The sequence below is a fragment of the Chryseobacterium tructae genome (assembly GCF_030409875.1).
Lineage (GTDB): Bacteria > Bacteroidota > Bacteroidia > Flavobacteriales > Weeksellaceae > Chryseobacterium > Chryseobacterium tructae.
On record NZ_JAUFQR010000001.1, the window covers coordinates 2,652,888 to 2,710,558 of the forward strand.

Consider the following 57,671-nt stretch of genomic DNA (forward strand, 5'->3'; position numbering starts at 1 on the left):
GTCCTTTGGTGAACAACGGGATTCCTACTCCAACCTGAACCGAATTAAAACGATTATTGTTAATATTCTTCATACTTTGATTGGTATATCCTATCAGAAGTTCAGGTAACAGTCTGCTTTTCTCAAGCTGTACTTCAGCTTCTCCCACTTTGATCTGTTGTTGCAGGTACTGAAGTTCGGGATGTTGTTTACCATTTCCTCTGAAATCTGAAGTTTTACATTCATTGTTGGTTGATCAGCAATGGGCTGATAAGGGATATCAGATTGCAGGAGTAACTGTAGCTGTAATTTTGCAATATTAAGGTCATTTTCAAGAGAGTTTAGCTGTACTTTCACTTGTTCTTTTTGAATTTCAGCAGTGGACTCTTCTAAAATGTTAGCTTCCCCTTTCTTTAGTCTTAAACCAGCTTTATTTGCAAAATTAGTGTACATCTGGCTAATGTATTCCAATACCTTTTTCTTCTCCTGAAGCACTAGGATTCTGTAAAAAACATCTGTAACTTCTTTGGTAAGCTGTGTTTTGGTAAGATTTTGATTAATAACACTTGATGTCCATTCCGCATCCAGCATCTGCTTTCTTTTTGAATATACGGTTGGAAAACTGAATCTTTGAGAAATCCCAAATGAATTATCGGTCTCTTCCCCCTGAATCTGCCCAAATGCTCCGGTAACCTCCAGTTGGGGAAGATCAAGATAACTGGCTTTTAATTTTTCCTGATAATCTGAGATTAATTTTGAATTTTTAAGGATTCCGTTTTGCTGGTATGCTTTTTCGAGTGCTTGTTCAAAAGTAATATTTTCCTGTGCCTGAATGCTTCCGAAAGAAATCAGTAACAAGAAGACAGACAGTTTTTTATAGTTTATTTTTTTTGAGAATTTCATTTTATCTTTATTAATATGTTCAAATAAGACGTAAAGAATAGGAAGGACAAATAAGGTTAAAAGGGTGGCAAGCATTAACCCACCAATTACTACAGTTGCCAATGGTCTTTGTACCTCGGCTCCTGCTCCGTCGCTTATTGCCATAGGAAGGAATCCTAATGAAGCCACAAAAGCAGTCATGAGAACCGGACGAAGTCTTATTTTTGTTCCTATCAGCACAATTCTGCTGGTGTTTGTTATTCCGTTCTTTTTCAATCTGTTAAATTCTGATATCAAAACAATTCCATTAAGTACCGCAACTCCAAATAAGGCAATAAACCCTACTCCGGCACTGATACTGAAAGGCATTCCTCTCAAGGCAAGGAAATAGATTCCTCCAATAGCTGATAATGGAATGGCTGTATAGATCAATAAACTGTGTTTTACAGAACCAAAAGCAAAGAATAGCAGTAAGAAAATCATTACTAAAGAGATAGGAACTGCAATACCTAATCTTGCTTTGGCCTCATTTAAGTTTTCAAAAGTTCCACCATAAGCAATCGTATAGCCTGGTGAGAATTTTAGTTTTTTACCTACTTTCTGCTGAAGCTCTTCCACAAGGCTCTGTACATCTCTGTCTCTTGCATTAAATCCTACGATAATCCTTCTTTTGGTATCTTCTCTCTGAATCTGGTTCGGACTTTCTTTAAGCTCTACTTTTGCTAGCTGTGATAAGGGAATCTGTTCTCCGGAAGCGGTAGGAACTAATAGATTCTGAATGCTGGTAATGTCCTTCTTGTAGTCATTATCCATACGGACAACAATATCAAATTTCTTTTCTCCTTCATATAACGCTCCTGCTGTTTGTCCTGCAAAAGCCATATTGATCACTTTGTTGATCTCTGCAACAGAAATATTATATCTTGATAATTCGGAACGGTTATAATCAATAACGACTTGTGGAGCACCTTCAACGGGTTCTATATAAAGATCCTGTGCTCCTTTTACTGTATTGATGATACTGCCCAATTTTTTGGCGTAGGTGGTAAGGCTGTCCAAATCTTCACCGTAGATCTTACAGACGATATCCTGTCTGGCTCCTGTCATTAGCTCATTGAAACGCATCTGTACAGGAAACTGGAAACTGGTGGTTAATCCTGGAATAACAGTGAGTGCTTTACTCATCTTTTCAGAAAGTTCCGGAAATGATTTTGCAGATGTCCATTCTTTCTTGGGTTTTAAAACAATAATCATATCTCCTGCATCCATCGGCATAGGTTCCGTTGGAATCTCTGCACTTCCTATCTTTACGACGATTTTTTGTATTTCAGGGAACTGTTTTAAAAGGATGCCTGAGGCCTGTGTCGTCACCTTTTTGGTTTCGTTAATATTACTTCCCTGAAGGATTCTCATTTCAACAGCAAAATCTCCTTCTTCTAATGAGGGAATAAATTCTCCGCCCATTCTTGACAGTGTAAAAACAGCGCCTGCAAAAAGAACAAGAACGCCCAGAATGATTGTTTTTCTGTATTTTAAAGCTTTCATCAGAAGATTTTGATGCCCTGTTTCCACTTTGGCCATTACCTTGTCTGAAATATTGTCTTTTTCTTTTTTCTTTCTGCTTAATACCAGTGAACTCATCATCGGAATATAAGTAAGGGAAAGAATAAATGCTCCAATCAATGCAAAAGCAACTGTTTGTGCCATTGGTTTGAACATTTTTCCTTCAATTCCCTGCAGTGTAAAGATCGGAAGGTATACAATAAGGATAATAATTTGTCCGAAAACGGCACTGTTTACCATTTTGGTAGCAGAGTTTGAAACCTGATCATCCATTTCTTTTTTGCTCAAGATATTGTCTTTACCAAAGTGTTTTTTATGAGCCAACTGATGTAAAACGGCTTCTACAATGATTACAGCTCCATCTACGATAAGACCAAAATCTAATGCTCCAAGACTCATCAGGTTTCCGCCAACGCCAAAGATATTCATCATGATAATGGCAAATAACATCGCTAAGGGAATTACGGATGCTACTAATAATCCGGCTCTGAAGTTACCAAGGAATAAAACCAGAATGAAAACCACAATTAAAGCACCTTCCATAAGGTTTGTCTTTACAGTACTAATGGTATTATTTACCATTTTAGCGCGGTCAAGGAAAGGTTCAATGACAACTCCTTCAGGTAAAGATTCCTGAATTTTCTCAAGTCTTTGCTTAATATTACCGATGACCTCATTGGCATTTTCTCCTTTAAGCATTAATACAATGGCACCTGATACTTCTCCTGTGTCATTATAAGTCATGGCTCCATATCTTGTCGCATACCCTATCTTTACGGAAGCTACATCTTTGATATGAACTGGAATTCCTTCTTTGGTTTCGGCTACCTGAGTATTTCCTATGTCTTCTTTTGTTCCTAAAAGTCCTTCACTTCGGATAAAAAGAACAGTTTCTTTCTTTTCGATATAAGCCCCACCGGTATTTTGATTATTTTTTTCCAATGCTGCAAAAACATCATTGATATTGATATTAAAGGCCTGAAGCTTATTAGGATTAATAGCAATTTCATATTGTTTCAGCTTTCCTCCAAAACTGCTGACATCTGCTACTCCTTTGGTTCCCAGTAACTGTCGTCTCACAACCCAATCCTGAATGGTTCTCAGTTCAGTTTCATCATACACATTTTCATAGCCTTTCTTGGCTCTTACCACGTATTGAAAAATCTCTCCCAATCCGGTTGAAATAGGCCCCAGTTCCGGTTTTCCAATTCCGGCAGGAATGTTATCCTGAACGAGTTGTAAACGTTCCTGAACTTGCTGGCGTGCCCAATATACATCCGTTTTATCATCGAAAACTACGGTTACTAATGATAATCCAAATCTGGAAAGGCTTCGAAGTTCTGTAATTCCGCTGATGTTGCTGGTGGCCTGTTCGATGGGGAATGTGACAAGACGTTCAATATCTGCTGCCCCATACGATGGTGCTGTGGTAATGATCTGTACCTGGTTATTGGTAATATCAGGTTGTGCATCAATGGGAAGTTTGGTGGTTTCATATACTCCTAAAAGAACCAAACCAATGGTGAACAGAGCAATGATGAGTTTATTCTTTACAGAAAACTCAATAATTTTGTTTAACATGAAAAATTATTAATTTGATCTGTAGTGTTTTATAAACTGCCTGTATTGTAATAGTTAATCACAAAAGCCTACAAAAGTCTTTTTTAATACTTTATAGAATGTTTATTTGAGTTTACAATAAAACCTGAAAAGTATCTATTAACGTAAAATACAAGTAGAATAATACTACTACAAAGTTGATTGATAGGTAATAAGAGTCTGATACTTTAAGTGAATTTTAAAGTATTGATTTCTAAATTTTAAATCAATTAAGAAAGCCGTGGAGGCTGGAAAATATTGGAAAGATAAAGATTTGAGAAGTCTTTTTCCTGGTAAATGCTGTTTTTTTGAGGAATTTTAATTTCCTTAGGTTTCTTGATTTCAAAAATATAATCAGGAAGTTGGGCATGTACAGTGAGTACAATAGGTGGATTGATGAATGGTAATTTCTGATCAAGATCCCAGTCTGAATCTTTTTTATGGTTGTCATAGTGTTCCATGACAAACTCTGAAAAATTTCCTTCATATTCCATAAAATGTTCTACAAACATAGGCACCTTGAGTACTTCCCCCGCATTGGTGGTAGCCAGTACATACATCATTGAACATATTATGGAGAACCATTTTAACATCTCTGCAAATATAAGGCTTAAATTTTTCCTGAGGAAAAAGAGAAACATTAATTTTTGTTTAATAAAGAGGTTTTTGACGGGTGAAGTCTGAGCCTTTTTAAAAAGATCAGTCGTTTTTTGGTGCCTCTAGCTATTTTATAGTATTAGAAAGATATAAGTAAGTCCTTAATTATTAAAAACTAAGGACTTTTATTTTGAAGTATTTATCACATGTCTGAAGGTATACCTTTTTATTTTTTGGTAGCTTCCAACATAAAAAGTCCCTCTGTTTCTTCGGGAAGTCCTAAGATGTGATTTTGTGCATTCATATCTATATTTACTGAGCTGAATCCTATAGTCTGAAGTACTTCTATATCTTTTGCAGGACGTTCATGTTTGCTGATTTCCAATTCGGATTTAATATCATTTACTTCCTGAATGGCTCCGGATGGGCATTCGTCATGTCGATCTGTACTAAAAACTGTTTTTCCGAAATCGGCATCAAAGTTCAGCAGTATCCCTCCAGGTTTCAGAACGCGTTCCATTTCCAGATAACATGTTTCTAAATCCGGAACCGTCCATGTCATAAGACGTGTAAAGACCAGATCAAAGGTATTGTCTTCCAATTGCAGGGAGTGAGCATCCATTACATCATATTCTACAGAATTTGCAGCGTTTCGCTGACTTGTTTTGCAGCTTCAATCATTTGTGGAGAAAGATCCACACCGATGACTTCAAAGCCCGCTAAAGTCATAATATGGGCAAAATATCCTGTGGCAGTACCCACTTCAAGCGCTTTATTCCCTTTTGTACGGTTTCTAACCGATTTAAAAAAATCTAACCATTTTTCCGTTTCAGGACGAGACCAGGCTTCCTCTTTTTCCTTGCGCCATGATTCACTTCTGTCATCCCAATAGGTTGCTATTCTTTCAATCATCTCAATAGATTTTATGGCTGCAAATTTACATTTTATCCTGAAGGTTTTTATGCTTTTAAACCTAATTTAATTGAATCTTAATTTCCTTTAAAATTTTCCTTTTTTAGAATTTTAGAATAGTCATATTAAGTTTTAGGAAAACCAGAATCATTAAAGTTTAGATTTGAGTCTGCTTAAAGTTTCCTGTGAAATATTGAGATAAGAAGCCACCATTTTATTAGAAAGTCGTCTTACCACAACAGGATTTTCATTCAGTAGCTGACGGTACTTTTCAAGCGCATCCTGAACAAGGAAAGACATCAGTCTCTTCGTATTACTCACATAAGCTGTTTCCAGATATATTCTGTAAAATTTTTCCCATTGCGGAATAATATCCAGGAGATGGTAAAAACTTTCATGACTAATGTAATATACCTCTGAATCCTCCACGGCCTGAATAAATTCGTCGGAGGGCTCAGAAGTAATAAAACTGGTTAATGCTGTTGCAAACTGATTTTCAAATGCAAAATATCTTGTGGAATCCTGTCCCTCTTCATTAATAAAAAATATACGAAGACAACCGTTTACGACAAAAAATGTCCGTTGGCTGTGCTGTCCGTTGGTAAGGAGTGTCTCATTCTTTTTTAATTGAACACATTTGAAATAAGAAAGAATGGTATTCAATTCTTCATCCGTTACTGATATTCTATTTTTAATATATGAAGCTAAAAGTTCCTGCATGTAAGCAAAAGTAGTGATAAAAAGGTTTTGCTTGCTGTTTTTATCTAAACTGTCCGGATATTTTCTGCCTGTCCGGCTTTCCAGTATGAGCATATATATAAACCATGAGGATCCCATTGCAGGATTGTTTTAAAATAATTACGAAGTTCATGCACCGTTGTGTATTCTGCGGCGATATACACATATTCTTTCAAAACTCCGGGTGGAAACTGAACAGATTTCACAGCTTCTGCAAGTTTGCTTCCTTCTTCCGGATGAGGATTGTGAAGCCATTCTACTGATATATCTGCTGCAGAACACAGAATAAGTTCATCTTCTTTGCTTGCCACCTCTAATAGTATTTTTGCTGATACGTAAGAAGGAAACTGCTCAGCAACAGCACAAATGACAGGCAATGCTGTTGCATCTCCCCCCAGCAGATAAAAATCGGCATCGGGAACTAAAGGTCTTGTACTTTCTTTCATCCCTATTTCCAAAGAATCACCAGGATTCGCTTGTAATGCCCATGCAGATGCAGGCCCGTTATCACCATGGGCAACAAAATCTATAGTTAATTCCCGGTTTTCAAGATCAATTTTTCTGTTAGTATATGTTCTGATTAAAGGAGTATTTCCTTCTTCAACAGGAATAAATATTTTATTATTAGAACCAGAGTGCACATGGGTTAACAGACCAATCTGATCTTCATTGATTTCAAACACCACACGGATAAGATGTGGAGTGAGATACTGTTTACTTTTAATGATAAATGCAGAACGTATTTTTTTCGTTTTTTCTGCCTGAGTGATGATAGAATTTTCCATTTTTATTTTTTATTACCTAGTAGAATAATCATAGATACAATACAGCTGATACCCCCGAAAAGATACACTGTCTGATAATCAAACCAGCCTGCAATCAGTCCGGCAATTGGCCCTGCTAATCCTAATGAAAGATCAACAAAAGCAACGTACGCTCCCAATGCTGTTCCTCTCATTTGTGGTTTTACTTTTTGAATGGCAAGAACTCCCAAAGCCGGAAAGACCAATGAAAATCCAACCCCGGTCAACCCACATCCGATAATGGCTAATGTTTTGGAAGCAGACATCCATATCAGTAGTTGTCCTGCCACTTCGATAATCAAAGAGATGAAAGCAATCTTAAGACCTCCGTATTTATCAGGAAATGAAGCAAATAATACTCGGGTAAGAACGTAGCATATTCCAAAAATTATAAAAGCAAGTGAAGCATCTCCCCAATTCTTTTGTGAGAAAAATAAAGCAATAAAAGAAGCAATACATCCAAAAGCCATTGATGAAAAAGCAAGGCTCAGCCCCTGGCCTGATATTGCACCGATCACCTTGTAAAAAGGCGTTCGCACATGATCTTTATCTACAGGAATAGAAGGAAGTTTTGCAGTAGAAAGCCAACTTATAAGGGGAAGCAAGGCTATAAGGATAAAAGCAGGCAACATATTAAATTCTTTACTCAACCAGATGCTGACAGGAGCTCCGATTGCAATTCCTGCATACATAGCAATACCGTTCCAGGTCATCGCTTTTCCAGAATTAGAGTGTCCTACCAGCCCTATTCCCCACGTTAATGCTCCGGTAACCAGAAAGCTTTCGCCAATACCATGAATGATTCTTGCTGCTAACAGAAAGATAAGTGCCATCAGCGGATGAGCTTGAAATAGTACTGCAAGTACATAAACAACCCCGGCAATAACAGCTAATACCACACCAGACATTTTACTTTTCTTGGCACCTCTGGTATCTGTGATTTTTCCGGAATATGCACGGGTTAAAAGTGTTGACAATGATTGGAGACCAATAACAAGTCCTACAATAATGCTGTCAAAACCTAATGTGTTCTGGACAAATCCGGGAAGTACACCCAGTGCAATTCCTATCGTAAGGTAAACTCCGAATACCGAAATGATAATGGGAGCAGTCGCCTGGTAGAAATTAATAGTCTGTCCTTTTTCTAATGTTATACTCATAAATTTTGTTTAAAATATTCGGGTACAAATGTCACTGAACAGTCAACACGAAACTTTGATTTAGATCAAAAAATGAAAAAAAGTTACTCTTTTGATTCGGAATAATGTTGTAACGTTTTGAGTTCCTGATGCACGGTTGCTGTCCAGAAATCCAGTTCCCATTCTTTTTTGCGGACGGTTTCAAGAGAAAAGTTACCTTTATGATAATTTTTCATCAGTTCTTTTCTTTGATAATCTGCAAGTTCAAGTTCTAAATGGAAATATTTTTTTTTCCATTCGGTATTGCCAGAATTTGAAAATGTTTGGGCAGCATGAAGCAGCTGGTCTTCTTCTTTTTCCAGTTTTTCAGACATGATTTTTATGGCGGCCCCAACCATACTGTTATTGCGGTTCAAATTTTTTAAAAAAATATTTGATTGTCTCAGCAGAAGTATGTTCAGTTCTTTTTCTTCCTGTTTGACGGGAGCAGAAGGTTTTATCATACGAATAAGCCTGGGAAGTGTAAGTCCCTGAATAACCAATGTAAAAATGATTACCACAAATGAAATAAATAACAGAGTATTTCTTTGTTCTATAACAATTCCCAGACTGTCCCGAATCGGTAAAGCCAAAGCTGCCGCCAGGGATACTACTCCACGCATCCCAGACCATGATAATATAATATACTCCTTTTTGGATTGGGTCATAAAGCAACTTCCTTTTTTAGGAGCCTGCTGGAAAAAAGCAGGAAATAAAGCAAGTACAGCCAGTCTTACGATGACCAGAATAATAAAAAGAAGAAAGCCATAGAAAACAAGGATAAGCAGCTCGTCTTTAGGTATATTTGAAATAATTATCGGCAGTTGCATTCCCAGGATTAAAAATACCAATCCGTTCAGAATAAAAATAATAACATCCCAGAAATGACTCATCTGTATCCTGCTGCCCGCACTGAATAAAGAAAATGAATTCCAGGAAAGAAACATTCCCAATACTACGACTGCCAAAACACCGGAACACCCCAAATGCTCTGCAAAACTGTATGCAGCGAAAGGAAGAAGGATAACAGCAAAGGTTTCTGCACTGCTGTCTCCGTTAAAATACCTGTGTAATTTTAAGAATATAAAACCTATCACCAGTCCAATGAATATTCCACCAATACTGATCCCAACAAACTGGAGTCCTGCATTCCAGAAAGAAAATACTCCACTGGTAACAGCGATAATGGCACATTTGTAAGCAATCAGCGCTGATGCATCATTTAGAAGACTTTCTCCTTCAAGGATGGTCGTTAATTTTGGAGGTAGCGGAAGGTTCTTTGTAATGCTTGTAGCTGCAACAGCGTCGGGTGGCGAGATAACAGCTCCCAGTACAAAAGATAACGGCCAGGTGAAACCGGGAATAATACTGTGAACAGTTACGGCAATAATGGTAGTGGTAAGAAACACCAAACCTACAGCCATCAGTGAAATTGTAGGAAATTCTCTTTTGAAATCAGGGATGGATGTATTCCAGGCTGCATCAAACAATATAGGAGGAAGTACAGCATAGAAAATCATTTCCGGGCTCATATCAATAGATGGAACGACCTTAGTAAGGCTCAATATAAGCCCTGCCAATACCAATACAATAGGAAGTTCAAGTTTTATTTTGTCTTTTACCGAAATGAGGATCATTAAAATGATGGATATCCAGATTATTTTTTCAAGTTCTGCCATAGCTTAATAATAAGCAGCGAAATTAAAGAGCCTTTACAGGCAAAACTATGATCTAGATCAAAAAGCGTATTGTAGATTTACTCAAAATCAAGAAGTCCGTCTGCCAGCTTCTTCCATTGGATTTTGGCAATGCCTATCATACCTCCTACTGCTATAGCTATGTTTCTGAGGATATCAATAAAGCTGGCGTTATAATTTGGAGATTCATTTCTTCCATATACAGCAGCTGTTAAATGAGAGGGATTTTTTTTAATCATAAAGGTTGAAGTTGCTTTTGAACTGTAAAAATGAGCAATATGATGGCTCTTATCTACAGGACTTATGGAGGGTCTACAGGTCATTGTGATGCTTTCTGAAATAGCATCCTCATAATAACAAATATCTGTCACTTCAACCCAGTCATAGCCTTTAGCTTCTGTTTCTCCCGGACCAGGAATATTGATGCGGATATAATCTCCTTTCTGAGGTTCCCGATGCACGGGATTTCCTGAAACATCATAGAGCTTAAATCTGCAAATGCCTCTCCACAATAGCTGTTCCAAGTATTGATTGAGAAAAATCTCTCCTTTAATTCTTCAAACTTCACTGGAATCATCACTTTGGTCAATGGTTTTCCACTTTCAGTATCATGGAATCCGCCTGAGTTTTGCTTCGGAACTCCCCTAATCTCTTTTGGTTTCATACCTCTTTTTATTCAAATTAAAGAAATTTATATCTCTTATTTTATGAGTAGCGTCACAATGAAAGACATTTCGTTGACTAAAATTATTCCGTTATACGGACTATTTATTCCTTTTCAAGGATCTTGATTTACAGTTGGAGCTAGTAAGTTTGTCTACAATTTAATTAAAACATTATTAATGCTAAAGTGAGTGTTCGTGGGAAGCCGGTAGAAAGCAGTTGGGAATTTATTTTTGTGGGTAATGAATAATGCGGGTGTCGTGAATCACTAAGATTCTTATAATTCCTTTCTTCTTTCTCCGGTTCCCTTTATTACTCCTTTATTCAATAGTTTACGATATACAATGGAAAAACAAAGACAGCTTATTTTAAACGGGAATATGCGAAACGTAATGTGGCAGATGTCTTGGCCTGCAGTAATTGCTATGGTGCTGTATGGATTGAATAATTTTCTGGATGGAATTTTTGTGGGTCATCTGATTAGCAATACCGCTTTGGCTGCTGTAGGAGTGGCTTATCCTTTGGCACAGTTTGCACAGGGATTTGGAACTCTGATAGGAACTGGTGTAGGATCTGCCGTGAGTATTTGGATTGGTGCAGGAGATAAAGATAAGCTCAACAGGGCAATGGGAACTGTAAATTTTCTCACATTACTATTTTCTCTGGTTATCACAATCCCCTGTTATATTTTCGCTAAAGAACTGGTTTATATGATGGGGGGACGAGGTGAAATCCTTACATTGGGAGTGGAATACTTTAGATCAACGATTCTGGGAAGCTTTTTCTGGATTCACGGGCTGGCACTTAATATGCTGATTCGCGCTGAAGGCCGTATGAAGACTGCTGCCTGGATGATTGCAGTAGGACTGATTGTAGATGTGGCATTAAAGCCATTGTTTATTGATTCTTTGGTGGTGGAGTAAGTGGAGCTGCCTGGGCAACGAATGTTTCCATGATAATTTATATGGTATTGGGCATTTGGTATTATGCCTCCGGAAAATCTTCTTTTAAAACCCATTTTTGGTCATTAAAGTATGATAAAGCTATTATTAAAGAAGCTATTTCATTGGGCATGCCCGGTTTTATTATGATGGTGATGATTGTGGTTCAAAATATTGTGGTCTTCAATGTGATTGCTAAATATGGCAAAGAGGCAGATGTTACCTTTTTTACCGCAGTGAATCGGTTTTATATTTTATTAAATACTCCGTTGTGGGGACTAATGAGAGCATTACAACCTGTATCAGGGATGAATTTCGGAGCAGAGAAATATGAACGAAGTATCAAAGCCTATCGGCTTTTTTCTCTTACAGGATTGGTTATTCTACTTCCTTTCTGGCTCTTTGTGATGTATTTCCCTGCAGAAGTACTCTCTGTAATGATCCCGAATGTCTCTTTTCAGGCCAGTCAGCTTACTGATTTCAGGATTTATATGAGCGTTTTACCTGCTTTACCGTTTATTTTTATGGCTATGGTTTGGTTTCCTTCTGTGGAAAATGCGCGGCCAGCTACTGTGATCAGTATTTTAAGACAGCTGGTATTATATATTCCTGCCCTGCTTATTGTTCCGATGTTGTATGGAATCCGAAGTATTTACGTAGTAAGTGCCATTATAGAATGGGTCGTATTTGGTGGAGTAATTTACATGATAGGGTTAAATTTCAAAATGTTAAGAAAAATCACAATATTTTAATAAAAGGTAATTTTTAATTAAAATAAATAGTTTTTAAAAAAAATGCTCATCCAATGCGATGCATAATATAAATTTTGCTTATATTTGTGAATCGAAATAATTTTTTTTCATCATTTGTGTTTTTTTAAGGTCTCCTCTCTTGGAGGCCTTTTTGCTTTAATAAGCTTTATATCCGATGTTTTTCTGCGGATGTAATAAATGGACGAAATGGGAATTATGTACATGAAAGTAAATTTGTAATATATTCCTATAGCTGATTACAGTGATTTTTAACTTTTAATAAATCCCCTTTCCTAGACCTAAATTAATGTTTTTAATAAAATCCGTAGGTCTGAATTGCATCACAGCCTGAAAACTTCGGGTATAAGCCTGTACACTTTTGTATCCAATTTCATAAGCCGTTTCTGAAATGGTTAAATTTCCTGCGCTCAGAAATTCTAAACTTTTAATAATACGAAGCATTTGTTGATATTTGCTCAGGGTAAGACCCGTTTCTTTTTTGAAAATTCTCTCCAGACTTCGGGAAGAAAGGAGCGCCAGCTCACCGAGATTGTCTATTTTGATTTCTGTATTGTAATAATCATGAAGGTATTCAATGACTTTCTCCAGGCGTTTATCTTTGGGAAGACAAAGGTGAAGCTTCAGGGAATGTTCTACAAAATGAGGAAGTTCATTGAAAAGGGCTTTTAAAAATAGGGTCTCATCAGAATCTTTTTTCATCAGTTTAGACCACTTTTCAGCATATTTTATCATTTCCCTCAATACAGGAGGAACGGAAAATACAGTGACCTCATCATAAAAGGAATTTTTCTGATCCGTATCAGCAAACATAATCATCAGCTTGATCTTTTCAGAATGGGAGTTGGTTTTATGAATAACATTGGATGGGATCCAGGCCGCATGATTCTGGGGAAGAAGATAAATCCGCCCTTCAATGGTAATATATTGAAATCCACTTTCTACATAGACCAATTGCCCCTTTTGGTGCTTATGGAGAACATCATCATGGATCCAGTTTTCTTCAAACCAGACAAAATAAGGTTTATGAAGCTCATCTATTTTTATACTGTCATTGTCATTCATGTCGTTTTAGGTTAAAACTTTGGCAAAATTAAACAAAATTACTATACTAATTTTGTGCAAAAGTTTTTAATATGATGAAGAACGAAGTCAAAAAGAATGCTTCTTATGTTTTAATGATTTTAAATGTACTGGTTGTTATCTTGATCTCCAGTAACCTACGCTCTCCTATTGTTGCAGTATCTCCCGTATTGGGTGATGTGAGGGATGCTTTACAGCTGGATAATTTCCAGGTAAGCCTCCTTACCTCTATTCCACTCTTTATGTTTGCCGTTTGCTCAGTTTGGTGAGTCGATTTTCTAATACCCTTGGAATCAGTAAACTATTGATGTATTCATTGGTTATTCTAAGTTTTGGATTATTTCTGAGGATCACAGGCTCTCTGTGGTTGTTGTTTGCTGGCTCAGTATTTATTGGTTTAGGAATTTGTATAGGAAATGTAGTAACACCCGGATATGTTAAAAATAACTTTCCGAAACAAATTGGCTTGATGACGGGTATTTTCGCCGTTTCTATGAACCTTACTGCTGCTCTGGCTTCCGGTTTCAGTGTAAGAATCGGAGAATGGACAGGTTTTGGATGGCGTGGTTCCCTGGGAATTTGGCTGGTGATCGCCGCTTTAGGATTTTTGGTATTGATTCTTGAAATGATTTTTAATAAAAGGAACTCCGATCAGCCTAAGCCTGCTTTGGGAACTTCTGATTTTAATATGTTTAAATCGTCTCAGGCATGGAATATCAGTATTTTCATGGGATTACAGTCTCTATTTTACTATTGTATGGTGGCCTGGCTGCCTTCTTTCCTGACAGATTATCATATGCCTGGTGAAAGTTCAGGTTGGGTACTTTTTGTTATTCAGATCACTATGATTCCTATAACATTCTGCTGCCCGATTATTGCCAGTAAAATGAAAGATCAGAGAATTATGATCCTTTTTATATGTGCTTTGATGTTTGGAAGTACAATGATGTTTGTTTTTCTAAAATCTCAATGGATCTATGTGAATGCTGTTATCATCGGAATTTCCAATGGATTGTCATTCAGTTTGTCTATCCTGTTTTTCTCTACAAGAACGAAAAGCAGTATCAATGCTGTGAAGATTTCCGGAATGGCACAGTCTGTGGGCTATCTGATTGCAGCATTTGGACCACCGGTATTTGGAAAACTGCATGATTGGGATATTTCCTGGAACACTTCATTCTATTTTCTGAGTGCTGCAGTATTGATCATGCTTTTCTTTGGATTAAGAGCTGCAAGAAATAAATATGTAGAAGATTAATACTACTGAGTTTTATTTTAAAATATAATGAGGTCTTTTCTGATTGAAAAGGCCTCATTTTTTTGGAATGTAGCATATTGTATTAATGTGTATAAACCTTGTAGGTTTTCGAAAGCTATAAGGTTTAAGAGATTGAGAAATCTTGACCGAATTCCCTGATATTTTAAGCAAAAGATAGATGCATCGTTTCTCCATCTTTTAGAGTGAAAACAGAACCCTAGCATTTCCTTGTTCTTTCAAAATTTTATCATACATTTGGGAAAAATCTAAAACGCTTTTATATAGGGGGTTGCATAATATAACTTCAAATTTTTTAAAAAAACAAACAATGAAAAAAAAATTATTACTTGTGTTCATTCTTGTAATGCAAACTTCTTTTGCACAAATTATCTCCAAAGATCCTACGTTTGCTTCAAACGGAATTTACAGCCTCCCAACAGGAAGCTCTTATTTAGGAGAATTAACAGAAACAAACAATACCGTATTTTACCAATCCTTTGATTCCAACACTAATCAGATAATTGTTTCTAAAATGACAAGCTATAATGGCTCTTTGGATCCTACTTTTGGAACCAATGGTAAGGTTGCGTTGAATTATGGATCAGGCACTCTGGTTGGGTTTATAAGACATTCCAATGATCAATTGACTTTATTATTAAGGAGAGATGACACTCTCAATAACATCCATTATTTAGATGTAGTTCGGTTGCTTTCCAATGGACAATTAGACCCTTCATTTTCCAATGGTGGAATAAAGGCATTAGCCAATTTTTCTCAAGACAACTTCGATATAAAAAGCAACCTCATAGAACAAGGAAATAAAATGATTATTTCAGGAACAGGTATAGATTCTGTAGGCTTTTTTGATGGGTACACGCATACATTCAGATTAAATTCTGATGGCACATCAGATAACAGCTTTGGAAATAGTGGAAAACTGTCAACATATGGAATTCCCCGCTTCATGTTAGATAACCAGTCCAATATTTTTTGTTGGGTACAAAATTCAATAAAAAAATATTCTCCTGACGGGCAGCCTATAACCAGTTTTGGTAACAATGGTCAGGCTTCATTAAATGAGGTAAATGTTACTGTTGTAAAAGTAGATTCGGGGAATAGAATTATATTCGCAAGATTTGGAGTATTAGAGCCTCCTGCCATAAAAAGACTGAATGTTGACGGTACGCAGGATACCACATTCAGTTATAATGGTGTTTCTGGCATTGAATTTTGGGATATCTACGAAAAAAACGGTTCTTATTATATCGGAGGGGTTGCTGATTTTAATAATGCACCTAGTTATTATATCTCTAAACTTAATCAAAATGGAACTACTGATACTATATTTGGAGAATATATAGAAAACGATTCTAATTTATTATATCATAATGTTAGTAGGCTCAAGGTTTTTGATAATAGTATAATTGTTTACGGAGATGGAACCACAAAAGAAATTGTTAAATATCTTTTAAGTGCCCCAGCTACATTATCAACAACAGAAATTTCAAAAAATGATCCTAAAATTATTTTTGAAACCCCTGTAAAACAAAATTTAATTTATCAATCGAAAGAAAAAATCGGTAAGATAGAGATCCATTCTGTTGATGGAAGGTTATTAAAAACCGTAAAAGAAAACAATTCTAATGTTTCTGAACTTTCTAATGGAATTTATTTTGTGAAAACAATTTTTGAAAATGGAAAAATTGTCACAAAAAAACTTATTAAGAAGTAAGAAATCTCTATTTAAAAAAATACTAATTTTTACAAATGAAAGAATCATTATTTTGATTTCCTATGCATGATTGCTCAAACGGCTTAAAAAACATCAATTAAATGAATATAGATACCTTATAGGTTCCTAAAACCTATAAGGTATATTAAAAAATATTGTTTGAAAGAATCGTTTATCCGATAAACTCATCCAAAACTTCCAGAATATTCCGGTATACAAAATCCAATTCTTCGGATGTAACACAATATGGAGGAACCAAATACATTACATTTCCTAATGGCCTCATAATGATTCCTCTTTTTAAAAATTCATTGTAAAGCTGTTTTCCGATTTCATTGAAATACGAAGTACCATGTCCGGTTTTAAAATCAAAAGCCAGAATGGTTCCAATCTGGCGGGGATTTTCGACCTGAGGGTGTTCAGCTAAAGTTTTTAAAAACTCTGAGTGCTGTTGAGAAATACGTTTGATATTCATTTGGGTGTCTTCTTTAAGTAATAATTCCATACTTGCTAAAGCAGCAGTACAGGCTAAAGGATTGGCTGTAAAAGAATGTCCATGGAATAAAGTTTTATGCTTGTCATCAGACCAGAAAGCCTCATAAATTTCTTTAGAACAGGTGGTAACTCCCATAGGCATTGTTCCACCAGTTAACCCTTTAGAAAAACACATAATATCGGGCTGTTCGGTAAGATAATGGGCTGCAAAGAGCTTTCCAGTTCTTCCAAATCCTGTAAAAACCTCATCCTGAATCATAAGAATCCCCTGTTGCCTGCAGAATTCCATTAGATTATTTAAATCCTCGGCATTATACATTAACATTCCTGCGGCTCCCTGAACTAATGGCTCATAAATGAAACAAGCTACTTCATCTGCAATTTCTTCAATCTGCATTTGTATACTTGCCAAATTTCAGCATTAGGCGTATCGATGAAAATAACTTCAAACAACCTGCTTTCAAAAGGTTTAGTCCAATAACTTTTTCCGCTTACAGACATTGCCCCAAAGGTGTCACCATGGTATGCATTTTTAAAGGCAAGAATTTTTGTTTTTTCTTTTCCTTGATTGTGTGCATATTGAATACACATTTTCAAAGCTACCTCCACTGCTGTAGAACCATTATCAGAATAGAAAACCTTATTTTGATTATTAGGTAAAAGTTTCAATAGATTTTCAGAAAGTTGGGTGGCTGGCTCATGGGTGAATCCGGCAAAAATAACCTGTTCTAAAGTGTTGAGTTGCTCGAATATACGTTGAGCAATATAAGGATGAGAATGGCCATGCAGGGTTACCCACCAGGAAGATACGACATCCATATATTGTTTATCTTCCGCATCATAAAGATAAAGTCCTTTACCTTTTACAATAGGAATAATGTTGTCTGCGGTTTTCATCTGGGTATAAGGATGCCAGTTAACGGCTTTATCCCTTTCTTGGAGGCTGGCTGGTGTTGTTGTATTCATGTATTGATATAAAATGTATTTATGACCTCTTGAAGTCAGGTGAAAGTTTTTGTTTTTAACGCAATGCTCGCTAAGGTTTTATAATCATATGGTATGATTTTTAAGATCGCAAAGGCGTTTCACTCAGCTAAGGCTAATTAATGTACTTTTCTCTGCTGAATGCAATGCCTTTGCGAACGAAACAATCTGCAGTTTTATAATGCTTCTCTTGCGATCTTGGCGTTTAAATTATAATAAGTAAGAGTTTCTTTTTTTAACACAGTGTTCGCTAGGGTTTTATAATCATGCCGTATAATTTTTAAGATCGCAAAGGCATTTCACTCAGCTAAGGCTAATAATGTACTTTTCTCTGCTGAATGCAACGCCCTTGCGAACGAAACAATCTGCAGTTTAATAATGCTTCTCTTGCAATCCTGGTGTTTAAATCTATAAAAACTAAGACCCAAAGAACTCAATAAGTAATTCTTGAACAAAATTCAAAATATACATAATTACAATCCAGAAACTCATTATTCAATTTTTAGCAGCAGCTTTCCCTTTTCATCATAGGTTTTAATCCAAGAGTTTGCAGCATTTGCATATCTTCAGAAACTCCGGGATTAGGAGTCACCAGTAATGTTTCTCTTTCTCCGGTGAAAATAGAATTGGCTCCTGCCATAAAGCACCAGGCTTGTTCTGTTTCAGTCATTTCTATTCTTCCTGCACTTAATCTTACCATGGAAGAAGGCATAACAATTCTTGCTGTAGCGATCATTCTTACCATTTCCCAGGGATCAACTTTTTCATTATCTTCTAATGGAGTTCCCTCTACCCTTGCTAATGCATTGATAGGAACAGATTCAGGGTGTTTAGGCATCGTAGCTAATGTTAACAACATAGAGATTCTGTCTCTGTGGGTTTCTCCAAGTCCAATAATTCCACCGGAGCAGACTGTAATTCCTGCTTTTCGTACATTGTTGATGGTATTGATTCTATTATCAAACGTTCTGGTGGAAATGATCTCCTCATAATATTGTTCAGAAGTGTCAAGGTTATGATTATAAGCGTATAATCCTGCTTCCTGAAGTCTTATCGCTTGTTCTTCGGTAAGCATTCCTAAAGTACAGCATACTTCCAGTCCGAGTTCATTCACTCCTTTACCATGTCGATCACTCTGTCAAAATCTCGGTTGTTACGAACTTCACGCCATGCGGCAGCCATACAGAAACGGGAGGAACCGCTGTCTTTCGCTTTTTGTGCATGAGCAATAACGGTTTCTGTAGGGAGTAAAGCCTGTACTTTAATATTGGTGTGATATCGGGCTGCCTGTCCGCAATATGAACAGTCTTCAGGACAACCTCCGGTTTTAATGGATAATAAAGTAGAGATTTGTACTTCTGAAGGATCATGCCATTCACGGTGTACGGTTGCCGCTTTGTAGATAAGCTCCATAAGAGGTAAGTGATAAATCTCTTCTATTTCTTCTTTAGTCCAGTTGTTTCTGATTGTTGTTGTATCCATTATCATAGTTTTGTTATCGTTAATTGTTTTGCAGTAGTTGTAATGTGTTCCTTAATCGTACTTTGTATTTCAGGAATTTTGATAATTTTTGTTTCTTTTGTGATGTAATTGGAAATCACTCTTTCTGTATCTTCAGGGAATTCTCCGTTGAGAATCAGATATTCCAATGTGATATTTCTTTGCTGTAGAGCTAAGATTGAGAGCAAGGTATGGTTGATACATCCTAAATAGTTTCGTATCACGAGAGCAGCAGGAAGGTTCAGTTTTTCAATCAGGTCAATCATAAAAATATGATCTGAAAGAGGTACCATGAGTCCTCCTGCTCCTTCTACAATCAAAGTGTTTTGAGTATCTGGGAGTTGAAAATCATCAAGATTGATCTGTATGTTTTCTGCTCTTGCGGATTGGTGTGGAGACGCTGCCAATTGAAGACGATACGTTTCGGGATGACACACCGTATGATCAGTCCAGCTCTCAATTTTATGGCTATCTGTAAAATGAAGGTCCCCCGATTGTACAGGTTTCCAGTAATCGGCTTTAAAATATTGTACTAAAATGGCAGAACAAACGGTTTTTCCAATTTCTGTTCCTATGCCTGTTATAAATAGTTTCATTCGGATTCTTGATTTATGTAATACAAAATGTAAAACAGTATGTGACGGATTTGGCTTTGGTTGTTTTGTCTTTTTCTAAATGAAATCTTTAATAATTTCTGTAAGCCTGATAATCTCCTCTTTTGTATTGAAGCTATGAAGGCAGATTCTAAGTCTTTCTGTTCCTTCTTTTATTGTAGGGCTGTAAATGGCATAGGTTAAAAATCCTTCTTTTGATAATGTATTTTGTAAAGATTTTAACTTTAGATTATCAGGAATAATAATAGCCTGAACCGGGCTTTCTTCAAAAGAGGGTGATAATAATCCCTGACTTCGGAATAGTTTGATATTTTCTTGAAGCTGTATGGATAGTTCTTTATGTTTTTCTAAATAAATATATCCGGCTTGTATACTCACCCATTGAAAATCTTGTGCAGAAGTAGAATAAATAAAAGGTGAAGCAAAATTGACCAGATAAGACTTTACAATATCATTACAAAGAATGGCAGCACCATGAGCTCCCAATGCTTTTCCATAGGTGATTACATTGGCTGTAACCAGATCCTGCAAATCATACTCATCAACTAAACCTTTTCCAAAAACTCCAAACGCATGGGCTTCATCAACGATTAGGTCAGCTTCATATCGCTTTGCCAGTTCAGCAATTTTTTTGATTGGAGCAAAATCTCCTTCCATGGAATAAAGACTTTCTATAGCAATATAACAATGTCCTTTCTGTCTTTTTAAAATGCTTTCCAGATGTTCAGTGTCATTATGTTTACATTTGACTTTTTTGGCATTTGACATTTGACACGCATCATGTACAGAGCGATGAATTTGTTCATCTACAATAATAGTATCATGACGGTTGGGAAGCGTTGAAAATAAAGCTAAATTGGCATTATAACCGGATGGAAATAGCAAAGCAGCAGGAAACTGATGTTTTTCAGCAATAAAGTCTTCTGTAGAAGTTACTACGCTGCTGTTCCCACTGATCAGCCTGGAGCCTGTACTTCCTGAAATCAGTTGAGGATTCGCATTCATCGTCTTTAATAATATATTTTGAAGATCTTTATTTCTGGCAAGTCCCAAATAATCATTGGAGTAAAAATCTATTCCTTCGATTTTCGGCTTTAAAGTTCTTAATGTACCATCCTGCTTTCTTTTATGCAGGGCTTCCTGAAAATAGTTCATCCTTTTAAGCATAGTTCAGCTGCGCTACTTCTTCTGCAATGGCATTGATCCATTGTTCATGAAGTTCTTTCTCTATTTGCAGAATGTGATCTGCATGGAGTTGCCAGTTTTCAGAGAATTCATTGAGCTGATTAATCATTTCTTCCAGATGGCCTTCTTCTTCCAGGATAATAGATTTTACCATGATTTTTGAAGATTCTTCTGTAAGGATCTGTTGATAAACAGGATAAAGCTCATCAGCACGAACCTCAATAGCATAGGTAACAAAGAGATAAGCAGCGTACTTAAGATCTTCTTTTGTCAATTCAAATACATCTTGAAGATATCTGCAGGCCTTAATATCCAATGAATGCAGATATTGCCTTGTTGCTATGGGAGCAAGGAGCTCTCTGTTTCATAAGTTTTACAAAGTTCCGGATCTATTTTTCCAATCTGTTTTTTAAGGTAATAAGCATGACGGTGTTCTTCGGCAGCATGTTTAAGCTGAATTTGGGTAACTAAAGCCGGATGCTCACACTTTGATATTTTTCTTGCCCCGGCATTTTCCATAAAAGAAAGGGTGTTCAGCCATTTGGCATGTGTACTGCCATCTTTTACTATTTTTTCGAGCAGATGATGAAATTCCATAGATTTTTATTTTGATGTCAAAAGTAGTATATTGCCGGATGGTTCTATGGTGCCAGTTTTTATATTATGGATAGTCCGGTTAAGATTCCTTATGAAAGTTTCATTAAAATAGATAGAAAATCAGAGACTTCTATCTATTTGCAAATTGCTAATCAATTGGTGAATGCCATTCAAAGAGGATTTTTACCTTTTGGAACGAAGCTTCCCGGAACCAGAGCTTTTAGTGAAATACTGGAAGTGCATCGAAATACAGCAGTAGCCGTTTATGACGAACTATCTGCTCAGGGTTGGGTGGAAAGCTTTCCGAATAAAGGAACTTTTGTTATTGGAAAGGATCAGGAAAAACCTCTTCAGGTAAGGGATTTCAAAGATAATAGTCTTCAAAACTATCCCAAAACAACAGGGTTTACTTTTAAAACCTCTAATATTCTGGATAATCCGTTTGAGCATTCGGATTGTGAATATGTTTTTAATGATGGAGTTCCGGATATCAGATTGACTCAAATCGGACAGCATTCCAGATTTTACAGTTCTATTCTTAAGCGGAAGTCCAATCAAAAAGGGCTCGGTCACTATAACCAGGACGGAAGTGAGTTTTTCAAAGAGCATTTATCCCAGTATCTTAATCTATCCCGTGGTTTACCAATTTCCAAGAGCAATCTTTTGATTACCAGAAGTACGGAGATGAGTATTTATATTGTTTCCGAAATCCTTTTGTCTCCAGGAGATACCGTTCTGGTTGGGGATCTGAGTTATTTTTCTGTGAATATGATTTTCCAGAAAGCTGGAGTCAATATTGTAACTCTTCCCATTGATGAAGACGGAATTATTGTAGAAAGTGTCCGTGAAGCTTGTCAAAAGCAGAAAATAAGGATGCTTTATCTTACTCCGCACCATCACTACCCAACAACAGTGGCTTTAAGTGTCCAACGAAGAATGGAGCTACTGGAATTAGCCAATGAATATGGATTTGTCATTCTTGAAGACGACTATGATTATGAATTCCATTATGATAAAAGTCCTATTCTTCCTTTAGCCAGTGCTGATACCAATGGAATGGTGATCTATATCGGGTCTTTTGGAAAATCACTGGCACCGGGATTCAGAACCGGATTTATTGTAGCCCCTGAAAATCTGATGGTAGAAATGCGGAAGCATCTTGGAATTATTGATAGGCAAGGTGATATTTGATGGAAAGAACATTGGGAGAAATGATTGAGGAAGGAGAAATCAACCGTTATCTGAAAAAATCCTTAAAGGTATATCAGGAAAGACGGGATTATTTCAGCGTTTTGCTTAAAGAAAATCTTGGTGATGTGATCACTTTTGAAAAGCCTTCAGGAGGTCTTGCCATCTGGATGGAATGGAATATTCCTGTTAATCTGATGCAACTGAGCCGGAAATGTGCCCAGGATAATCTTTTTATTCCCAAAACCCTGCTCTATCAGAATAAAAATCTTACCGCGATAAGACTGGGCTTTGGAGATCTGAGTTTTGATGAAATGGACAAAAGTATTGAGATTCTTTCCCAGAATATCCTGCATTTTAAATAAAGATAAAAAAAGCCTCTATGATGATAGAGGCTAATGGTATTTATTTGTTGCTGATCTGAAGTTTTTTCTTTGGCTTCTTCCTTTTTCGGTTTAAATAAATGATGAGCCCTGTAATAGGAAGTGAAGTCGCAATAATGCCTGCTAAAAGGTAAAGGATTCGCCCGGTGGCACCGAAAATACTTCCGGTATGCAGGTCGTAATTTCTTTCTCTTAACGCGGTACCATACCCTATCTTTCATCTTTATATACCTGGTGTTTTAAGATTTTTCCGGAATACTGGTCAAAATTATATTGTTCATTCTGATACTGCTTATTTCCATAGGTGAGTTCTGCATAGTAAGTCCCTTCATCCGTTCTTGGGAAATTAATAAGTGCTGATTTTTTATCAATCAGATCTTTTTCCACTTTTTTACCAATGCTGTTCAAAATAATTTTGCGGTTTGTAAACTGCTCTAGAGGAATACTGCTTTTTACTTTTTGTTCAATTGGAGCGTTTCCATTCAAGGTATTTTTTATCCACTTATCGAAGTTTTCAAAATTCCAGATGAGTGCAGAATAAGAGATGAGAATCAAAGGAATTACAGCATAAAATCCTAAGACATTGTGAAGATCATAATTCACTCTTTTCCAGCTGGCTGAAGTTTTAATGGAAAACATTCCTTTCAGCATGTTTTTATTCATCTTTTTCGGATACCAGATGATCAGCCCGGAAAAAAGAATAATAACCAACATGAGTGTAGAATATCCTGTAATGGTTTTTCCTATTTTTTCTCCCAATAGCAACCTTCTGTGGAGATCCAGTACTATTTCAAAAAAGTCGTGTTTGGCATCTTCCACTTCATGAACTTTTCCCGTATATGGATCAATATAAACTCGATAATAATAAAGATAAGTTCCCCAGTAGGTTAATGCATCATTATCCATTTTAAGAGTTCGGAACACATATGTACGGGATGGATCAGAAGAAATCTGAACTCTTTTGATTGTAAGCCCGTCAGGAAGAACCTTTTCAGCTTTTAATGAAAGCTCAGAAAGAGATAATTTTTTATTTCCTATGTTTTTTACAACATACCTGTCAGGATGTACGAGATGTTTTAGTTCCTCTTCAAAAGCAAGAATACATCCGGTAGCTGCCATAATCACCACTACAAGCCCGGAGGTTAATCCGAGCCATAGATGTAATTGAAGGGCTGCTTTTCTCAATGTGAGCTTCATGATTAAAATTTAAGACTTACCTCAGCAACAAAATTTCGAGGCATTTGGGCAACGATTACTCCCTGTCCTGCAAAATATTGAACATTTCCAAGGTTATTCATTTTAAAACCAATTCTATATCTTTCTTTTTCAAGAGAAACAGACGCATTCACTAGAGTATAAGCTGGGAAAGTAAATTTTCCCGTGTCTGTCTTATTTTCGCTGAGTTGATGACCTACACGATTCACTCCTACTCCAAAGCCTAGTCCTTGCAGCTTGCCAGACTGAAGCACATAACTTGTCCAGGAATTAAATACACTGGCAGGTCCGGCAGAACCAGGACGAAGTCCGTCTACCGTAGGATCTGCTTTAACAAACTTACTGTCATTGTAAGTGTATCCGGCCATAATATTTAAGCCTTGAATAGGATTGGAAATAATTTCAACTTCAATTCCCTTGCTTCTCTGTTCCCCGTCCTGAATGGTAACTCTATATTTCACCATTTCGAGTTACTGCAATATCTCTTGATATATTATCTACCAGTATATCATAATATCCTACAGTGAAATTCAATCGGTTTTTCCAAAGATTTCCTTTAAAACCAACTTCCCATTGGTTGGCTTTTTGTGGTTTCATATCTCCACTGTAGTCCGGAAGCTCCTGATTCACCGGAGGAGTATAACTAAATCCGTTCATATAGTTACCATATACTGATAAACGATCTTTAAAGAGCTGATAGACAATTCCCACTTTGGGTGATAATGCTGTTTGGGTGAAATCTCCGGAACGGGTATTTTTATTTAGATCCAACTGTCCTTTGCTTTCATAATAATCAACACGCAAACTTAATAAAGTTATCAATCGGTCTGTAATGTAAAGGGCATCTGAAAAGTAAGCTCCATATATATTACTTGATGTGGTATTTCTGGTAAGAGCTGCTTTTGACGCCTGTATTTTTCTTAAAGCCAGATCATTCGAAATAAAACCATATTTAGCACCGGGATTCTGCCCGTTGATCGTATCATACTTGATAATAGGTGAATGATTGTTATTCAGGGTTTGATTTAAATAATCCAATCCAATAAGAACTTTATTTTTGATTTTTCCGATATTGAATTGACCGTTAAAGTTTTGCTGAACACTTGTAGAAGAGGCTTCTGAATTCTGCCATTGTACATTACGTTCAAGAGAAACATCACTGTCTTTTCCTCTGATAAACTGATACTGGTATAGACCTTCCGTTTTTCTGTAGTTCCTTGAAATAAGGGTTTGTGAAGTCCAGTGATCTGAGATTTTATAGTTAACTTCAGCCTTTACATTGGTAGACGGAGCTTTTAAGATCATATCATTATTGGAATACGATCTTTTCCAGTCAAAACCGAGTTCATGAGGAGTATGTGCAACAAATGCACGCCCTCTTGGAAGAAAAATAATAGGGGTATTTGTTGCTTCATAATTGTAAATTTGAGCACCTAAACTAAATTTCAGTTTATCATTTACCTGATAGCTTAATGAGGGTGAAACAAAGAAAGATTTTCTAAATTCTGAATCCCTGAACCCATTTTGGTATTGATAAGCGGCATTCAAACGAAATAATGTCTTTCTTGAATCTGTAACAGGTCCATAAACATCAACGGTAGCACGATTTAGGTTATAACTGCCCAACATATAAGAAACTTCACCACCAAAATAATCTTTAGGCTTTTTGGTAACGAGATTTATAAGCCCACCAAAAGAAGTAACAGCTCCGCCGTATAAAGTTCCGGATGGCCCTTTAATAACTTCAATACGTTCAATATCCGAAGGATCAATTTCTCCGTTAGTAGTGGCAGGAACTCCGTCTACCATTGAAATTTTTGTTGGAAATCCTCTAAGACTATAATAAAAGCTTCCATCTCCGGAACCTCTCCCCGGACTTCCCTGCATTTTTACCATACCGGGAACATTTTTCACCACTTCTGAAACATCATATGTAAGTTGTTCTTTCAGAATTTGTTGATTGATACTTGTATAAGCTTGTGGATTCTCCAGATTTTTCAAAGGCATTTTTGAGACAGAAGTACTGTCTTTATTCAGGAATTTGTTTCTACTAAATGCATAAATCGTTATTCCTTCAATCTCATTATTTTGTATTGAGACATGAATCGTGGGAATTTCATAGACTTCTTTTTCAATGCTGATCTGTTTCCGCATGAGTTCCAAATCGTTTAAAACTACCTGAAGTGTATATTCACCCGGAATAACATTATCAAAGTAAAATTCTCCCTGATTATTGGTTTTGGCTTGATATGAGGTATTAACAAGCCTTAGAATAGCATTTTTCACAGGAGTTTGTTCGGAAAGTAAGATTTTCCCATGAATACGTTCGCTTTGTGCCAAAAGAAGAGCAGGACAATTGATGAGAATAAAAAATATAATAAGGGTTTTAAATGTTTTCATGTTAGAGTTTTTGTAACAGTATAAAGTTTTTCATTTTTAGGTTGTAATTTCATAAAGATCTTCCGTGTGTTTCTTTTTACATTTTTTTAATTATTATTTTTTAGGTTAACGAGTAAATGGCTCACAGACAGCAACGGCATAATCTTTCCTGCCGGTTGATGTGGTGGATTTAAGGAGTTATTCATAAAAGTTCTATAAAGTGTTTTAAAGTAAATCTGTGGAATTGATCTCTTGTTTATTGAAATGTAGATCAAGTAAAATCAATAGACTGGTATGTGTTTTTGGAAATAAAGTTTTCATTGGTCTTGATTTATTCTTATTTGGAATAATTAAAAACAAAGATAAAAATAAATAGTGATTACTCTACTTTTTTAATTGAATTATAGAACTATTGTATGAGTTTTGAAAATACTACCCTCTGTTTACAATAAAAAACCCTTTCTAAGAACAATGCTTAGAAAGGGTTTAATAAGATTTTTAATGATGTGTATTATTTAAAATATTTATCAAATAAAGTAAGTTGTTCAGAAAGTGAACGGCTCCAATATTGAGTATCATGAGCTCCTAAAGATTCTATATACAAATGTTGTATTTTTTGTTCAGTAAGTTTGGTGTGAAATTTTCTGTTTTGCCCGATCATCTGAACATCTTCCGTTCCGCAGTCAAAAATATAGCGTTGATCGGCGGTTGCCATTAACTTAATCTTACTGTCTGTAAGAAAATTAGGGTTTATGGTCTCTAAAGGGCCCAGTACTTTATTGACCATGTATTTATGATACCCTTCTCCGAATGAATTAAAATCTAACGCTCCACAAGAACTTCCTACAATTCCGAATGTTTTATTATAAGTAATACCAATATTTGTAGCTCCATAACCACCCATACTCCAGCCCAAAATTCCTCTGAATTTCTTTTCAGCTTTTACCGGATAGTTTTTATCAATAAAATCAACGAGTTCTTTTCCAATAAATGTCTGGTATTGAGAATCTTTTACGATTGGACTATCTACATACCATGAACTGTAATTTCCATCAGGCAGTACATAAATGGTTTTATACTCCTGAGCTTTTTTAACGAGATCTGGAATATCTTCCTTTACTATTCTGTCCGGATTGCCACTGAAACCATGAAGAATATATACCGATGGATACGTTGTATTGGCTTGTAGATTGGGAGTGATGATAATCGTTTTGATCTTTTTATTCATTTTGGGACTGAAAATTTCCTGATGAATGATCTTCTGTGCTGAGAACTGTGCAAAGGCAGTCAAGACAACAACAATGTTGATTAGCTTTTTCATGCTTTAAAAATGTTTAATTAATACTGTATAATCATCGATACCTATTGTATAAATGTAAGATCTTTTGTTCAAATAATCTAAGAATACCAATGATCTTATAACAGAGCAAAATTGCACTGAAAAAAAAGGAAAAGCCTCAACAAATGTTGAAGCTTTTGTTCATTTATTTTTTACATATTCTTATTGAATAATTAATATCTCCATAACATCAATCCTGCCTGATAACCTGTCCCCAATGTCCATAACAAGATATATTCTCCTTGCTGAAGTTTCTTACATTCTTTTGATATTGATGCAAGGCGAGAAAAGGACTAGAAGAACCGGTATATCCTACTTCTCTTGAGTAGAACGGAACCTTTTCCGGAGATAAATTAAAATGCTCACAAATAATATTGATATTTTTTAATGAAAATTGAGAAAATAAAAACAGGTCGATTTGTTCAATGCTTAAATGATTACGTTCTAAAAATCCCTGTATATCATTCAATGCAAAATTGACACTGCCACTTCCATCAAAACTGTTATCCCATAACATCACATCGCTGGAATTATAACAGGAATATCCTTTAGGGGGAAACAAAACGGTATTACAGATACTACTGTCTGTATGGTAAAGAACATCCATTAATCCTGAACTAGATTCATCTTTTTCTACAATAAAGGCAAAAGATGAATCCGAAAAACAAAATGCTGTTACCGGGTTCTCGGAATCTAATATAACAGAAAATTTTTCGGAACATATTATCAATGCTTTTTGGGTAGTATCGGTTAATGATAGATATTTTGTAATCTGGTCTAAGGCAACAAAAGCACCAATACAATTGACATTGATGTCATAGCATAATGTATTTGCCTTTCCTTGTAATGCCTGATGAATTTTGATCGCATCACAAGGGATGAGATGTTCTGAAGTGCTGGTTACAAATACGATAATATCAATATCCAGAATGGAAATATTGCTTTCTCTGAGCACTCCTCTTGCTGCATTTATTCCCATAGAAAGTGTTGTCTCTTCAGAACCTTCAGTTACAATAAAACGATTGCCGCGTCCTAATACATTCTGGATCTTTTGCATAGATACATTTTGCTGTTCAAATTGTTCAATAACAAATTCATTGCTTTCCGCATGTTCCGGATGATAAAAAAAAGTGTGATGAAGTTTCATAATCGTCTAAATATTTAATTGAATTTTGGTTATAGTTTTTTATAATTCTCTTTAATGGGAATTATTGTAAATTTAGGAAAATATACTATACAAAAAATTGTATTGCAAAAAATTATTCTATACGGTATGTTATTTTGGAAGGTCTAAGTAAGAAATAGTGGAAATAAAAATCAAAAATATTATCTATTAAAGCTTTTTTAAAGTGCACAAAAGCTTAAACAGGCTTATTAATCTCTTTTCGTATACGGCTCAATTGCGTAGGTGTAATTCCCAAATAAGATGCAATGTGATGTTGTTTCAATCTTTCATAGAGAGACTTATTTTCCAGCAATAATAAATACCTTTGTTTTGCGGTCTCAAATTTTAAAGAAACTTCAAGAGGTTCTTTTTTTACAACCCAGTTTGTCTCCAAATATTGAATATGAAAAAGAGCAAGATCGTGGTATTTTTCTAACAATGCGCGATAGGCTTTAACTGGATATTTAATCACTGTACAATCTTCCAGAGCAATAATATTGAAATCACTTGGTTCATTTTTGATGATAGCTGATGTAGAAGCCACAAAACTGTTTTCTTCAAAGAAAATTTTATAAATAGAACTCCCATCTTCAGCAATAGTATAATACCCTATCAGTCCGGATTTTACGAAATAGTAATACCTGGCCATACTCCCTGCTTCCAGAAGAAGCTCATTCTTTTGGTATCGTTCTTCGCTGCAGATATCCAGTAATGCTTCGGTGGTCTCTGCTGATAGTGGATAATAGGTGTTGATTTGCTTTAAAAATTCGGAATTGCTCATTGCTAGGATTGCTTGTGGACCGTATAGAGTTTTTAGACAGTTGTAAGATAAGCGGCTTTTAAATTTTCTGTATCTATTGCTAAAAATTAAGTTATTTTTAAAAACTACATCGGCACATTAAGAGTATTCGTGCATTTGTGGCGATTAAAAATAACTTTTAGTAAAGATATGTTTTAAGAAAATAATATCTTTTTGAACGCTTCTGAAGCTAAATGTACCTGTTCGCTCCAGTCGTCAGCGGCATCGCTCCCGGCATCATCAGAGATGTATTTTAGGCATAGAAACGGGATGTTTTCTTGTTGTGCAATTAAAGCTAAAGGATAAGCTTCCATATCTACAATATTATAATCCGTTTCAGAATGATTCATTTCAAAACTATCGCCGCTTCCACAGATTCCTTCTTTCAAAGTATCCATTTTCAAGCCGTATTCCAAAACAGGCGGTACTCCGGATAAGGGTGTTTCGTACATTTTAAACCCTAAGCCTCTTACATCCATATCTCTCTGGATAAATTTTGTACAGCAAATCACTTCTCCTTTATGGAATCCTTTGCTTCCTGCAGACCCTAAATTGATAATTAGTTTCGGCTTTCTGGTGTGGATTTCTTTAGTCAGTTCTATGGCTGCATTCACCTTCCCGATCCCTGTGATCAATTTATTTTTATCATCAAATACTGTTCCTGCTTCAGAATCCAGTGCAAAAACAAAAAGTATATCTGCAATAGGATAATGAAAGTCATTATTAATTTTTATCATTGAAAAATATAGATTTATTCTGTATTACAAAGATACAAGAGTTTTGTTTTACTTCAGAAAGATTATAAAACTTGTGATTTTCTATTTCTGACATTAAGAACAATGAATATAAGATACCCTGTAATGAAAATAAATAAAGGAACTTTAAATGCTGCATAATTAAACATTGTCAGAGGAATTTGAATCATTCGGCTAATTAAAGGTGAAAGCATTAGAAGATAACTTAAAATGGTTATTAAATTTCTGCTTTTCCATTTGGTAAAGTTCAGTATAATACCTAAAAGCCCAAGAATGGCAAAAGACTGTTCAATATTTCCGAAATCAAATGTTGTAAATAACAACCAACCAATAAAAGGAATACCAATCATTTGTCCTGCTAAAATAATCAATGCATAAGAAAGGATTGAAAAATATCTCAGAAAGTTAATGCTTTTTATATTCATACTTTTGCGTCGTACCATGAGTTTTCATTAATGGACTAGCTTTTAATAATTTGACATTTTTAAATATAAAACTATTTCCATTACTTTAAAAAAACTTTTTTAAATCATTAAAAAACCCCAAACTAAAATAGCTTGGGGTTTAAATTTTAAATGCTGCATCCATCCGCATCACAGGAAGCTCCATTGTTTCCTGAAAGATCTTTAAAAGGACTCACTGTTTCTTTATAAGTCTGTTGCAGTGCATTTTCAAAAACTTCAACTGGTTGAGCACCTGAAACTGCATATTTACCGTTCAAGACAAAGAAAGGAACTCCGGAAACCCCATTGTTTCTTGCTTCCATAATATCCTGATTCACTTCATAATCCAATTGATCGGAAGTAACTGCTTCTCTCGCTTCTTCTTTATCAATCCCTAAGTTTTCAGCAAGGGAAATCAATACCTCAGTATCTCCTACATTTTTACCCTCAATAAAATGAGCGATAAACAATGCCTCTTCCATCTCATTCGATTTGTTGTGCTTTTTAGCTAAATGAAGCAATCTGTGAGCACTGAATGTATTGGTAATTAATGCTTTTTCAAAATTGAAATCAATTCCTGCACCTTTTCCCATCTGAGCAACCTGAGCAAGCATTTGTGTAGCCTGAGCTTCCTGTACCCCTTTTTTCTCTCTGAAATACTGAATGGTATTCTGAGTTCCTTTAGCATCTAAAGTTGGATCCAGCTGAAAACTCTTCCACTCTACTTCCACTTGATCTTTAAATGGCAGTTTTTCTAATGCCTGTTCAAAGTTATTTTTTCCAATATAGCAAAACGGACACATCACGTCCGACCAGATTTCTATTTTCATTCTATTTAATTTTAATTCGAATTAAGTATAGCAAAGATACGAATTTATTTTAATGTAATAAAATTTGTTACATTTATTCCGGACACTCTGGTAATAACTGGTTTCTTCTTTCAAACAGATATCTGAATATCATCATCAGGAAGGCCAGAATTCCAAAAACAAAGCCTATCCAAGGTGTATATTCTACTCCTTTTGTGATAATGATCCAGCCTCCGATGGTTGTTCCCAAAGTGACTCCTAAATTTCCGAACGAAGTAGCCAGACTGTTGGCAAACTCTAACGCATTAGGTGCCGCAGAGATCATATAGGTAGATGCATTCAGGAAACTTGGTGAATAAAGAAACCCCCAAACTCCTATGACGATGATTGTAGCAAGCAGGTTATCCTCTGAAAGGGATAATAATACCGGAATCAAAACCGTTCCGGAAAGAAAAAAGGCAAGAGTAACTGTTACATTCTTATTGAGCATTTTACCTGCAATTCTATTAGCTATAATCCCTATGATCCCAAATAAAAATAGCATATAGCTTATCATTGAAGTATCCATTCCTTTTGCTTTGCCCAGATAATCTGCAAAATAGCTATACGTGGAAAACCAGGCTGTAATCATAAAAAAATTAGTGAGAGTACTCAAAATGAATGACGGTTGCTTCAGGATTTTGACCTGACTTCCAAATGACTTTTTCTCATGTACAGGCATTGGTGGAAGAAGAAAATGAATAATCATCAGAGCAATTAAGCTTATGAAAGCCTGTATCATAAATGAGTATTCCCATGAATAAAGCCCTGAAATCCAGGTCGCAAACGGTACTGTAGTCACCATTGCAATGGCTACCCCACTGAAAACAATACTCATCAACTCGTTTTTCTTAGTATGATCTGCCCCGGTTACTGCTACAGACAGCGCTGTCGCAATATATACGGGTTGTAAAAACGCTGGAAGAACTCTCACTATCATAAGCAGCCAGAAAGGAGGCGAAAATGAAGAGATAATTCCTGTGATCAGAAACATAATAATGGCGGCTGTCATTACTCTTTTACGGTCAATACCTGACGTAAGCAACGTCATAAAAGGTCCTGTAAGCGCAATCACCAATGCAAAAGCACTTAAAAGATAACCAGCTTTGTCTATACTGATCTTATAATACTCTGCCACTTGCGGAAGAATTCCAATGATTCCGAATTCTGTAGTAATAACCGCAATAAAACCTAAAGATCCAATGTAGGCATACTTTTTCATGGTATTTCCTTTGGATTATTTAAAATGATGCTGGGCAAAATCTGCCATTTCATTAACGGCCAATTGAGGTTCTTCCAAGATTTCTCCCATATGCATAAAGCCATGAACGGTATCTTTATAAAAGCTTGTTGTAAGGGATACTCCGGCTGCTTTCATATTTTCAGCAAGGTTTCTCGCGTCATCAGCTAATGGGTCATGTTCAGCAATAAGTATTAAAGTAGAGGGAGTATTTTTAAAATCTTTTATTAAAATCGGAATTGCCAATGGATTATTGGCTTCTTCTTTGGGAAGGTATCCGTCCCAGGCTTCTACCCCACCTTGTTTATTCAGTACTGGTCCGTTTTCATAGATTTCCCAGGTTTTTGTATTGAGCTGATTATCTACTGCAGGATAAATCAGAACCTGAAACTTAAAGTGTTCTCCAATTTGAGTAGAAACGGCTGTTGATAAAGCTCCTCCGGCACTATCTCCTATGATCCCTATCTGATCTTTATCAATTCCTAATGATTCCGAATTTTGAATGACCCATTGTACCGCATCAAGACAATCATTTAATCCGGCAGGGAAAGGATGTTCAGGAGCAAGACGATAATCGATAAAAATTACAGTAGCTTCTGTTTTATTAGCTAGTTTACGAACAACGGCATCATGGGTCTCATAACCACCGGCAATGAACCATCCGCCATGGATATAGATAATAGCGGGTGATTTTTTGTCTGTTTTTCCTTTGGGACGATATATTCTGACTGGAATCTGATGATTTTCATTTGGAATATTCAGTTCTTCAATCATTGCAACAGTTTCTTTTTTTCCACTGAGTTGAAAAGACATTACTTCAAGATATTTACGGGCATCATCTAATGGATTTTGTGGATTAAAAGACTGTATTTTTTCTAAATGGGTTAAAATCTGATTGATTTTAGGAGTCAACTGCATTTTGTTTTAATTTTAAGTTAATATTGTTTTGCAGTGAACAGTAGCGCTATTGTTATTTTATCTGCTTTTATAGTGGCAAATTTAGTTTGCATCCCTTACATTTGCACTATACACAGGCCAATGTATGGTACTAACAAATTTGTAAGTAATGGGAAAGATAAAAGAAAACTCAACAAATAATATCAATAAACAATATATCTATGAATGCGACCTGAGTTATGCCGTATGTAAAATTGGCGGAAGATGGAAGTTGTTTATTTTAAGCCAATTAAAGGAAGGTAAATTACGTTTCAGTGAACTCAAAAGATCAATTTCAGGAATTACAGAAAGGATGCTTACTCTTCAGCTTAGAGAGCTTGAAAAAGAAGGGTTGGTAAAAAGGACGGTATATGCAGAAGTTCCGCCAAGAGTAGATTATGAGCTTACAGAGATTGCCAGAGAACTGATTCCTATATGGGATGCATTGAACGAATGGGGCGGAAAACACCGGAAGTTTATTGAAGTCCAAGAAGGCTGTGATGAGTTGTCAGGTAATGTGTAGCTAGAGTTAGAAAAGAAAGTCTTTATAATATATAATACAACAACAAGCTTAAAAGTATTTGTGCATCCATGGCAAAATAGAATGGACGCAGGAAAATCTTTGATTTTCCTGCGTCTTAAAAATATATAATCATAATAACGTCTTGTACCTTTGCCCTGTCCAACAAAGTTTACGGCTTATTTACTTTATTACAAAACAAAACATGGGCAATAAGAGCAAGGATTCCAAATGCAGTTCCCACCGCACAAACTCCAGTCCACTGTGCCTTTTGCCATGCGATAGAAGCCAGCCATGTTCCCAGTGAGCCTCCAATAAAATAGGAAACCATATACACTGTATTCAATCTGTTGACCGCATTGGACTTGATCAAAAAATAATTAGTTTGGTTCATAATGTGACTGGACTGAACCCCAAGGTCTACAAGAATTACTCCTACAACCAATCCCCAGTAGGTTTCTCCTGCAAAGTAAGTGAATCCCCAACTTCCGATCAGGATCAGTAATGAATATAATATAATCCTGTTGATATCCAGATACTTTTGAAGTTTTCCTACTTTTGCAGCAGCCAGTGCGCCTACTGCTCCTGCCAATCCAAAACTCCCCACAACAGATGAACCCGCATTAAAAGGTGGTTTTTCCATGTGAAAAACTAAGGTTGTGAATAAAGCACACATAGATCCGAAAGCCATTGCTCCACGGAATGATGCCAATTGAAGAATAGGCTGTGTTTTTGCAAGATGAGCTACAGAACGCATCAACTCTTTATAAGTCCCTTTAAATTAGGATGTAGTTCCGGAAGCATTTTGTAAACAGCGAGCCATACTAAGATCATTAATCCTGCAGCAATTCCGAACATGGCTCTCCATCCCCATACTTCCCCCACAATGCCTCCAATGAAACGAGAAAGTAAGATTCCTAATAAAAGACCTGACATCACCAGACCGATATTAGCCGATTTTTCTTTATCCGATGAAAGTTCTGCGGCAATAGGAACAAACAGCTGCGGAATTACAGAAGTAGCTCCAATCAATAAGCTGGCAGCATAGAGCATCCATAATTGATTGGCAAAAGTCATCCAAAGCAGAGACCCAAAAACCAAAAACAGATCCATCAGAATTAGTTTTTTGCGGTAAAATTTATCACCAAGTGGTACGATCAGTAATAATCCGAGTGCATAGCCAATCTGGGTAAGCACAGAAATCTTGCTGGCTGCTGCTTCAGAAACGTGAAGATCCTCTGATATCAATGCCAGCAAAGGCTGGTTGTAATAATTGTTGGCCACTACAAGTCCTGAAATAATAGCCATTAACCAGACTACTGTTCTGGAAATACCGTTGGTAGAATTCACCTGCATCTTAAAATTTTTATTGAATGGTAATATATCCTGATGATTACCTATTTTGGATATATTTTTAACGTCCCCAAAGGTAAGGATTTTCATAAAAAAGATATATTATTATGATAGATTTCACCTGTAGGTGTTATAGATTACTGACTCGCAGCCTGCTCCAATAAAGAGTTTTTTTAAGGATTGTCCGATTTTATTTTTACATTTGTAATAACACACATTTTATTTTATGGATTATATAGATTCCAAGGAACAGATCTTACAGAAATCTGCTGAAGCAAAAGAACTTTATCTTCCCCATATTTCAGTGGATCCGGTTGTTTTTGGCTTTGATCAAAATGAACTGAAGGTGCTGCTGGTAAGGATGAAGTACAGGAAACAATGGTTGTTGCCGGGAGGTTATGTAAGGCGAGATGAAGATTTGGATGAAGCCGTTGTAAGAGTATTGGGAGACAGAGCTGGAGTTACCGATGTATTTCTGGAGGAATTTGGTGTTTTTGGAAGAAAAAACAGAAGTCAGCTTTATTTTGAGGAGTTTGATGAAACCCTTTTTCAAAAGCAGCGGTTTATTTCAGTGGGATACTATGCACTTTATAATTCTTCTGAGATAGATCCTGTCGCTGATGATGTGAGCGAAGCCTGTGAATGGGTATATTTGCGCCAGCTGCCTGAAATTGATTTTGCGATGGATCATCGTGAGATTATTGAAAAGGCATTGCTGACTTTAAGAGAAAAAATATCTTCCAAACCCATCGGATATAATCTGATGCCTGAAAAATTTACTCTTCCGGAATTACAGAAACTATATGAAGCCATCTTGGATAAATCGCTTAATCGTGGAAATTTCTATAGAAAGATTAAAAATCTGAATGTGTTAAAAAAACTTGATGAGCAGAGACGTGTAGGAGCTCACAGATCTCCCGATCTTTATTCCTTTGATATAGAGAATTACGAGAAAGCATTGGATGATGGTCTGAACAATTGGTAGCGGCTTTTCAATTGTTTTTGCCGATCATGAATATTGATGAAAAACCTTTTGGATATTGGAAATATTCAGGAAATTTGCAGCATGAAAATCATTCCACTCAAAGAAGGCAATTTCTCAGCAAGCAAAACCAAAGATTTTACCCTTTTAACAGAAGAGAACTTTGATACTGTTCCCGGGATCAAAATGTCTGTTCAGCCTTTTCTTATCATTACTGAAAACGATTATATCCTTTTAGATGCTGGAATTGGATGGGAAAATGAAGCTGGTAGAACTGTTATTTCCACAATTCTTGAGAAGGAAAATGTACGTTCTGAACAGATTACAAAACTTCTTCTCTCCCATCTCCATAAAGATCATATTGATGGTGCTCTACAACTTACAGACCGCGGGTACGAGGCAACCTTTCCAAATGCACAGATCTATATTCAGAAACGTGAATTGGATTTTGCCATGAAAAATAAAGGGAATCCCTCTTTTGATTTTGATATCCTTGACCAACTAATCCAATTACCCAATATTGTTTGGATGAACGAAGATAAGGGACAGATCACTAATGAGATTTCGTATGAAGTGGTAGGTGGGCATACTCCATTTATGCAGGTTTTCTGGATCAAGGAAAATGAAGATACTGTTTTCTACGGAGCAGATGATCTTCCACAGGCTTCCTATTTGAAATACCACCTTGCCTACAAAAGCGATTTTGATGGCAGAAAAGCGATGGAACTAAGACTTTTATGGGAAAAGGAAGCCAGGGAGAATAACTGGAAAATACTTCTTTATCATGATCTGGATAAAGCCATTATTAAAGCTTAAAAAATGGTTTAAATTTCATTAAACCATTTGTAGATATCAAATTCAGAAGGAATATTAAGTTTTTTTCTGATTCTGTTTTTCCGGTTTTGTATAGCTTTTGGGGTGACAAAGATACAGGTTGCTATTTCCTTTGTTGTCATATTGAGCTTAAGGTAAATACAAAAGATCACTTCAGAATTTTTAAGGCCAGGCTGTATGGCAGATAACTTTTCAAAAAAATCCGGATAGACCAATCTGAATTTGTTTAATAAACGGGGAGAATTTGTTTTGGCTAATGCCATAATCTCATCTTGTACAAGAATCTTCTGATTCAAATCCTCTAAGTTCAGTTCAGGTTTTTTATTTTTCATAATACTTTCTCATCTCTACTCATTTCTTATAATGATTAGGTTAAAACATTCACAAATCTGAATTTTTATTCATTTTTGTATAAGGCAAAGAAATAAAAAATGATTAAAATTCTATTAAAATAGAGTACCACATACATACCACGTTATATTTTTAGATAAAATATCATAACAGCTTTTATCACACAGTTTATCTTCTTTTTTGCCAGGGATAAATGTAGGAGGTTATGGCTTCACTTTTTATGATTATAATCAATAGTTTTAAAATGATTAAGTATGAAATATAACATTTTGTGGTATCTGAATGGTACCTTATTCTATGGTCAGTGATTGAAATACGCGTTTCTTTATTCTTTGAAAATATTGCAACAAATCGATATTAAATGATGAAAAGAAATGTATCAATGTTTTAAGATGATAACAAAATCACAAATATGATCACTGAAGATTTATTACTTTCATTTAACGCAGAAACAAAACATTATAAAGCAGGAGAAATCATTTTTCGGGAAGAAGATATTCCTCTGCATTATTACCAGATAGAAAAAGGAAAAATTAAACTCAACAATTATACTGAGGATGGAAAGGAATTTATTCAAAATATATTCTCCGATGGCCATAGTTTTGGAGAGTCTCTTTTGTTCGTAGAACGTCCCTATCCTATGAACGCCGTATGTATAGAAGATTCTTCTGTTTTTAGATTGCCTAAATCCAGCTTTCTGGATCTGATACAAAGCAATCCTGAGATTTCTTTGAATATTTACCAATGCCTGGCAGAAAGAATGTATTATAAATATATTATGTTCTACAATCTTTCGTTTCAAATCCGGCATCCAAACTGAAATTGCTGCTAGATTATCTGAAAAGTTATCATGATGATAAAGCACCATACTCCTTCCTGATCCCACTTACCAGACAACAATTGGCATCATTGATCGGGCTTCGTGTAGAAACTGTGATACGAACGATCAAACAAATGGAAAAAGATAAGATTGTCAAACTTGAGAAAAGGAAAATTTATTATTAAATCGCTAAATTCCGGATATTTATAACTTTTTAAAGATAAATATCCGGAGTATTTTAATTGGATCGTTCCAACTTATTTTCTATGCATTTCAACTGCTGAATATAGGTATAGCACCCTTCAAAATCAAAATATTTTTCTTTTAATAAGGCAGCCTGATATTGAATAGGCAGGTATTTCCCCCATTTCGAAAAGTCTATCATTTCAGGAGTGTTCTCCAGTAAATTGATAAGCTCCTGATCAATATTCTGATTCCTGTTAATATCATTCAAAATAGTGATAAACTTACTACCGTCAGAATTTTCTATTTCAAAAAGACTCTCTTCATCATGAAGGATACTTTTAACTTCCGATAGGTTTAGAATAAACTGTAAAGTTCTGTTGATTTTAGAACTGGTAAAGGAATAAAAAGTAAGATGCTCATTGCTAACCAATAAAGGCCTCTCCGTTTTAAAATCATTGAGAGTAAACACACAAAATTCTTTCCTTAAATCATTAAGAGCTTCCCTACTCATATCATCCAAGAAGTCATATGTTTCTTTTGTAATAAGTATTTCAAGCATTTTTTCCCGGATTCGGTGAGCCGTATCAGCTGCATCTCCGAAGAATGTTGGCTTTTTCCCATCTTTGGCGGGTATTACCTCTATTTTTTTTGTTTTAAAATCAATATCAATAATGCTCCAGATCTTTGCTGACAAGTAGATATTTTCATTTTCTCTTATTTGCGGAGATAAAGGCAATTCCCCTATCTTAACCCCATTACTGGAAACTTTGAAGAAAACCTGTGTTTCAAAAAGACTGTAAAAATCTCTGCTATTAACAACTTCTTCGCCTTCTATTCCGATGATTAGCTCATTTCCCAACTTTTCCAAAAAATCAAGCGTAATAAGATGAGTGATAATCTCTTCTGCCTCTTCTCTTTTTATCTTTATGAAAACAGAATTCGTTGTAATATCCTCCAACAGTTTAGACAAAGAGATTCCCGATGTACCTTTAACAATAGATAAAATCTGGTGGACTAAAACATCATAAGGCCTTTCATTGATGGAAATAGGCTCTATATATTGTTCCTGATACAGCAGCCAGCATGCTAATGATTGTAATAAACTCCATTTATCAGTGGCATATAAAAATAAGTTACTGGCTTTACCTTCTCTTCTTCCACTCCTTCCTACCCTTTGGATCAGAGAGGCAATACTATGAGTAGCATCAATCTGTACAACTTCGTCTACATTTCCGATATCAATCCCCAACTCCAGGGTTGAAGTACAGGAGATGCAAAAATTTTCAAGAGTAGAATTTTTGGCAAAAAACTCTACATATTCTCTTACTTCCTTATCTACCGAAGAATGATGTGAAAAATAATTCTTATGCCCGCCTACTCTTTCTGATATTTGCTTTAATTTCACCGCAACTTCTTCTACTCGGCCTCTTGCATTAGGGAAATAAGAACTTTACTTTCTCTTGTTCTTACATATAAGTCCTTTAATAAAGCTAATGGTAATTCATTCGAAGAGCCTGTGAAGTATCTGAAAACAGCATTAATTGGCTTGGGAGTTGAATCCCGGATGATTGTGGTTTGATCGGGGTTTCCAAGAAAGTTTTTAAGTTCAATATATTGATTCGCATCACTTACTGTAGCAGAAAGCCCAACAATACTAAACTTTTTGGCATTTACTTTTTGAAGACGGTTCAGAAGAGATTGCAAATGCGTACCACGGTCTGATCCCAAAAATGAATGAATCTCATCAATCACAATATAATCGAGTGTTGAGAATAAATGTCTGATATTGTACGGTTTATTCACAAACATGGCCTCCAGAGATTCAGGAGTAATGAGAACTATACCTTCCGGATTTTTTAATAATCTGTCTTTAGCTCCTTTTGCCGCTTCTCCATGCCACTTGGTTACCGGAACATCGAGATATTCACAAAGACCTTCAACACGAACAAACTGATCATTAATTAAAGCAATTAAAGGAGAAATATAGAGTACTTTCACCCCAGGTTCTTTGAAATTCACCTTAGATAAAATAGGCAGAAAAGCAGCCTCTGTCTTACCTGAAGCTGTTCTGGATATTAAAACATAATTGTTATCCGTTGTCATAATTCTTTGAATGGAAGCTTCCTGAATTCTCCTCAGACTCTCCCATTTTTTATCCCGGATATATTTTCTGATTGGTTCAGAAAGCAGGTCGAATGCTGTCATAGTTCTTCAATACTATCTAAAAGTATCAGATCATTGGGTCTTTCATCAGAAATTTCAATATCTCCGAAAAGTCTTCCTTTATCTACATCAGGATTTTGCCTGATGATATTGAGAATATTCAGAAAGTCTCTGATCACTTCTCTTGGGGTAAGAAATTCTGCAGCTCCCGGTTTATTGAACATCTCTTCCATAAAAACAGAAATCTCCTCATCTGTAATATTTAGTTCTATTTTGTAATTGAAATCAAAGATTAGTTTTAATTTTTTAAGCAAAACAAAGATCTCATTGTGGTTCAAAGGCATCAGTTTAATAACCGGCTGTGCAAAATCTCGAAATTCAGAAGTTTCAAATTTATTCCCTTCCAATCTGGATTTTAAAGCCTGATAACTGAAAAGTCCTCTTCTTTCATTTTCCAAAAACTCTTTTGTTCCGGCAAAGTTGATGAAAAGATTAGATACTTTTCCTTGAAAACAGTCATTATAAATGGATAAGATCTTCTCATAGTTTTTTTCACGGGAAGCAGAAACGGATATTTTGTAAAGATTGATCGCTTCATCCAGATTGATCATAAAACCACTGTATCCCATGCTTACAAAAAGCTTACAGAAATTCTTCAGCATATCATAATAATTGGAGTCATTAATGATTTCTCTTATTCCCAGATCCTGTCGGGCTTCTGTTTTGGTCGTATATTCTCCTTTCAGCCATTTTAATGCATTACGACGCAATAATTCATCCCCTTTGATATAGCCTTCATAGTATTTTACGATGGCAGAACCAAAATCGAATCCGCCTACCTCAGTAATTTCATTGACCGTTTTCATAATGGAATTTTGAATCAAGCTTAAATATTGATCATTTCTTATTTCCATTAAAGAAATTTGGTTTTCTTCTGCTGTTTTTGAGATCACCTGCTCAATCCATTTTTCCAAAAGCGTTTGCAAAGCACCACCTTCCGGCTTGGTCTGGATGGCAATATTATCCATGATGGCAGAATAGAGAATCACACTTTTTCCATCATTGGCATACAGCCTGTTATCCGGAGTAAAATCTGCATTGGCCACAACAAATTTTTGTTTTAAAGCTACTGTATTTAAGAGATGAAGCATAAAAGATTTCCCACTTCCGAAATCCCCAATCCAGAATTTCACAAGACTAAGTCCATTTTTAACGTCTTCAAGGGAACCGATGAATGCATTTACTTCATCAGATCTTCCTACTGTAATATGTTGTACTCCCATCTTTGGAACCACGCCGCTTACCAGTGAATTGATAATGGAGGTTGCTTCTTTGGGTTTGATATTGTCAATCATTGTTTAAAAGTTTTTTATAGTAATCGGTGTTTATAATAAAATAGTCATCTTCTTCCTCAATGAGAATATCATCAAGAGTTTCATAGCAGCATTCATTGATAGCATCTATGGTAGATCCCATAAATAAGCCCTTGGTTTTGATAAAGTCTCCAAAATCAGCCTGAAGTATGTTAAAACTTTGTTTTTCAAACAGATCCAGAATTTCCATTTGAATAGCTGATAAATTCAATAAGCCAAGATACTTTGAAATTTGAACTTCCTGAATTTGAGGAATAGTAATGGTTACCTGTTGTTGGTGAGAAACTTCATCTGCTTCTTTTACAAGAATTTCCTCATCTTCTTCATTCAGAATTTGGCCTAAAATATCTGCCGTTTCAGAATCTAAAGCCTGAATGCTTTTAATCGCCTCAGGATCAATGGTAATTCTTTTTCTTTTAGGAGTATAGAACAAATTCACTTTTTCAACAGCCTGTTCCAGGTTTCTGTCAGTGATAAACTCACTGAGGATCTTTTCAAAATCAGACAGTTGCTCCTTTGTAGAAAATAAGTTTTTTTGAACGGTCTTATTGAGTTGTCTTTGATCAAACTTCGGAGAATTCAAATTTTTATCAAGATAATGGATATAAAGTCTTAAGGAACAAGCTTTATCATGTTCTGCAATAAACTTTGAAGCTTCGAAAAATATAGCATCAACAGATGGATTTTTGATATTTACTTCCGTAAGTCTGAAAATTTCTCTTTCAAAAGCCAATGGATTGGAATAATCTTCTTTGATCTCATCAAATTTGGTTTTCCAACGGTTCGTATTATTCTCATTAAGGATAATATTCGTTTTATAGTCGGCGTCCAGAACCTGATGTTGATTTTCTGTCAGAAAAATTTCCAATTTTGAAACCACTTTTCTATTATACTGATGAAGAATATCCGGATGGTTATAATTGAAATCAATATTGATCTTTCTTTTGATACCGTATACTTCACGAACAGTATTCTCACATAATTTCAGAATATGATTGAAAATTTCTGTTTGTACAGAATCAAATGTATAATTGTAGTTTAAACTGTCTTTCCTATAATTGTAACGGAGGCAGACAATGATTTCCGAAAGTTCATCAATAACTGTAGCATAAGATTTATTGATAGGAATGCAATGCTGATACAAATATTCAATAGCTCTTGTAAACTGTTTGATTATTTGTATTTTACAGTATTCTATTTCGTTGAAAACATTGCCGGAAAAAGACATTTTATCCAGCATTTTGAGCTGATCTTCATTAAGAGATAGCTTACGGACATACTTTTGCCCTATTTTCCACGAATTAGGATCATAAGCAGTAGGTTGATCGTTCGGAGCAGAAGACATACTTCCAAAATTAATCGGAGTTTCTGTATTTCCCGATACATCTATTATGGAATCATCAATAGTATTATCATTCAGCATGATGGCGACTTAGTAAAATTGAGTTATTGATTAATTAGTTTTCTTGATTATCAAATCAATGGTCTAATATAGCAATATATTGCCTCAAACTTACTGAAGTTCTGAAAATATTCCTTACGGTTTTCCGTAATACGAGCCTGTTTTTATGCTAAAACATCTCGGTTCATACACTATAAGTCAAGCTGTTTTTGAAACTCTTTCAGATAGTTAGCAATATGAATACCATCTGCCAGCCCATGGTGCACTTCAATAGAAACCGGCAGATACTTTCTGCCATCACGAATACTGAATTTACCAAAAGAAATTTTGGGAATGGATTCTCCCGTATTAAGATCTGTAGGATGAAGAAGGGCGCTGAAAGAAAACCATGGAATTGTAGTATGTCTTATGTGATCTTTTCCTAACCTTTCATTGCTAAGTCTAAGTCCTGAAGATTCATGTACTCCTTTTATTTCATTTTGAAGAGCTGCATTGAACTCTTCAAATGCTTCTGAAAAATGAGTAAATGAAAAACCAAAAGTTCCGTCTGGTCTTCCAATAGTACTTCCTGCATGAACTGTATCAAATTGAACAACCTGCCCGTCAATGATTCTGAGCTTTAATTCATCAATTGTATTCACGGCAACCATAGACTTGTGATAATAATAGGCAAAAAAAGAATATCCTTTCTCTTTGGCAGTATCAAATGCTTTTGTACAGTCTACTTCTGTTGTAAAACCAAAATATGGGTTTGCCATTTTAGAGAAAAATTCAAAATGTTCCTTTCTATTCCATTGCTCAAGGTCTATAATCTTCATTGACTTTTAATTTGCAGCAAATTTCTGTAAATTTTCCCGGTTTTAAGCAGTAAATAGCGTATTAATTTTCTATGAACAACATCTTTTTTTGTCTTAAAAGGACAAAGAAACATTGGGAAGCACGCTTATTGCATTCTGTTTTTATAGTCGGGAGACATTCGTGGTAAAAAAATACAGGCTTGCTGAAAATGTTTGATTCTATTATGTCTTTAAGACAATCTCATTCCAAATAAAAGCGTTGTGTCCTTGCGTTGTTTAATTCTATCAATCACTAAATAGTCATTTATCATGGAAATACAAAATTTAAAAGGAAATCATTGGTCAGCAAAAAAAGTAGATCAGATTTATATAGTAAGTCTTAAAAGCCATTCCAATATTGTAGAGGCTTTAACTGATTTTGTTCAAAATCAGAATATCCAGGCTGGAGAAGTTACCGGAATAGGTGCTGTAAGTGAAGCAACGCTTAGATTCTTTAGTTTTGAAACAAAAAGCTATGTTGATAAAACCTTCCACGAACAAATGGAAGTCGCCAATATTTCAGGAAATGTTTCTGTAATTGAGGGGAAACCTGTACTTCACCTTCATATTACATTAGGGAGACAAGACTATACGGCTTTAGCAGGACATCTTTTAGAAGCAAAGATCAATGGTGCCGGTGAGTTTATATTGTATCCTTTGCACACCCGAGCTGTAAAAATTAAAGATTTAGAAACCGGAATTAACTTTTATGATTTTGAAAAATAAGGCTTCAATTCTTTCTGAAAACAGTATTTTTGATGAAATATTTGTCAGATGTTTGAGGTATTACTTTCCCATATTCAGAATAAGGTTGAGATCAATGATGAACAGAAAATTCTGATTCAGAATTTTTTCACAATAAAAAAACTGAAGAAAAAACAATATTTGTTACAGGAAGGAGATGTATGTAAATGTCTTTCATTTGTCAGTAAAGGATTGCTTAAATCTTATTTTCCTGACGAAAAGGGAAATGAGCACATCAATATGTTTGCTTTTGAAGGCTGGTGGATTTCTGACTTCAACAGCTTTATTCATCAGGAAAAAGCGGTTTTAAATATTGATGCTGTAGAAGATACTGAAGTATTGTTGATTACTTTAGACGATTACGAGAAAATGATGCTGGAAGTTCCTGTAATGGATCGTTATTTCAGAATTCTATATCAAAATAGCCTTGTTACCAAAGATTACAGACTTCTTGTTTCAAATGGATATTCTGCTGAAGAAAAATACCTGCAACTGGCACAGAAAAACCCGGAAATGATGAAAAGGGTTCCTCATAATCTTATAGCCTCCTATCTTGGATTGGCTCCAGAAACCATCAGTAGGATTCGTAAAAAGAATTTGTTGAATAATACTTGATCCGGATCAATCCAAACGCATGATCTAAATCAAGCGTCTATGCCTGTATATCGCCATAATTTTGTCAGAGAAATTTTACAATACTTATGGAAAATACAAAAAAAATTGCACTGGTAGTAGGAGCTACCGGAATTACGGGAAGTAATCTTGCCGAAGAACTTATTGCACAAGGCTGGACAACATATGGGCTATCAAGAAATCCTGACAATAACATTGCTGGTCTTCATTCCGTTAAAGCAAATCTGCTGGATGAACAGAGCCTGATAGACGCATTAGCCAACATCTCTCCTACTCATGTTTATTTTACAACCTGGATGCGTAATGAGACAGAAGAAGAAAATATTAGAGTTAATAGTATGCTCGTAAGAAATCTGTTAAACGTTTTATCTCCTAAAAAATCAGTTCAGCATGTAGCTCTGGTGACTGGGTTGAAGCATTATCTGGGGCCATTTGAAGCCTATGTAAAAGAAGGGAAACTTCCTGAAACACCTGTCCGAGAAGAGCATCCAAGACTTTCTCTCCCCAATTTCTATTATGCGCAGGAAGATGAAGTATACAAAGCTTCAGAAAGAGATGGCTTTACATGGAGTATCCATCGCCCACACACCGTTGTAGGATATGCTGTTGGGAACTTAATGAATATTGCGGCAACGTTAGCTGTTTATGCCAGTATCTGTAAAGAAACGGGAAGAAAATTTATCTGGCCTGGATCAGAAGCACAATGGAATGGCGTTTCCGACATCACTGATGCCGGAATACTGGCCAAACAGTTAGTCTGGGTCTCTACTACAGAATCCGCAAGAAACCAGGCTTTCAATATTACCAATGGAGATGTCTTCCGATGGAAGTGGCTTTGGAATAGACTAGCCGATTGGTTTGATATAGAAGCTGATGGCTTTAACGGAACCATAAGACCATTGGAAAAGGAAATGAAAAATGATCAGGAAATCTGGAATTCTATTGCCGAAAAATATTCATTGAAAGAGAACAATTTAGATCGTTTATCATCAGCATGGCATACGGATCTGGATCTTGGGAGACCTCTTGAAGTAATGTGTGATATGTCAAAAAGCAGAAACTTAGGATTTACTTCTTATAAAAGTACAGAAACCTCTTTTATAGAAGTATTTGAAAGATTAAGAGCTGAAAATATAATTCCATAAGAAATAATCGCTACAAATGCAGGAATAATTTATTACAACATATTTGTCATCCCGTAGGAATCTAACTTATTATATTTCAATAGCGAAATAGAGATTCCTACAAAATGACAAACTGTACGTTAAACTTCAATCCTACAAGATAAAAGCTTTATAAAATTATCTGTGCATTCGTGGCAAAAAATAAGAAACCTGTTTCTAGTAAATCTTGGATTTCAAAAGTCTATATACCTATATGGCTTATCTTTTATCCCATATATCAATAAGTTTAAGACTATTCTAATATTCTTATTTCAGTGTATGTCCATTGTGTTTTTACCTTATATCTCTGTGGTTGTAACTCCGAATTTCTGTTTAAATGAAAAATAAAAATGAGACAGGTTTTCAAATCCCAGATCCAGATAAATATCAGAAGGTCGTTTATCCTTATTTTTAATCAAATAATAGGCTTCCTTCAATCTCCTTTCTTTCAGCCATTGCTTTGGGCTCGTATTAAATATCTTGTTAAAATCCCGCTTAAACCCTGAAAGACTGCGCCCTGTAAGCCTTGCAAAGGCTTCTATGGATACATTAAACATGAAATTTTTATTCATAAACTCCTTCAGATCAATTTTATGCGGCTCTGAAAAGTCGAACAAAAGATTTTTAATATCAGGATGACTTTGGAGAAGAAGTTCTATAGCTTCCATTATTTTTAAGGCAGCCAGTCTTGGAGGAATATCTTTCGTTCTATCAACATAAGGAATGAGGGATGTAAAATACGTTTTAAAAAAATCATCCGGTTCAAAAAATAACTTTTGATGCTCAGGGAATGGTTGTTCTGCCGTTATCTTATTCTCCGCGGAGTACTGCCTGAGAGTTTCATCGTCCAATGTAATCGAAAGAAACTGATATTTTTCCTGTTTTGAAGGGTATTTCATCGTTCTGATCAACTGATTTTTTCTGACCACAACTACTGTATTTTCTTTAATAACTGTTTTACCCTGCTCATGGAAAGCATGAGTTTCTCCAGATAGCTGAAATCCTAAAAAATGATCAGGAATAAACTCTTCATGCCCTCTATACGATTCAAAAGCACACGAATAAACTAACTTATCAAATATGATTTCAGAAGTATTTTCCATGATACAAATATCTTAAATTTAAGCAATAACAGAAGCTCCTGTTTCTGCAATTTCTTTATCCTGTTCAGGAGTTCCGCCAGATGAAGCAATGGCACCTATAATTTTTCCTTCAGTATCTTTAATCACCACACCTCCGGCAATGGTTAGCAGTCCTTCATTTGAATTGAGCATACCATATCCATGTATTTCTGCTCCTGAAATAATAGTACCCATGATATCACTATCTACACCAAACATTGCCGCTGTACGGGCTTTTTTGATTGCCAATTCGATCACTCCATATACACTCTCAAGCCTTGCAAAAGAAAGCAGATGGCCACCCGAATCTACAATGGCAATACTTACGGGAATATTCAGTGATCTTGCTTTTTGTATAGCCGCTTGTAGTGCTTTTTCAGCTACATGATAACTTAATTCCATATGATTAGCTTTTTGCAGTCCAGGCTTCTGCCTGTAATTGTTTTACAAAATCTTCCGTTTCCTTTGGGTGTACATTTCTGAAATTAGAATTGTCGTCCAGAACTACCTTTACAATGCAATCCGCCATAGATTGAGGATCAAGCTGATGGGCCAATGAATCTGCAGCTCCATCAAATGCAGACAAAGGGGTAAAATTATTTTCAGGATCATACCAACGGAAAATAGAATCTACTCCACGATCATTGAAACCTGTACCGAATATCCCCGGATTACAGGTTGCTATTTTAATATCAAAAGGAGCCAGCTCTGTTCTTAGTCCTTCAGCAATAGATCCCATAGCATGTTTTGAAGCACAATAAGCGGCAACATAAGGAACCGTCCATAGTTCGCCCATGGAAGTTGTAAATACAATCTTTCCTGGTTTCTTCTGACTGATAAACTTTTTGATGAATCCTTGTGCTAACTCAAGTCCGCCGAATACATTCACATCAAACATTGATCGAATCAGATCAACAGGCTGTTCTGCAATAGGCCCGCCTTCCATTATTCCTGCATTGCTCACCAGGATATCAATATCATACTTTTGGTGGATATAAGCCAGGTCTCTGGGATTGGTGACATCCATTTTATCAACGGTCAAATCTACTCCCTGCTCTTTCGCCTCACGAATTAAATCACTCATTTGAGGATAAACCTGGGTAGTAGCGATTACCTGATGTCCTTTTTTAGCAAGATCAAATGCGGCAATCTTTCCGAATCCACTTGCTGCTCCTGTAATTAGAATTGTTTTACTCATTGTATTTATTTTTAATGATGATACAAATTTCAAAGATTTTCAGCAGGCTGATATTGGTGATTAGTTCATTGTTGTATTGCTGATAAGTTCAGTTGTTGATGAAGTACAATAAGTATATAAGGCTCATTAAGGCTATTTTTATTATCTTTCGAAACTTTTTAAAGTAAAAACTAATTCTATGATTAAAATTAAAGTTCTCATTTTAATTTTTGCAACCTCTTCCACATGGGGTTTTGCCCAGAATTGCAGTTGTGAAAGCAATTATCAATGGGTAAAAAAAACATTCGAGGAAAATGATGCAGGATTTCAATATGCTATTGATAAAAAAGGGGCTGTTGCCTATCAAGCTCATAATAATGAATTTCTTCAAAAAATACGAAATATAAAGTCTGAAACAGAATGTAATCAGACAATTTATGATTGGCTGAAATTTTTCAGATCCGGTCATTTTTCAGTTTCAAAAATTGGAAATAATAATCAGGGAGTTAAAGTAGAGTCTGGTGAGAATATACAATCTGAACGGGTAAAAGTAAACCTTGAAAAATTTAAAAAAGAAATACAGTCTAACAAAGAATCTGACCTTGAAGGAATCTGGGAATCTGACCCTTATACCATAGGGATCAAAAAATTTGGAGATGTTTACAAAGGTTTCATTATTAGATCAGGAGCAGAAAACTGGAAACCTGAAGAATTAAAACTCACGATCAATGCTGATAAAACAAAAGGAGTTTTTTACTTAAGAAATAAAACCAGTCAGGAGTTCAAAAGTGTACATTTTATAGGAAAAAATCATCTGGAGCTTGGAGATTTTACTTTAAAAAGAGTCTTGCCAAAATTTGAACGCGAAGAAGGAATTGAAACCTATTATGAAACGATTCAGACACAAAAACCTTTCTTAAAGGTTGTAAATAATACGACACTTCTTTTGCGAATCCCTTCTTTTGATGGCGCTTTGAAAAAAGGAATAGACAGCTTGATTACAGCTAACAGATCTAAAATTGAAAGTACAGAAAACCTAATTATTGATATTCGGAATAATGGTGGCGGAAGTGATAGCAGCTTTGGGGAAATCCTTCCCTATCTTTATACGAATCCTATCAGAGGAATAAGAACACAATTTTATTCTACCAAATTGAATAATCAGAGAATGCTGTTTCTTTATGAAAATTACGAAAAATATGGAATCTCTCAGGAAGACAGAGAATTCCTAAAGAAATCGTATGACATATTAAATGCAAAACTAGGACAGTTTGTAACATTACAAGATGGCCCTGTAGGGATCACTAAATTTGATACCATATATCCTTATCCTAAAAATGTGGGAATTATTATCAATAAAGGAAATGGAAGTACCGCTGAAGAGTTTCTACTGGCAGCAAAACAAAGCAAGAAAGTAAAGCTTTTTGGAACAACAACTGCCGGAGTATTGGACATTTCAAATATGTACTTTGTTAATTCTCCCTGTAACGAAATTAAGTTAGGGTATAGCCTTTCAAAAAGTTTCCGTATTCCGGATATGGCCATTGATGAAAAAGGAATTCAACCGGATTACTTTATAGACAAAACCATTCCGGATCATCAATGGATTGATTATGTGAATGAAGTATTGAATACAAAATAATAACACAAGCTGTTTCTCAACCGAAGCAGCTTTTTTCATCTATCTTTTACGAATTAGACCTCGTAAATATTAAAAAAAAAATCAATAGAAATAGGCTGTAGCCCGTTTATCGGTAAACAAAACAGCATACAATTTTATCGCAGATAAAATCCTCGCGCCTTATCCCGTCATCCAAGAAAAATAATTGCGCCTTTGCGATTTCCAACTACAAAAACTCAGAACAATATAATTTATCCCTCATCAACTACAAAAAATCAACACTTTATTGTAATTTGGTTAAGTTTTTGAAGCATTTTACCCAAACCAGTCACACCATTGAAATTAATAACATTCACAAAAAAAGGGATTTATTGTCCGCAAGGGAAATTCTATATAGATCCCTGGAGGCCTGTAGATATGGCTGTCATCACTCATGGGCATGCCGATCATGCCCGCTGGGGAATGAAGAAATACCTTTGTCATCATTTTACCAAACCTATTTTATACCAAAGAATTGGAGCTGATATAGAATGTCAGAGTGTAGAATATGGTGAAAAGATCAATATCAATGGAGTAACCGTTTCACTTCATCCCGCAGGCCATATCATTGGTTCTGCTCAAATAAGATTGGAATATAAAGGATTTGTTACCGTTGTCTCGGGGGATTATAAAGTTCAGAATGATGGGCTCAGTACACCTTTTGAATTGGTAAGATGCCATGAATTTGTTACGGAAAGTACCTTTGGATTGCCTATTTACAATTGGCTGGAAGTGGATGATTTAAATAAAAGACTTCAGAATTGGGTGCTAAAGAATCAGGAAAACAGGAAGACATCTGTCTTTATAGGATATTCTTTAGGCAAAGCTCAGCGCATTATGAAAGCTATGGAAGGGCTTGGCAAAATATATGTTCACTACTCTATCGGGAAACTTAATCAAGCCTTTGAAGCGGTTGGAATTGATCTTCCAGAATATACAATTGGGGATTTCAGGGAACACCCGAAAGAGATGGAACACGAAATTGTGATTGTTCCTCCTGCTTTGCTGGATAGTAATGTTATTAAAAAGATTCCTGATCCGGCTACAGCAATATGTTCAGGTTGGATGCAGGTTCGTGGGGCGAGAAGATGGCGGAGTGCAGATGCAGGATTTGCCATGAGTGATCATGCAGACTGGAAAGGCCTACTGCAAACGGTAAAAGCAACTGAAGCTGAATTTGTACATGTTACTCATGGACAAACAGAGATTTTTTCAAAATATCTCAATGAGCTTGGTATTAAAGCAGACGTTATAGAAACCTTATTTGGTGAAGATGAAGAAGTATCGGAAGAAGAAAATATCAAAAATCAGGAATTATGAGGCATTTTGCAGATCTTATCAACGCTTTGGAAACGACCAATAAAACCAATGCTAAAATCGATGCGATTATTGATTATCTGGAACGTGCTCCGGATGAAGATAAAGTATGGTTTATAGCTTTGTTCACAGGAAAAAGGCCTAAAAGAAATGTTAATACCAATCTGATGAAGGAATGGGCATTGGAAATTACAGGGCTTCCCTTATGGCTTTTTCAGGAAAGCTATTCTTCTGTTGGAGATCTTGGAGAAACACTTTCGTTGATTCTTCCACCCCCAGAAGAAAAGATTGAACAAAGCCTCTCTCAATGGATGAATGATATTGTTAATTTAAAAGATAAAAAAGAAACAGAAAAGAAAGAATTTGTACTTCATTCCTGGAATGGTCTGGATTATACGGAACGTTTGATTTTCAACAAATTAATAGGCGGTAGTTTTAGAATCGGAGTATCAGATAAGACATTGATTAATGCTCTTACCAAATTCTCCGGTGAGGAATCCAGTACACTGACACATAGTCTTATGGGAAAATGGCTGCCGGATGAAGTTTCCTTCAAAGAATTAATTTCAGCAGAAAATATCAATCCGGATAATTCCAAACCTTATCCGTTTTGTTTAGCTTATCCTTTAGAAAAAGATCTTGAAAATCTTGGAAAACCTGATGAATGGCTTGTTGAATATAAATGGGATGGCATCCGTGGGCAAATTATCCGGAGAAATGATGAAGTATTTATTTGGTCAAGAGGTGAAGAGCTTGTTACTGAGCAATTTCCTGAGATTACAGAAGCTGTAAAAGCGATGAAAGGGAACTTTGTTTTAGATGGAGAAATACTTGCGGTAAAAGAAGGTAGGGTACTAAATTTTAACGAATTACAAAAAAGATTAAACAGAAAAACTTTAACAAAAAAAATGCTCTCAGAAATTCCAATTGAAGTATTTGCGTATGACTTATTGGAACTTGAAGGCTATGACCTAAGAGATAAACCTATTTCAGGAAGAAGAGCAATGCTGGAGGAGTTATTATTAAATGAAAATCCAGAAAATATAAGACTTTCCCAAAGTATAGATTTTAAAAAATGGGAAGAACTGAACGAAATTCGGGAAAATTCCAGAAAGGTGAACAGTGAGGGACTGATGTTAAAACAAAAAAGCTCACCTTACCATGCCGGACGAAAAAAAGGCGATTGGTGGAAATGGAAAATAAATCCTTTTACCATTGATGCTGTTCTCATTTATGCCCAAAAAGGAAGTGGCAGACGAAGTGCTTACTATACCGATTATACTTTTGCAGTAAAGAATGAAAACAAATTGGTAACCATTGCTAAAGCGTATTCGGGGCTAACGGATAAGGAAATTATGGAGGTCAGTAAGTTTGTAACCAAAAACGCTATTGAAAAATTTGGCCCTGTACGAACAGTAAAAGCAGAACTTGTCTTTGAAATTGCTTTTGAAGGCATTGGTTTTAGTAATCGTCATAAAAGTGGTGTTGCCCTTCGGTTTCCAAGAATTGTAAGATGGCGGAAAGATAAAACGGTAGATGAGATTGACAATCTGGAAGAAATCAAAAAATTAATACAATAATATGACTGCCTTTGAACATACTCACGGATTTACCCTCATTCAGCAATGGATGAAGGATAAAGGCATTTCGCCTTTTAAGTTTCAGACCGATACATGGCGGAAATTTGGAAGCGGATATAGCGGTATGGTAGTCGCTCCTACAGGATTTGGAAAGACTTTTTCTGTTTTTTTAGCATTGATATCAGATTTTTTAAACCATCCTGAAAACTATAAAAAAGGATTAAAAATGATCTGGATTACCCCACTTCGGTCTTTGTCTAAAGATATTGCTAAAGCGATGCAGGAAGCCATGGATGAAATTGGACTAGATTGGGTGGTTGGCGTAAGAAATGGCGATACAGATCCTAAAGTAAGACAACAACAGGTAAAAAAGATGCCCGAAATTCTTGTGGTAACTCCTGAAAGCCTTCATCTTCTTCTGGCTCAGAAAAATCATGAAACTTTTTTCCGGGATATGAAATGTGCGGTGGTGGATGAATGGCATGAATTATTAGGATCAAAACGTGGGGTCATGGTAGAATTGGGAATCTCACAACTCAGAAAATACGTTCCAAGATTACAAATTTGGGGAATTACCGCAACCATAGGAAATCTGGATGAGGCTTTGGATGTTTTGATTCCTTATGACATCAAAAAAACTAAAATTACAGCCAAAGAACACAAAAAGATTGATATTATTCCGGTCATCCCAAATGAAATTGAAATACTACCCTGGGCAGGACATCTTGGACATAAGCTCGCAGATAAAGTAGTTCCTATTATTCTTGATTCAAAATCTACAATTGTCTTTACCAATACAAGAAGCCAAAGTGAGATGTGGTATCAGTTACTCTTAGATGCTTACCCTGATTTTGCAGGCCAGATTGCAATCCATCACAGCTCCATTGATGCCCATTTAAGGATCTGGATTGAAGAAAATCTAAGCTCCGGAAAACTGAAAGCCGTTGTGTCCACATCATCGCTAGATCTTGGAATAGACTTCAAACCGGTTGATACAGTTATTCAGATTGGTTCTGCAAAAGGCGTTGCAAGATTTCTTCAAAGAGCCGGCCGTAGTGGACACTCCCCTTTTGAAACGTCTAAGATTTATTGCGTTCCTACACATTCTCTAGAATTAATAGAAGTTGCTGCTCTCAAAGAAGCGGTAAAACAAAAAGTGGTAGAACCCAGAGAACCACAGGTCTTGTGTTTTGATGTTTTGGTTCAGTTTCTAATGACTTTAGCTGTTGGTAACGGCTTTTATCCCGATGAAACTTACGAAAGAATTAAGAAAGTATATGCCTTCCGTGAAATCATGGATGAAGAGTGGAAAAGTATCCTTGAATTTCTTACCATTGGTGGCAGCGTTTTAAAAAGCTATGAAGAGTTCCATAAAATTGTAATTATGGATGATGGTCTGCACAAAGTAACTTCCCGGAAAATTGCGATGCTTCACCGAATGAATATGGGAGTGATCGTAAGTGATGCGATGCTTAAAGTCAAGTTTATTTCCGGTGGCTATATAGGGATGATTGAAGAATATTTTATTTCCAAATTGAAAAAAGAAGAGAAATTTATTCTTGCAGGCCGAATCCTTGAAGTCGCTATGATTAAAGATATGACTGTTTATGTACGGTCTGCAAAAGGAAAAGCTTTAGTGCCGAGCTATCTTGGCGGAAGACTTCCTTTAAGTTCTAATTTGGGACATTTTTTAAGAGAAAAACTTTCACATGCTTTAAATCCGAAAGCTTCAGAAAAAGAACTTAAGTTTCTGCATCCATTGTTAGTCAATCAGGAAGAAAACTCTCATATTCCCAAAGAAGATGAATTTCTGGTAGAAATGATTAAAAACAGAGAAGGATACCATCTGTTTATGTACCCTTTTGAAGGTCGTTTGGTTCATGAAGTGATGGCCGCCTTAGTTGCCTATCGCATTTCTAAGCTAGCGCCAATTTCCTTTTCCATGGCAATGAATGACTACGGATTTGAATTGTTCAGTGATAAAGAAATCCCATTGAATGATGATAACCTTCATCAAATTTTAACCAGAGATAACCTGATGAATGATGTGATTGCCAGTATCAATTCTGCTGAAATGGCAAGAAGAAAATTTAGGGATATTGCTGTGATCTCCGGTATGGTGATTCAGAATTATGCAGGACAGCAACGTTCCAATAAAGCATTGCAAAGTTCAGCAGGACTTATTTTTAAAGTATTGGAAGACTATGATCCCAATCACTTTTTAATCAGACAGGCCTATACCGAGGTTTTCAATATGCAGCTTCAGGAACAACGCCTGGTGGAAGCTTTTAAAAGAATTGAAAAATCTAAAATTATTCTTAAACATTCACATTCCTTTACTCCTTTAAGTTTCCCAATCAAGGTAGACAGTCTTAGACAGACCCTCTCCAGTGAGGGATTGGATGCAAGAATCAAAAGAATGCTGAACTTTGAATATAATTGACAGAAATAAAATGATTCTATGAGAGATAAAATTATAATGAAAGCTATAAATGATTTTCATTATAATCATAAAAAATATTACTTTTTTATAGCGAAAAATTTTTAACAAGTTCGTAACTTAGATCATCTTCTTTGAAGAATAAATAACATTCAAATAATGGCAAAACTATTTTTAGTCCGTCATGGACAGTCACTCTGGAATTTGGAAAACAGGTTTACAGGATGGCAAGATATTGATATTACAGATGCAGGAATTGAAGAAGCAAAAAATGCGGGAATTGCCTTAAAAAAAGAAAAAATAGACATCGCCTTTACTTCCGTCTTGATCAGAGCGAAACATACCCTTTCTATTATACTTGATGAAATAGGAAACCCCAATATCCCTATTGTTATGGATAAAGCTTTGAATGAACGCTCCTATGGAAATCTTGAAGGACTTAATAAAGCAGAAACGGCATTGAAATACGGTGAGGAGCAAGTTCATACCTGGCGCAGGTCTTATGATGTGGTTCCACCGGGGGGAGAAAGCCTTAAAGATACTTATAACAGAGTGA

General features: G+C 35.7%; 47 protein-coding genes and 8 pseudogenes (2 of these 55 cut by a window edge). 18 read left to right on the top strand and 37 right to left on the bottom strand.

Annotated elements, in window-relative coordinates; all coding sequences use genetic code 11:
- The 8 genes and pseudogenes from QWZ06_RS13140 to QWZ06_RS13180 all read right to left on the bottom strand — a co-directional run.
- Positions 1 to 4,005: pseudogene (locus QWZ06_RS13140) on the bottom strand (CusA/CzcA family heavy metal efflux RND transporter) (it extends 332 nt beyond the left edge of the window).
- Between the two features lie 248 nt (positions 4,006 to 4,253).
- Positions 4,254 to 4,586 carry a hypothetical protein gene (locus QWZ06_RS13145; RefSeq protein WP_290298615.1) on the bottom strand — a complete coding sequence of 111 codons (333 nt, stop codon included), beginning with the start codon at positions 4,584 to 4,586 and terminating at the stop codon, positions 4,254 to 4,256.
- A gap of 260 nt (positions 4,587 to 4,846) precedes the next feature.
- Positions 4,847 to 5,532, bottom strand: a pseudogene (locus tag QWZ06_RS27870) (class I SAM-dependent methyltransferase).
- A 150-nt stretch (positions 5,533 to 5,682) separates the two neighbouring features.
- Complete coding sequence (locus tag QWZ06_RS13160; RefSeq protein ID WP_290301359.1) at positions 5,683 to 6,252, bottom strand: Crp/Fnr family transcriptional regulator; 570 nt, start codon at positions 6,250 to 6,252, stop codon at positions 5,683 to 5,685.
- Between the two features lie 44 nt (positions 6,253 to 6,296).
- Positions 6,297 to 7,055, bottom strand: a complete 759-nt coding sequence (locus QWZ06_RS13165; RefSeq protein WP_290298619.1) for a siderophore-interacting protein — start codon at positions 7,053 to 7,055, stop codon at positions 6,297 to 6,299.
- A gap of 2 nt (positions 7,056 to 7,057) precedes the next feature.
- Complete coding sequence (locus tag QWZ06_RS13170) at positions 7,058 to 8,233, bottom strand: MFS transporter (protein ID WP_290298620.1); 1,176 nt, start codon at positions 8,231 to 8,233, stop codon at positions 7,058 to 7,060.
- An 83-nt stretch (positions 8,234 to 8,316) separates the two neighbouring features.
- Positions 8,317 to 9,930, bottom strand: a complete 1,614-nt coding sequence (locus QWZ06_RS13175) for a Na+/H+ antiporter (RefSeq protein WP_290298622.1) — start codon at positions 9,928 to 9,930, stop codon at positions 8,317 to 8,319.
- 77 nt (positions 9,931 to 10,007) lie between these two features.
- Complete coding sequence (locus QWZ06_RS13180) at positions 10,008 to 10,472, bottom strand: hypothetical protein (RefSeq protein ID WP_290298624.1); 465 nt, start codon at positions 10,470 to 10,472, stop codon at positions 10,008 to 10,010.
- Between the two features lie 483 nt (positions 10,473 to 10,955).
- On the opposite strand from QWZ06_RS13180, the pseudogene QWZ06_RS13185 reads away from it, so the two are divergent.
- Positions 10,956 to 12,304: pseudogene (locus tag QWZ06_RS13185) on the top strand (MATE family efflux transporter).
- A gap of 276 nt (positions 12,305 to 12,580) precedes the next feature.
- Here QWZ06_RS13185 and QWZ06_RS13190 read toward each other — a convergent pair.
- Positions 12,581 to 13,387 (bottom strand): AraC family transcriptional regulator, encoded by an 807-nt coding sequence (locus QWZ06_RS13190; protein ID WP_290298626.1) that lies wholly within the window; start codon positions 13,385 to 13,387, stop codon positions 12,581 to 12,583.
- Between the two features lie 71 nt (positions 13,388 to 13,458).
- Between QWZ06_RS13190 and QWZ06_RS13195 the strand changes: the two genes are divergently transcribed.
- The 3 genes from QWZ06_RS13195 to QWZ06_RS13205 all read left to right on the top strand — a co-directional run bounded on the left by QWZ06_RS13195 (position 13,459) and on the right by QWZ06_RS13205 (position 16,395).
- Complete coding sequence (locus QWZ06_RS13195) at positions 13,459 to 13,674, top strand: hypothetical protein (RefSeq protein WP_290298627.1); 216 nt, start codon at positions 13,459 to 13,461, stop codon at positions 13,672 to 13,674.
- Positions 13,671 to 14,663 (top strand): MFS transporter, encoded by a 993-nt coding sequence (locus QWZ06_RS13200; protein ID WP_290298628.1) that lies wholly within the window; start codon positions 13,671 to 13,673, stop codon positions 14,661 to 14,663. The genes QWZ06_RS13195 and QWZ06_RS13200 overlap by 4 nt, the downstream gene beginning before the upstream one ends.
- 328 nt (positions 14,664 to 14,991) lie before the next feature.
- Positions 14,992 to 16,395: a T9SS type A sorting domain-containing protein gene (locus QWZ06_RS13205; protein WP_290298629.1), complete on the top strand. Its 1,404-nt coding sequence runs from the start codon at positions 14,992 to 14,994 to the stop codon at positions 16,393 to 16,395.
- Between the two features lie 172 nt (positions 16,396 to 16,567).
- On the opposite strand, the pseudogene bioA reads toward QWZ06_RS13205, so the two are convergent.
- From bioA to QWZ06_RS13230, 5 genes and pseudogenes are all read right to left on the bottom strand, one after another.
- Positions 16,568 to 17,856 (bottom strand): annotated as a pseudogene (bioA, locus tag QWZ06_RS13210) (adenosylmethionine--8-amino-7-oxononanoate transaminase).
- Between the two features lie 520 nt (positions 17,857 to 18,376).
- Positions 18,377 to 19,356, bottom strand: a pseudogene (gene bioB / locus QWZ06_RS13215) (biotin synthase BioB).
- Positions 19,357 to 19,358: 2 nt separating this feature from the next.
- Positions 19,359 to 19,970: a dethiobiotin synthase gene (bioD, locus tag QWZ06_RS13220; RefSeq protein WP_290298630.1), complete on the bottom strand. Its 612-nt coding sequence runs from the start codon at positions 19,968 to 19,970 to the stop codon at positions 19,359 to 19,361.
- A 75-nt stretch (positions 19,971 to 20,045) separates the two neighbouring features.
- Complete coding sequence (locus QWZ06_RS13225; protein WP_290298631.1) at positions 20,046 to 21,143, bottom strand: aminotransferase class I/II-fold pyridoxal phosphate-dependent enzyme; 1,098 nt, start codon at positions 21,141 to 21,143, stop codon at positions 20,046 to 20,048.
- Between the two features lie 4 nt (positions 21,144 to 21,147).
- Positions 21,148 to 21,770: pseudogene (locus tag QWZ06_RS13230) on the bottom strand (hypothetical protein).
- Positions 21,771 to 21,836: 66 nt separating this feature from the next.
- Between QWZ06_RS13230 and QWZ06_RS13235 the strand changes: the two are divergent.
- Positions 21,837 to 23,323, top strand: a pseudogene (locus QWZ06_RS13235) (aminotransferase-like domain-containing protein).
- Positions 23,324 to 23,363: 40 nt separating this feature from the next.
- Here the strand turns inward: QWZ06_RS13235 and QWZ06_RS13240 are convergent.
- The 12 genes and pseudogenes from QWZ06_RS13240 to QWZ06_RS13295 all read right to left on the bottom strand — a co-directional run bounded on the left by QWZ06_RS13240 (position 23,364) and on the right by QWZ06_RS13295 (position 34,442).
- Positions 23,364 to 23,555 (bottom strand): PepSY domain-containing protein, encoded by a 192-nt coding sequence (locus QWZ06_RS13240; protein ID WP_353960015.1) that lies wholly within the window; start codon positions 23,553 to 23,555, stop codon positions 23,364 to 23,366.
- Complete coding sequence (locus QWZ06_RS13245; protein WP_290298632.1) at positions 23,552 to 24,538, bottom strand: PepSY-associated TM helix domain-containing protein; 987 nt, start codon at positions 24,536 to 24,538, stop codon at positions 23,552 to 23,554. The genes QWZ06_RS13240 and QWZ06_RS13245 overlap by 4 nt, the downstream gene beginning before the upstream one ends.
- Positions 24,539 to 24,540: 2 nt before the next feature.
- Complete coding sequence (locus QWZ06_RS13250) at positions 24,541 to 25,020, bottom strand: TonB-dependent receptor domain-containing protein (protein ID WP_290298634.1); 480 nt, start codon at positions 25,018 to 25,020, stop codon at positions 24,541 to 24,543.
- Complete coding sequence (locus QWZ06_RS13255) at positions 25,007 to 26,956, bottom strand: TonB-dependent receptor (protein ID WP_290298636.1); 1,950 nt, start codon at positions 26,954 to 26,956, stop codon at positions 25,007 to 25,009. Before QWZ06_RS13255 ends, QWZ06_RS13250 begins: the two co-directional genes overlap by 14 nt.
- A 490-nt stretch (positions 26,957 to 27,446) precedes the next feature.
- On the bottom strand, positions 27,447 to 28,256 hold the full coding sequence (locus QWZ06_RS13260) for an alpha/beta hydrolase (protein ID WP_290298638.1): 810 nt from the start codon (positions 28,254 to 28,256) through the stop codon (positions 27,447 to 27,449).
- Between the two features lie 191 nt (positions 28,257 to 28,447).
- Positions 28,448 to 29,421, bottom strand: a pseudogene (locus tag QWZ06_RS13265) (3-oxoacyl-[acyl-carrier-protein] synthase III C-terminal domain-containing protein).
- 214 nt (positions 29,422 to 29,635) lie between these two features.
- Entirely contained in the window at positions 29,636 to 30,220 is a 585-nt protein-coding gene (locus QWZ06_RS13270) for a Crp/Fnr family transcriptional regulator (RefSeq protein WP_290298642.1), read from the bottom strand.
- Positions 30,221 to 30,393: 173 nt separating this feature from the next.
- Complete coding sequence (locus QWZ06_RS13275) at positions 30,394 to 30,975, bottom strand: 5'-methylthioadenosine/S-adenosylhomocysteine nucleosidase family protein (protein WP_290298644.1); 582 nt, start codon at positions 30,973 to 30,975, stop codon at positions 30,394 to 30,396.
- A gap of 62 nt (positions 30,976 to 31,037) precedes the next feature.
- On the bottom strand, positions 31,038 to 31,418 hold the full coding sequence (locus QWZ06_RS13280) for a hypothetical protein (protein WP_290298646.1): 381 nt from the start codon (positions 31,416 to 31,418) through the stop codon (positions 31,038 to 31,040).
- 146 nt (positions 31,419 to 31,564) lie between these two features.
- The gene (locus QWZ06_RS13285) at positions 31,565 to 32,266 is read right to left on the bottom strand and encodes a DsbA family oxidoreductase (RefSeq protein ID WP_290298648.1); all 702 of its coding nucleotides are present in this window, start codon (positions 32,264 to 32,266) and stop codon (positions 31,565 to 31,567) included.
- A gap of 73 nt (positions 32,267 to 32,339) precedes the next feature.
- Positions 32,340 to 33,506 (bottom strand): MFS transporter, encoded by a 1,167-nt coding sequence (locus QWZ06_RS13290; protein ID WP_290298649.1) that lies wholly within the window; start codon positions 33,504 to 33,506, stop codon positions 32,340 to 32,342.
- Positions 33,507 to 33,521: 15 nt separating this feature from the next.
- Complete coding sequence (locus QWZ06_RS13295; RefSeq protein WP_290298650.1) at positions 33,522 to 34,442, bottom strand: alpha/beta hydrolase; 921 nt, start codon at positions 34,440 to 34,442, stop codon at positions 33,522 to 33,524.
- A 148-nt stretch (positions 34,443 to 34,590) separates the two neighbouring features.
- Between QWZ06_RS13295 and QWZ06_RS13300 the strand changes: the two genes are divergently transcribed.
- Positions 34,591 to 34,983, top strand: a complete 393-nt coding sequence (locus QWZ06_RS13300) for a winged helix-turn-helix transcriptional regulator (RefSeq protein ID WP_290298651.1) — start codon at positions 34,591 to 34,593, stop codon at positions 34,981 to 34,983.
- A gap of 169 nt (positions 34,984 to 35,152) precedes the next feature.
- On the opposite strand, the gene QWZ06_RS13305 is transcribed toward QWZ06_RS13300, so the two are convergent.
- Both QWZ06_RS13305 and QWZ06_RS13310 read right to left on the bottom strand, forming a co-directional pair.
- Positions 35,153 to 35,737: an MFS transporter gene (locus QWZ06_RS13305; protein WP_290298652.1), complete on the bottom strand. Its 585-nt coding sequence runs from the start codon at positions 35,735 to 35,737 to the stop codon at positions 35,153 to 35,155.
- The gene (locus QWZ06_RS13310; RefSeq protein ID WP_290298654.1) at positions 35,737 to 36,423 is read right to left on the bottom strand and encodes an MFS transporter; all 687 of its coding nucleotides are present in this window, start codon (positions 36,421 to 36,423) and stop codon (positions 35,737 to 35,739) included. Before QWZ06_RS13310 ends, QWZ06_RS13305 begins: the two co-directional genes overlap by 1 nt.
- 136 nt (positions 36,424 to 36,559) lie before the next feature.
- Between QWZ06_RS13310 and QWZ06_RS13315 the strand changes: the two genes are divergently transcribed.
- Both QWZ06_RS13315 and QWZ06_RS13320 read left to right on the top strand, forming a co-directional pair.
- Positions 36,560 to 37,318, top strand: coding sequence for an NUDIX hydrolase (locus tag QWZ06_RS13315; protein ID WP_290298656.1), 759 nt, complete (start codon positions 36,560 to 36,562; stop codon positions 37,316 to 37,318).
- 36 nt (positions 37,319 to 37,354) lie between these two features.
- Positions 37,355 to 38,131 carry an MBL fold metallo-hydrolase gene (locus QWZ06_RS13320; protein WP_290298657.1) on the top strand — a complete coding sequence of 259 codons (777 nt, stop codon included), beginning with the start codon at positions 37,355 to 37,357 and terminating at the stop codon, positions 38,129 to 38,131.
- Between the two features lie 8 nt (positions 38,132 to 38,139).
- Here QWZ06_RS13320 and QWZ06_RS13325 read toward each other — a convergent pair whose 3' ends face one another.
- Complete coding sequence (locus tag QWZ06_RS13325; RefSeq protein WP_290298658.1) at positions 38,140 to 38,481, bottom strand: helix-turn-helix transcriptional regulator; 342 nt, start codon at positions 38,479 to 38,481, stop codon at positions 38,140 to 38,142.
- A gap of 431 nt (positions 38,482 to 38,912) precedes the next feature.
- Between QWZ06_RS13325 and QWZ06_RS13330 the strand changes: the two genes are divergently transcribed.
- Both QWZ06_RS13330 and QWZ06_RS13335 read left to right on the top strand, forming a co-directional pair.
- Complete coding sequence (locus QWZ06_RS13330) at positions 38,913 to 39,320, top strand: Crp/Fnr family transcriptional regulator (RefSeq protein WP_290298660.1); 408 nt, start codon at positions 38,913 to 38,915, stop codon at positions 39,318 to 39,320.
- Between the two features lie 2 nt (positions 39,321 to 39,322).
- Positions 39,323 to 39,505 (top strand): helix-turn-helix domain-containing protein, encoded by a 183-nt coding sequence (locus tag QWZ06_RS13335; protein WP_290298661.1) that lies wholly within the window; start codon positions 39,323 to 39,325, stop codon positions 39,503 to 39,505.
- 53 nt (positions 39,506 to 39,558) lie between these two features.
- On the opposite strand, the gene QWZ06_RS13340 is transcribed toward QWZ06_RS13335, so the two are convergent.
- The 5 genes from QWZ06_RS13340 to QWZ06_RS13360 all read right to left on the bottom strand — a co-directional run bounded on the left by QWZ06_RS13340 (position 39,559) and on the right by QWZ06_RS13360 (position 45,262).
- Positions 39,559 to 40,911, bottom strand: a complete 1,353-nt coding sequence (locus tag QWZ06_RS13340) for a helicase-related protein (RefSeq protein WP_290298662.1) — start codon at positions 40,909 to 40,911, stop codon at positions 39,559 to 39,561.
- A gap of 11 nt (positions 40,912 to 40,922) precedes the next feature.
- Entirely contained in the window at positions 40,923 to 41,711 is a 789-nt protein-coding gene (locus QWZ06_RS13345) for a DEAD/DEAH box helicase (protein WP_290298664.1), read from the bottom strand.
- Positions 41,708 to 43,024 (bottom strand): ATP-binding protein, encoded by a 1,317-nt coding sequence (locus tag QWZ06_RS13350; protein ID WP_290298665.1) that lies wholly within the window; start codon positions 43,022 to 43,024, stop codon positions 41,708 to 41,710. The genes QWZ06_RS13345 and QWZ06_RS13350 overlap by 4 nt, the downstream gene beginning before the upstream one ends.
- The gene (locus QWZ06_RS13355; protein WP_290298667.1) at positions 43,017 to 44,465 is read right to left on the bottom strand and encodes a tellurite resistance TerB C-terminal domain-containing protein; all 1,449 of its coding nucleotides are present in this window, start codon (positions 44,463 to 44,465) and stop codon (positions 43,017 to 43,019) included. Before QWZ06_RS13355 ends, QWZ06_RS13350 begins: the two co-directional genes overlap by 8 nt.
- A gap of 170 nt (positions 44,466 to 44,635) precedes the next feature.
- The gene (locus QWZ06_RS13360; RefSeq protein ID WP_290298669.1) at positions 44,636 to 45,262 is read right to left on the bottom strand and encodes a chloramphenicol acetyltransferase; all 627 of its coding nucleotides are present in this window, start codon (positions 45,260 to 45,262) and stop codon (positions 44,636 to 44,638) included.
- 288 nt (positions 45,263 to 45,550) lie between these two features.
- On the opposite strand from QWZ06_RS13360, the gene QWZ06_RS13365 reads away from it, so the two are divergent.
- From QWZ06_RS13365 to QWZ06_RS13375, 3 genes are all read left to right on the top strand, one after another.
- Positions 45,551 to 46,006, top strand: a complete 456-nt coding sequence (locus QWZ06_RS13365; protein ID WP_290298671.1) for a PPC domain-containing DNA-binding protein — start codon at positions 45,551 to 45,553, stop codon at positions 46,004 to 46,006.
- A 48-nt stretch (positions 46,007 to 46,054) separates the two neighbouring features.
- Positions 46,055 to 46,639, top strand: coding sequence for a Crp/Fnr family transcriptional regulator (locus tag QWZ06_RS13370; RefSeq protein WP_290298672.1), 585 nt, complete (start codon positions 46,055 to 46,057; stop codon positions 46,637 to 46,639).
- A gap of 86 nt (positions 46,640 to 46,725) precedes the next feature.
- A complete protein-coding gene (locus QWZ06_RS13375; protein ID WP_290298674.1) occupies positions 46,726 to 47,802 on the top strand; it encodes an SDR family oxidoreductase in 1,077 nt (358 codons plus the stop codon).
- A gap of 317 nt (positions 47,803 to 48,119) precedes the next feature.
- On the opposite strand, the gene QWZ06_RS13380 is transcribed toward QWZ06_RS13375, so the two are convergent.
- The 3 genes from QWZ06_RS13380 to QWZ06_RS13390 are packed head-to-tail and all read right to left on the bottom strand — an operon-like array spanning position 48,120 to position 50,139.
- Complete coding sequence (locus QWZ06_RS13380; RefSeq protein WP_290298676.1) at positions 48,120 to 48,923, bottom strand: helix-turn-helix domain-containing protein; 804 nt, start codon at positions 48,921 to 48,923, stop codon at positions 48,120 to 48,122.
- Positions 48,924 to 48,941: 18 nt separating this feature from the next.
- Positions 48,942 to 49,343, bottom strand: a complete 402-nt coding sequence (locus QWZ06_RS13385) for a GlcG/HbpS family heme-binding protein (RefSeq protein WP_290298678.1) — start codon at positions 49,341 to 49,343, stop codon at positions 48,942 to 48,944.
- Between the two features lie 4 nt (positions 49,344 to 49,347).
- Complete coding sequence (locus tag QWZ06_RS13390) at positions 49,348 to 50,139, bottom strand: SDR family oxidoreductase (protein ID WP_290298680.1); 792 nt, start codon at positions 50,137 to 50,139, stop codon at positions 49,348 to 49,350.
- A 178-nt stretch (positions 50,140 to 50,317) separates the two neighbouring features.
- Between QWZ06_RS13390 and QWZ06_RS13395 the strand changes: the two genes are divergently transcribed.
- From QWZ06_RS13395 to QWZ06_RS13415, 5 genes are all read left to right on the top strand, one after another.
- Positions 50,318 to 51,760 (top strand): S41 family peptidase, encoded by a 1,443-nt coding sequence (locus tag QWZ06_RS13395; protein ID WP_290298681.1) that lies wholly within the window; start codon positions 50,318 to 50,320, stop codon positions 51,758 to 51,760.
- Between the two features lie 315 nt (positions 51,761 to 52,075).
- Positions 52,076 to 53,098, top strand: a complete 1,023-nt coding sequence (locus QWZ06_RS13400) for a ligase-associated DNA damage response exonuclease (RefSeq protein ID WP_290298683.1) — start codon at positions 52,076 to 52,078, stop codon at positions 53,096 to 53,098.
- Positions 53,095 to 54,675 (top strand): ATP-dependent DNA ligase, encoded by a 1,581-nt coding sequence (locus QWZ06_RS13405; protein ID WP_290298685.1) that lies wholly within the window; start codon positions 53,095 to 53,097, stop codon positions 54,673 to 54,675. The genes QWZ06_RS13400 and QWZ06_RS13405 overlap by 4 nt, the downstream gene beginning before the upstream one ends.
- Position 54,676: 1 nt before the next feature.
- The gene (locus tag QWZ06_RS13410; protein ID WP_290298687.1) at positions 54,677 to 57,118 is read left to right on the top strand and encodes a ligase-associated DNA damage response DEXH box helicase; all 2,442 of its coding nucleotides are present in this window, start codon (positions 54,677 to 54,679) and stop codon (positions 57,116 to 57,118) included.
- A gap of 156 nt (positions 57,119 to 57,274) precedes the next feature.
- Positions 57,275 to 57,671, top strand: the 5' portion of a protein-coding gene (locus QWZ06_RS13415) for a 2,3-bisphosphoglycerate-dependent phosphoglycerate mutase (protein ID WP_290298688.1). It continues 206 nt past the right edge of the window; the window shows 397 of its 603 coding nt (coding positions 1-397); its start codon is at positions 57,275 to 57,277; its stop codon lies off the right edge, out of view.

Excerpts from the sequence above, each read along its gene's own strand:
- QWZ06_RS13270 (WP_290298642.1), bottom strand. The coding sequence starts at position 30,220 with ATGAGCAATTCCGAATTTTTAAAGCAAATCAACACCTATTATCCACTA.
- QWZ06_RS13405 (WP_290298685.1), top strand. The coding sequence starts at position 53,095 with ATGAGGCATTTTGCAGATCTTATCAACGCTTTGGAAACGACCAATAAA.
- QWZ06_RS13350 (WP_290298665.1), bottom strand. The coding sequence starts at position 43,024 with ATGATTGACAATATCAAACCCAAAGAAGCAACCTCCATTATCAATTCA.
- QWZ06_RS13305 (WP_290298652.1), bottom strand. The coding sequence starts at position 35,737 with ATGCGTTCTGTAGCTCATCTTGCAAAAACACAGCCTATTCTTCAATTG.
- QWZ06_RS13385 (WP_290298678.1), bottom strand. The coding sequence starts at position 49,343 with ATGGAATTAAGTTATCATGTAGCTGAAAAAGCACTACAAGCGGCTATA.
- QWZ06_RS13360 (WP_290298669.1), bottom strand. The coding sequence starts at position 45,262 with ATGAAGATTATAGACCTTGAGCAATGGAATAGAAAGGAACATTTTGAA.
- QWZ06_RS13205 (WP_290298629.1), top strand. The coding sequence starts at position 14,992 with ATGAAAAAAAAATTATTACTTGTGTTCATTCTTGTAATGCAAACTTCT.
- QWZ06_RS13345 (WP_290298664.1), bottom strand. The coding sequence starts at position 41,711 with ATGACAGCATTCGACCTGCTTTCTGAACCAATCAGAAAATATATCCGG.
- QWZ06_RS13250 (WP_290298634.1), bottom strand. The coding sequence starts at position 25,020 with ATGGTGAAATATAGAGTTACCATTCAGGACGGGGAACAGAGAAGCAAG.
- QWZ06_RS13325 (WP_290298658.1), bottom strand. The coding sequence starts at position 38,481 with ATGAAAAATAAAAAACCTGAACTGAACTTAGAGGATTTGAATCAGAAG.
- QWZ06_RS13160 (WP_290301359.1), bottom strand. The coding sequence starts at position 6,252 with ATGCAGGAACTTTTAGCTTCATATATTAAAAATAGAATATCAGTAACG.
- QWZ06_RS13365 (WP_290298671.1), top strand. The coding sequence starts at position 45,551 with ATGGAAATACAAAATTTAAAAGGAAATCATTGGTCAGCAAAAAAAGTA.
- QWZ06_RS13390 (WP_290298680.1), bottom strand. The coding sequence starts at position 50,139 with ATGAGTAAAACAATTCTAATTACAGGAGCAGCAAGTGGATTCGGAAAG.
- QWZ06_RS13290 (WP_290298649.1), bottom strand. The coding sequence starts at position 33,506 with ATGAAAAAGTATGCCTACATTGGATCTTTAGGTTTTATTGCGGTTATT.
- QWZ06_RS13245 (WP_290298632.1), bottom strand. The coding sequence starts at position 24,538 with ATGAAGCTCACATTGAGAAAAGCAGCCCTTCAATTACATCTATGGCTC.
- QWZ06_RS13190 (WP_290298626.1), bottom strand. The coding sequence starts at position 13,387 with ATGAATGACAATGACAGTATAAAAATAGATGAGCTTCATAAACCTTAT.
- QWZ06_RS13300 (WP_290298651.1), top strand. The coding sequence starts at position 34,591 with ATGGGAAAGATAAAAGAAAACTCAACAAATAATATCAATAAACAATAT.
- QWZ06_RS13175 (WP_290298622.1), bottom strand. The coding sequence starts at position 9,930 with ATGGCAGAACTTGAAAAAATAATCTGGATATCCATCATTTTAATGATC.
- QWZ06_RS13370 (WP_290298672.1), top strand. The coding sequence starts at position 46,055 with ATGTTTGAGGTATTACTTTCCCATATTCAGAATAAGGTTGAGATCAAT.
- QWZ06_RS13255 (WP_290298636.1), bottom strand. The coding sequence starts at position 26,956 with ATGAAAACATTTAAAACCCTTATTATATTTTTTATTCTCATCAATTGT.
- QWZ06_RS13295 (WP_290298650.1), bottom strand. The coding sequence starts at position 34,442 with ATGCAGTTGACTCCTAAAATCAATCAGATTTTAACCCATTTAGAAAAA.
- QWZ06_RS13195 (WP_290298627.1), top strand. The coding sequence starts at position 13,459 with ATGATGAAGAACGAAGTCAAAAAGAATGCTTCTTATGTTTTAATGATT.
- QWZ06_RS13285 (WP_290298648.1), bottom strand. The coding sequence starts at position 32,266 with ATGAAAATAGAAATCTGGTCGGACGTGATGTGTCCGTTTTGCTATATT.
- QWZ06_RS13170 (WP_290298620.1), bottom strand. The coding sequence starts at position 8,233 with ATGAGTATAACATTAGAAAAAGGACAGACTATTAATTTCTACCAGGCG.
- QWZ06_RS13375 (WP_290298674.1), top strand. The coding sequence starts at position 46,726 with ATGGAAAATACAAAAAAAATTGCACTGGTAGTAGGAGCTACCGGAATT.
- QWZ06_RS13395 (WP_290298681.1), top strand. The coding sequence starts at position 50,318 with ATGATTAAAATTAAAGTTCTCATTTTAATTTTTGCAACCTCTTCCACA.
- QWZ06_RS13380 (WP_290298676.1), bottom strand. The coding sequence starts at position 48,923 with ATGGAAAATACTTCTGAAATCATATTTGATAAGTTAGTTTATTCGTGT.
- QWZ06_RS13315 (WP_290298656.1), top strand. The coding sequence starts at position 36,560 with ATGGATTATATAGATTCCAAGGAACAGATCTTACAGAAATCTGCTGAA.
- QWZ06_RS13410 (WP_290298687.1), top strand. The coding sequence starts at position 54,677 with ATGACTGCCTTTGAACATACTCACGGATTTACCCTCATTCAGCAATGG.
- QWZ06_RS13310 (WP_290298654.1), bottom strand. The coding sequence starts at position 36,423 with ATGAAAATCCTTACCTTTGGGGACGTTAAAAATATATCCAAAATAGGT.
- QWZ06_RS13355 (WP_290298667.1), bottom strand. The coding sequence starts at position 44,465 with ATGCTGAATGATAATACTATTGATGATTCCATAATAGATGTATCGGGA.
- QWZ06_RS13165 (WP_290298619.1), bottom strand. The coding sequence starts at position 7,055 with ATGGAAAATTCTATCATCACTCAGGCAGAAAAAACGAAAAAAATACGT.
- QWZ06_RS13225 (WP_290298631.1), bottom strand. The coding sequence starts at position 21,143 with ATGAACTATTTTCAGGAAGCCCTGCATAAAAGAAAGCAGGATGGTACA.
- QWZ06_RS13260 (WP_290298638.1), bottom strand. The coding sequence starts at position 28,256 with ATGAAAAAGCTAATCAACATTGTTGTTGTCTTGACTGCCTTTGCACAG.
- QWZ06_RS13330 (WP_290298660.1), top strand. The coding sequence starts at position 38,913 with ATGATCACTGAAGATTTATTACTTTCATTTAACGCAGAAACAAAACAT.
- bioD (WP_290298630.1), bottom strand. The coding sequence starts at position 19,970 with ATGAAACTATTTATAACAGGCATAGGAACAGAAATTGGAAAAACCGTT.
- QWZ06_RS13145 (WP_290298615.1), bottom strand. The coding sequence starts at position 4,586 with ATGATGTATGTACTGGCTACCACCAATGCGGGGGAAGTACTCAAGGTG.
- QWZ06_RS13275 (WP_290298644.1), bottom strand. The coding sequence starts at position 30,975 with ATGATAAAAATTAATAATGACTTTCATTATCCTATTGCAGATATACTT.
- QWZ06_RS13280 (WP_290298646.1), bottom strand. The coding sequence starts at position 31,418 with ATGAATATAAAAAGCATTAACTTTCTGAGATATTTTTCAATCCTTTCT.
- QWZ06_RS13320 (WP_290298657.1), top strand. The coding sequence starts at position 37,355 with ATGAAAAACCTTTTGGATATTGGAAATATTCAGGAAATTTGCAGCATG.